The organism is Bradyrhizobium sp. Mp19, from assembly GCF_029952935.1.
Lineage (GTDB): Bacteria > Pseudomonadota > Alphaproteobacteria > Rhizobiales > Xanthobacteraceae > Bradyrhizobium > Bradyrhizobium elkanii.
In genome coordinates, this window is sequence record NZ_JASAUT010000004.1 from 1 (window position 1) to 57671 (window position 57671).

The 57671-nt window shown below is 63.8% G+C and carries 51 protein-coding genes (1 of these 51 running past the window's edge); 22 read left to right on the forward strand and 29 right to left on the reverse strand.

Annotated elements, in window-relative coordinates:
* Nucleotides 1-210: 210 nt before the first annotated feature.
* The 3 genes from QJT82_RS06610 to QJT82_RS06620 form a co-directional block, all read right to left on the reverse strand.
* Nucleotides 211-3642, reverse strand: coding sequence for an error-prone DNA polymerase (locus QJT82_RS06610; RefSeq protein ID WP_028338655.1), 3432 nt, complete (start codon nt 3640-3642; stop codon nt 211-213).
* On the reverse strand, nt 3639-5129 hold the full coding sequence (locus QJT82_RS06615) for a DNA polymerase Y family protein (RefSeq protein WP_080686634.1): 1491 nt from the start codon (nt 5127-5129) through the stop codon (nt 3639-3641). The genes QJT82_RS06610 and QJT82_RS06615 overlap by 4 nt, the downstream gene beginning before the upstream one ends.
* Nucleotides 5130-5358: 229 nt before the next feature.
* Nucleotides 5359-6153, reverse strand: coding sequence for a DNA repair protein (locus QJT82_RS06620; RefSeq protein ID WP_028338657.1), 795 nt, complete (start codon nt 6151-6153; stop codon nt 5359-5361).
* Nucleotides 6154-6409: 256 nt separating this feature from the next.
* Here QJT82_RS06620 and QJT82_RS06625 point away from each other — a divergent pair, with 256 nt between their 5' ends.
* Nucleotides 6410-7858, forward strand: a complete 1449-nt coding sequence (locus QJT82_RS06625; RefSeq protein ID WP_028338658.1) for a UdgX family uracil-DNA binding protein — start codon at nt 6410-6412, stop codon at nt 7856-7858.
* Nucleotides 7859-8402: 544 nt separating this feature from the next.
* Entirely contained in the window at nt 8403-10025 is a 1623-nt protein-coding gene (locus tag QJT82_RS06630; RefSeq protein WP_028338659.1) for an inorganic phosphate transporter, read from the forward strand.
* Nucleotides 10026-10117: 92 nt separating this feature from the next.
* Here QJT82_RS06630 and QJT82_RS06635 read toward each other — a convergent pair whose 3' ends face one another.
* Nucleotides 10118-11026 carry a LysR family transcriptional regulator gene (locus QJT82_RS06635; protein WP_028338660.1) on the reverse strand — a complete coding sequence of 303 codons (909 nt, stop codon included), beginning with the start codon at nt 11024-11026 and terminating at the stop codon, nt 10118-10120.
* A gap of 137 nt (nt 11027-11163) precedes the next feature.
* On the opposite strand from QJT82_RS06635, the gene QJT82_RS06640 reads away from it, so the two are divergent.
* The gene (locus QJT82_RS06640; protein ID WP_028338661.1) at nt 11164-12345 is read left to right on the forward strand and encodes a cytochrome P450; all 1182 of its coding nucleotides are present in this window, start codon (nt 11164-11166) and stop codon (nt 12343-12345) included.
* Between the two features lie 3 nt (nt 12346-12348).
* Here the strand turns inward: QJT82_RS06640 and QJT82_RS06645 are convergent, their stop codons facing one another.
* Nucleotides 12349-13521, reverse strand: a complete 1173-nt coding sequence (locus tag QJT82_RS06645) for a M20 aminoacylase family protein (protein WP_028338662.1) — start codon at nt 13519-13521, stop codon at nt 12349-12351.
* Nucleotides 13522-13805: 284 nt separating this feature from the next.
* Here QJT82_RS06645 and QJT82_RS06650 point away from each other — a divergent pair, with 284 nt between their 5' ends.
* A complete protein-coding gene (locus tag QJT82_RS06650) occupies nt 13806-14231 on the forward strand; it encodes a hypothetical protein (protein WP_028338663.1) in 426 nt (141 codons plus the stop codon).
* A gap of 43 nt (nt 14232-14274) precedes the next feature.
* Here QJT82_RS06650 and QJT82_RS06655 read toward each other — a convergent pair whose 3' ends face one another.
* Nucleotides 14275-14901: a pyridoxamine 5'-phosphate oxidase family protein gene (locus tag QJT82_RS06655; protein ID WP_196238116.1), complete on the reverse strand. Its 627-nt coding sequence runs from the start codon at nt 14899-14901 to the stop codon at nt 14275-14277.
* Nucleotides 14902-15060: 159 nt separating this feature from the next.
* Nucleotides 15061-15831, reverse strand: coding sequence for an IclR family transcriptional regulator C-terminal domain-containing protein (locus tag QJT82_RS06660; protein ID WP_018270614.1), 771 nt, complete (start codon nt 15829-15831; stop codon nt 15061-15063).
* Nucleotides 15832-16000: 169 nt separating this feature from the next.
* On the opposite strand from QJT82_RS06660, the gene QJT82_RS06665 reads away from it, so the two are divergent.
* From QJT82_RS06665 to QJT82_RS06685, 5 genes are all read left to right on the forward strand, one after another.
* Complete coding sequence (locus QJT82_RS06665) at nt 16001-16492, forward strand: MaoC family dehydratase (protein WP_028331684.1); 492 nt, start codon at nt 16001-16003, stop codon at nt 16490-16492.
* 11 nt (nt 16493-16503) lie between these two features.
* Nucleotides 16504-16956 carry a MaoC family dehydratase gene (locus tag QJT82_RS06670; RefSeq protein WP_028338665.1) on the forward strand — a complete coding sequence of 151 codons (453 nt, stop codon included), beginning with the start codon at nt 16504-16506 and terminating at the stop codon, nt 16954-16956.
* A 255-nt stretch (nt 16957-17211) separates the two neighbouring features.
* Nucleotides 17212-18519, forward strand: a complete 1308-nt coding sequence (locus QJT82_RS06675; RefSeq protein WP_035630919.1) for an MFS transporter — start codon at nt 17212-17214, stop codon at nt 18517-18519.
* 99 nt (nt 18520-18618) lie between these two features.
* Nucleotides 18619-20238 (forward strand): GMC family oxidoreductase N-terminal domain-containing protein, encoded by a 1620-nt coding sequence (locus tag QJT82_RS06680; RefSeq protein WP_028338666.1) that lies wholly within the window; start codon nt 18619-18621, stop codon nt 20236-20238.
* A gap of 7 nt (nt 20239-20245) precedes the next feature.
* Nucleotides 20246-21148: an alpha/beta hydrolase gene (locus tag QJT82_RS06685; RefSeq protein WP_155258336.1), complete on the forward strand. Its 903-nt coding sequence runs from the start codon at nt 20246-20248 to the stop codon at nt 21146-21148.
* 26 nt (nt 21149-21174) lie between these two features.
* On the opposite strand, the gene QJT82_RS06690 is transcribed toward QJT82_RS06685, so the two are convergent.
* The 6 genes from QJT82_RS06690 to QJT82_RS06715 all read right to left on the reverse strand — a co-directional run bounded on the left by QJT82_RS06690 (nt 21175) and on the right by QJT82_RS06715 (nt 26162).
* Nucleotides 21175-21684 carry a DUF2721 domain-containing protein gene (locus QJT82_RS06690; protein ID WP_245288623.1) on the reverse strand — a complete coding sequence of 170 codons (510 nt, stop codon included), beginning with the start codon at nt 21682-21684 and terminating at the stop codon, nt 21175-21177.
* A 131-nt stretch (nt 21685-21815) separates the two neighbouring features.
* Nucleotides 21816-22817 (reverse strand): transporter, encoded by a 1002-nt coding sequence (locus QJT82_RS06695; protein WP_028338669.1) that lies wholly within the window; start codon nt 22815-22817, stop codon nt 21816-21818.
* A 216-nt stretch (nt 22818-23033) separates the two neighbouring features.
* The gene (locus tag QJT82_RS06700) at nt 23034-24467 is read right to left on the reverse strand and encodes a DUF1254 domain-containing protein (RefSeq protein WP_028338670.1); all 1434 of its coding nucleotides are present in this window, start codon (nt 24465-24467) and stop codon (nt 23034-23036) included.
* A 93-nt stretch (nt 24468-24560) separates the two neighbouring features.
* Nucleotides 24561-24902, reverse strand: a complete 342-nt coding sequence (locus QJT82_RS06705; protein WP_028338671.1) for an HdeA/HdeB family chaperone — start codon at nt 24900-24902, stop codon at nt 24561-24563.
* 104 nt (nt 24903-25006) lie between these two features.
* Nucleotides 25007-25675: a hypothetical protein gene (locus QJT82_RS06710; RefSeq protein WP_245288624.1), complete on the reverse strand. Its 669-nt coding sequence runs from the start codon at nt 25673-25675 to the stop codon at nt 25007-25009.
* Between the two features lie 106 nt (nt 25676-25781).
* Entirely contained in the window at nt 25782-26162 is a 381-nt protein-coding gene (locus QJT82_RS06715) for an AraC family transcriptional regulator (protein WP_028338672.1), read from the reverse strand.
* Nucleotides 26163-26376: 214 nt separating this feature from the next.
* On the opposite strand from QJT82_RS06715, the gene QJT82_RS06720 reads away from it, so the two are divergent.
* The 4 genes from QJT82_RS06720 (at nt 26377) to QJT82_RS06735 (ending at nt 29967) form a co-directional block, all read left to right on the forward strand.
* Nucleotides 26377-27426 carry an AraC family transcriptional regulator gene (locus QJT82_RS06720; RefSeq protein WP_028338673.1) on the forward strand — a complete coding sequence of 350 codons (1050 nt, stop codon included), beginning with the start codon at nt 26377-26379 and terminating at the stop codon, nt 27424-27426.
* Nucleotides 27427-27491: 65 nt separating this feature from the next.
* A complete protein-coding gene (locus tag QJT82_RS06725; RefSeq protein WP_245288625.1) occupies nt 27492-28355 on the forward strand; it encodes a hypothetical protein in 864 nt (287 codons plus the stop codon).
* A gap of 754 nt (nt 28356-29109) precedes the next feature.
* A complete protein-coding gene (locus tag QJT82_RS06730; protein ID WP_080686636.1) occupies nt 29110-29568 on the forward strand; it encodes a hypothetical protein in 459 nt (152 codons plus the stop codon).
* Nucleotides 29569-29733: 165 nt separating this feature from the next.
* Nucleotides 29734-29967, forward strand: coding sequence for a hypothetical protein (locus QJT82_RS06735; RefSeq protein WP_028338677.1), 234 nt, complete (start codon nt 29734-29736; stop codon nt 29965-29967).
* 169 nt (nt 29968-30136) lie between these two features.
* On the opposite strand, the gene cax is transcribed toward QJT82_RS06735, so the two are convergent.
* Nucleotides 30137-31240, reverse strand: a complete 1104-nt coding sequence (gene cax / locus QJT82_RS06740; RefSeq protein ID WP_028338678.1) for a calcium/proton exchanger — start codon at nt 31238-31240, stop codon at nt 30137-30139.
* Between the two features lie 281 nt (nt 31241-31521).
* Here cax and QJT82_RS06745 point away from each other — a divergent pair, with 281 nt between their 5' ends.
* Complete coding sequence (locus QJT82_RS06745) at nt 31522-31989, forward strand: Spy/CpxP family protein refolding chaperone (protein WP_245288634.1); 468 nt, start codon at nt 31522-31524, stop codon at nt 31987-31989.
* A 193-nt stretch (nt 31990-32182) separates the two neighbouring features.
* Here the strand turns inward: QJT82_RS06745 and QJT82_RS06750 are convergent, their stop codons facing one another.
* The gene (locus QJT82_RS06750) at nt 32183-32590 is read right to left on the reverse strand and encodes a GFA family protein (RefSeq protein WP_028338680.1); all 408 of its coding nucleotides are present in this window, start codon (nt 32588-32590) and stop codon (nt 32183-32185) included.
* Nucleotides 32591-32827: 237 nt separating this feature from the next.
* Between QJT82_RS06750 and QJT82_RS06755 the strand changes: the two genes are divergently transcribed.
* The 4 genes from QJT82_RS06755 (at nt 32828) to QJT82_RS06770 (ending at nt 35536) form a co-directional block, all read left to right on the forward strand.
* Nucleotides 32828-33781 (forward strand): metallophosphoesterase, encoded by a 954-nt coding sequence (locus QJT82_RS06755; protein WP_028338681.1) that lies wholly within the window; start codon nt 32828-32830, stop codon nt 33779-33781.
* A gap of 12 nt (nt 33782-33793) precedes the next feature.
* On the forward strand, nt 33794-34117 hold the full coding sequence (locus QJT82_RS06760) for a cupredoxin family copper-binding protein (RefSeq protein WP_028338682.1): 324 nt from the start codon (nt 33794-33796) through the stop codon (nt 34115-34117).
* Between the two features lie 94 nt (nt 34118-34211).
* Entirely contained in the window at nt 34212-34769 is a 558-nt protein-coding gene (locus QJT82_RS06765) for a sigma-70 family RNA polymerase sigma factor (RefSeq protein ID WP_018270594.1), read from the forward strand.
* A complete protein-coding gene (locus QJT82_RS06770; RefSeq protein ID WP_028338683.1) occupies nt 34766-35536 on the forward strand; it encodes an anti-sigma factor in 771 nt (256 codons plus the stop codon). The genes QJT82_RS06765 and QJT82_RS06770 overlap by 4 nt, the downstream gene beginning before the upstream one ends.
* 136 nt (nt 35537-35672) lie before the next feature.
* Here QJT82_RS06770 and hpnO read toward each other — a convergent pair whose 3' ends face one another.
* Nucleotides 35673-37064, reverse strand: a complete 1392-nt coding sequence (gene hpnO / locus QJT82_RS06775; protein WP_028338684.1) for an aminobacteriohopanetriol synthase HpnO — start codon at nt 37062-37064, stop codon at nt 35673-35675.
* Between the two features lie 102 nt (nt 37065-37166).
* Here hpnO and QJT82_RS06780 point away from each other — a divergent pair, with 102 nt between their 5' ends.
* Nucleotides 37167-37796: a DUF2147 domain-containing protein gene (locus tag QJT82_RS06780; RefSeq protein ID WP_051447710.1), complete on the forward strand. Its 630-nt coding sequence runs from the start codon at nt 37167-37169 to the stop codon at nt 37794-37796.
* Nucleotides 37797-37883: 87 nt separating this feature from the next.
* Here the strand turns inward: QJT82_RS06780 and QJT82_RS06785 are convergent, their stop codons facing one another.
* On the reverse strand, nt 37884-40496 hold the full coding sequence (locus QJT82_RS06785) for an MMPL family transporter (protein WP_028338686.1): 2613 nt from the start codon (nt 40494-40496) through the stop codon (nt 37884-37886).
* A gap of 449 nt (nt 40497-40945) precedes the next feature.
* Between QJT82_RS06785 and ispH the strand changes: the two genes are divergently transcribed.
* Nucleotides 40946-41872, forward strand: a complete 927-nt coding sequence (ispH, locus tag QJT82_RS06790; RefSeq protein ID WP_028338687.1) for a 4-hydroxy-3-methylbut-2-enyl diphosphate reductase — start codon at nt 40946-40948, stop codon at nt 41870-41872.
* 44 nt (nt 41873-41916) lie between these two features.
* Nucleotides 41917-43077 carry an adenosyl-hopene transferase HpnH gene (hpnH, locus tag QJT82_RS06795; RefSeq protein WP_028338688.1) on the forward strand — a complete coding sequence of 387 codons (1161 nt, stop codon included), beginning with the start codon at nt 41917-41919 and terminating at the stop codon, nt 43075-43077.
* A 66-nt stretch (nt 43078-43143) separates the two neighbouring features.
* Here hpnH and QJT82_RS06800 read toward each other — a convergent pair whose 3' ends face one another.
* The 10 genes from QJT82_RS06800 to QJT82_RS06845 all read right to left on the reverse strand — a co-directional run bounded on the left by QJT82_RS06800 (nt 43144) and on the right by QJT82_RS06845 (nt 53848).
* Nucleotides 43144-44046, reverse strand: coding sequence for a DUF2520 domain-containing protein (locus QJT82_RS06800; RefSeq protein ID WP_028338689.1), 903 nt, complete (start codon nt 44044-44046; stop codon nt 43144-43146).
* On the reverse strand, nt 44043-44885 hold the full coding sequence (locus tag QJT82_RS06805; protein ID WP_028338690.1) for a class II aldolase/adducin family protein: 843 nt from the start codon (nt 44883-44885) through the stop codon (nt 44043-44045). Before QJT82_RS06805 ends, QJT82_RS06800 begins: the two co-directional genes overlap by 4 nt.
* A 1-nt stretch (nt 44886) precedes the next feature.
* A complete protein-coding gene (locus tag QJT82_RS06810) occupies nt 44887-46587 on the reverse strand; it encodes an acyl-CoA dehydrogenase family protein (RefSeq protein ID WP_028338691.1) in 1701 nt (566 codons plus the stop codon).
* Nucleotides 46584-47228, reverse strand: a complete 645-nt coding sequence (locus tag QJT82_RS06815) for a TetR/AcrR family transcriptional regulator (protein WP_028338692.1) — start codon at nt 47226-47228, stop codon at nt 46584-46586. Before QJT82_RS06815 ends, QJT82_RS06810 begins: the two co-directional genes overlap by 4 nt.
* A 348-nt stretch (nt 47229-47576) precedes the next feature.
* Nucleotides 47577-48305, reverse strand: a complete 729-nt coding sequence (locus QJT82_RS06820; protein WP_028338693.1) for a phosphorylase — start codon at nt 48303-48305, stop codon at nt 47577-47579.
* Between the two features lie 26 nt (nt 48306-48331).
* Complete coding sequence (shc, locus tag QJT82_RS06825) at nt 48332-50293, reverse strand: squalene--hopene cyclase (protein ID WP_028338694.1); 1962 nt, start codon at nt 50291-50293, stop codon at nt 48332-48334.
* A gap of 164 nt (nt 50294-50457) precedes the next feature.
* Nucleotides 50458-51708, reverse strand: a complete 1251-nt coding sequence (hpnE, locus tag QJT82_RS06830) for a hydroxysqualene dehydroxylase HpnE (protein WP_028338695.1) — start codon at nt 51706-51708, stop codon at nt 50458-50460.
* The gene (hpnD, locus tag QJT82_RS06835) at nt 51708-52544 is read right to left on the reverse strand and encodes a presqualene diphosphate synthase HpnD (RefSeq protein WP_028338696.1); all 837 of its coding nucleotides are present in this window, start codon (nt 52542-52544) and stop codon (nt 51708-51710) included. The genes hpnE and hpnD overlap by 1 nt, the downstream gene beginning before the upstream one ends.
* A complete protein-coding gene (hpnC, locus tag QJT82_RS06840; protein ID WP_028338697.1) occupies nt 52541-53419 on the reverse strand; it encodes a squalene synthase HpnC in 879 nt (292 codons plus the stop codon). The genes hpnD and hpnC overlap by 4 nt, the downstream gene beginning before the upstream one ends.
* Before the next feature lie 195 nt (nt 53420-53614).
* Nucleotides 53615-53848 (reverse strand): hypothetical protein, encoded by a 234-nt coding sequence (locus QJT82_RS06845; protein WP_028331722.1) that lies wholly within the window; start codon nt 53846-53848, stop codon nt 53615-53617.
* Nucleotides 53849-54253: 405 nt separating this feature from the next.
* Here QJT82_RS06845 and QJT82_RS06850 point away from each other — a divergent pair, with 405 nt between their 5' ends.
* A complete protein-coding gene (locus QJT82_RS06850; RefSeq protein WP_026192497.1) occupies nt 54254-54757 on the forward strand; it encodes a hypothetical protein in 504 nt (167 codons plus the stop codon).
* 95 nt (nt 54758-54852) lie between these two features.
* Here the strand turns inward: QJT82_RS06850 and QJT82_RS06855 are convergent, their stop codons facing one another.
* Entirely contained in the window at nt 54853-57237 is a 2385-nt protein-coding gene (locus tag QJT82_RS06855) for an MMPL family transporter (protein ID WP_028338698.1), read from the reverse strand.
* Between the two features lie 197 nt (nt 57238-57434).
* Nucleotides 57435-57671, reverse strand: partial view of an ethanolamine ammonia-lyase subunit EutC gene (gene eutC, locus QJT82_RS06860; protein WP_028338699.1) — the 3' end only. Its footprint extends 558 nt past the window's final position; 237 of the gene's 795 nt are visible here — the last part of the coding sequence; the start codon falls outside the window, past its right edge; it ends in the stop codon at nt 57435-57437.

Here is a 57671-nt window from a genome sequence, read left to right on the forward strand (position 1 = left end):
GGCATCCTTCCGATCGCGCCATCGCCTTACCAGGGCAAATGCCGCGCTCGCAACTCATAGGGTCACAAGCTCTGAGGTGCGAGCTCTTGCGAGCCTCGAAGGATGCACGGCTCCGCTGGCAGTCGCGCGGAGAAAGCCGGGCCGTCGCCCTTCGAGATGGCCGCTTCGCGGCCTCCTCAGGGTGACGGTGAAAGAGTTGCGCCGCGAGCCTCAATGGAAATCGCGGGACGGCGGCAGGATGCGGACGTTGCGCGGGTGGCGGATTTTTTGCGGCGAGTTGTCGCCGTGATCGCGGCGGTCGTCGTTGAGCGGCTCGATCAGCGCGGGGCCCGCGGGCACGGGATGCTTGCGGCTCAAGGATTCATTGGCGAGGCCGATCAGATCGTGGGAGCGATCGGTCATGCGCTGCGCCACCAGATGCGTCACGCCCTCCGGGCTGCTCTGGATATAGCCCTCGACCAGGATCAGGCGCGCGCCCATCACCTCCTTGCGGTACTGCTCCATCACCTTTGGCCACACCACGATGTTGGCGATGCCGGTCTCGTCCTCCAGCGTCATGAACACGACGCCCTTGGCGCTGCCCGGCCGCTGCCGCACCAGCACGACGCCGGCACAGCGGACGCGGCGGCGGTCGTTGCTCTGGTTGATGGTGTGACAGGCGACGACGCGCTCCTTCGTGAAGGTGTCGCGCAAAAACTCCATCGGATGGCCCTTCAGCGACAGGCGGATAGTCTGATAGTCGGCGACCACCTGCTCCGGACGCGGCATCTCCGGCAGCGGCTTGGCGCCCTCATCCGGCTGCTCGCGCGCGGTGGCGGCCTCGAACAACGGCAGCGGCACGTCGTCGGGCAGCCGCCGCACCGCCCACAGCGCCTCGCGGCGGTCGAGCCCGAGCGAGCGGAACGCATCGGCGTCGGCGAGCAGGATCAGCGCGCGCTTGGGCAGGCCGGTGTCGCGGGCGAAGTCTTCCAGCGAGGTGAACGGCCGGCGGTTGCGCGCGGCGACGATGCGGTCGGCCCAGTCTTTGACGTCGTCATTCCGGGGCTCGCGAAGCGAGAACCCGGAATCTCGAGATTCCGGGTCTGGTGCTAGCGCACCATCCCGGAATGACAGTTGAAGCTGTTTCAGCCTCTCCTCATCCTCGTCCAGCCAGTGAAAGCCGTCGATCTGGCGGAAGCCGAGCCGCACCGCGCAGTGATCGCCGACCTTCTCCTCCAGCGTATTCTGCGCAAAGCTATGGGAGACATCGACCTCGCGCACCGTGACGCCGTTGCTGCGGGCGTCGCCGACGATCTGCGCCGGGGCATAAAAGCCCATCGGCTGCGAGTTGAGCAGGCCGCAGCAGAACGCATCGGGATGATGATGCTTCAGCCATGAGGAGATGTAGACGAGTTGGGCGAAACTCGCGGCATGGCTTTCCGGGAAGCCGTAGGAGCCAAAGCCCTTGATCTGCTCAAAACAATTTTTGGCGAATTCGGGATCATAACCGCGCGCGATCATGTTCCCGATCATCTTGTCTCCGAATTCTCCTATGGTGCCGAGGTTACGGAAGGTCGCCATTGAGCGCCGTAAGCCATTGGCCTCTTCTGAGGTGAATTTTGCGGCCTCGATCGCGATCCGCATCGCCTGCTCCTGAAACAGCGGCACGCCGAGCGTCTTGTGCAAGACGTTGCGCAATTCGTCCCTATTGCCGCCTTTGGGATAAGGGTACTCGATATCTTCAGGCTTCATGTTCCGCCGCCGCAAATAAGGATGCACCATGTCGCCCTGGATCGGACCGGGGCGGACGATTGCGACCTCGATGACGAGGTCGTAGAAGGTGCGCGGCTTCAGCCGCGGCAGCATGTTCATCTGGGCGCGGCTCTCGACCTGGAACACGCCGAGCGACTCCCCGCGGCACAGCATGTCGTAGACCTTCTTGTCGTCCTGCGGGACGGTGGCGAGCTCCCAGCGCTTGCCCTTGTGGTGATCGATCAGGTCAAAACATTTGCGGATGCAGGTCAGCATGCCGAGCGCCAGCACGTCGACCTTCATCATATGAAGCGCGTCGACGTCGTCCTTGTCCCATTCGATGAAGGTGCGGTCGTCCATCGCGGCGTTGCCGATCGGCACATAGGTGTCGAGCCGGTCCTGGGTCAGCACGTAGCCGCCGACATGCTGCGAGAGATGGCGCGGAAACTCGATCAGCTCGGTGGCGAGCTCGACTGCGAGGTTGATCATCGCATTTTTGGGATCGAGCCCGGCCTGGCGCACCTGCATGTCGTTGAGGCCCTTGCCCCAGCTGCCCCACACGGTGTCGGCGAGCGCCGCGGTGACATCCTCGGTCAACCCGAGCGCCTTGCCGACATCACGGATCGCGCTGCGCGGGCGATAATGGATCACGGTGGCGATGATCGCGGCACGGTGGCGGCCGTAGCGGCGGTAGACATATTGCATCACCTCCTCGCGCCGCGAATGCTCGAAATCGACGTCGATGTCGGGCGGCTCCAGCCGCTCCTTGGAGATGAAGCGCTCGAACAACAGATCGACCTTGGTCGGATCGACCGAGGTGACGCCGAGCACGAAGCAGACCGCCGAATTCGCCGCCGAGCCCCGGCCCTGGCACAGGATGTTCTGGCTGCGCGCATAGTGCACGATGTCGTGCACGGTGAGGAAGTAATGCGCGTATTTCAGCTCGGCGATCAGCGCGAGCTCCTTGTTCAGGGTGGTGCGAAGCTTTTCGTCGATCTCGCCGCCGAAATATTTGTCGACACCGGCCCAGGTCAGATCTTCCAGATGCTGCTGCGCGGTCTTGCCCGGCGGCACCGGCTCGTCGGGATACTGATATTTGAGCTGGTCGAGCGAGAAAGAGATGCGCGCAGCAAAGCGCATGGTTTCCGCGATCGCGTCCGGCAGATCGCGAAACAGCCTGATCATTTCATGCGCCGGCTTGAGATGCCGTTCGGCATTGGCCTCGAGCCTGCGGCCGGCCGCCTCGATCGTGGTCTTTTCGCGGATGCAGGTCAGCACGTCCTGCAGCGGGCGGCGCGCCGGATGGTGATAGAGCACCTCATTGGTGGCGAGCAGCGGCACACCGGCGTCAGTGGCGAGGCCATGCAGCCGCGCGAGGCGGCGCCTGTCGTCGCCGCGATAGAGCAGGCTTGCGGCGAGCCAGACGCCGTCGGCGGCGCTTGCCTTCAGTTGCGCAAGGATATCGAGCGCAGCAGGCGCCTCGAAGCGATGCGGCAGCGCCAGCACCAGAAGCTGGCCTTCGGCGAAGTCGATGAGATCGGACAGGGTAAGCCGGCAGTCGCCCTTCTCGATGCGCTCGATGCCACCGCCGCGCTTGCCGCGGGTCAAGAGCTGGCACAGCCGTCCATAGGCGGCGCGATCGCGCGGATAGACCAGGATGTCGGGCGTAGAGTCGATGAAGACGATGCGGGCACCGATCAAAAGCTTTGGCGGATGGGCGATCTTCTCGCTGTCGAGCTCCTTCCAGGCGCGCACCACGCCGGCCAGCGTGTTGTGATCGGCGAGCCCGATCACGGGAATCCCGAGTTCGCTCGCCTGATGCACATAGGCGCGCGGATCGGAACCGCCGCGCAGGAAGGAGAAATTGCTGGTGATGCCGATCTCGGCATAGTCGGGTGGAGGTGTGCTCATGCGAACAGCCCGTGCACATACCAGCTGGCCGGGGCGGGCTTGCCCTCCTCGTCGCGCAGCTCGCTCTCGTAGAGACCGTCGCGAAAGATCCAGAAGCGCCGGCCCTCGGCGTCCTCGACGCGGAAGTAATCGCGCGTCAGCGACACGCCGTCCTGCTTCCACCATTCCATCGCGATGCGCTCGGGGCCCTCGACCCGCACCACGTCATGCTGCGCGCGCCGCCAGGTGAATTGATGCGGCGGACCGTCGGGCACGGTCGCGAACGGCACATTGATCGGTTCGGGCCGCTCGAACAGCCTGAGCGGACGCAGCGGCGGTTCGCCGGCGACCCGTTCCGGCCAGGCGGCGGCGCCCGCCGCGGCCAGATGATGCTGCGCCGGCAGTGCCAGCGCCGATCGTTCGGGGATGTGGCTCTCCAGCGGCAGATGCACGACGACGCGTTTTCCGCCGATGCGGGCGGCGATGCGGTCGATCAGCGCCGAGAGCTCGTCATTGTCGTGCACTGACGCGTCGAGATCGCGCTGCTGCTGCACCACGATCTCGGTACGCCCTGCGGCGAGGCGAATGAGATCGAAGCCGAAGCCGGGATCGAGCGGATCGTTCAGCGCATCGAGCCGCTCGCGGAACAGGCGGTCGATCATCTCGGGCCGCGTCACCGGACGCCCGGTCTCGACCATGATCGCGCGCACCGCGCCGTCGGTGCGGAAGAAGCTCGCTTCCAGCTGCCGCGCGCCCTTGCTCTGCTTGTCCATCGCCGTAACCAGCATCTTGGCGAGGCTCGAGAGCGTCAGCGCGATCACGGTGTCGGTCGCGACCGGCTCGGGGAAACGCTTCTCGACGATGTAGTCGGGCAGCGGCTTGCGCGGGCTGATCGGGGCATCGCCCTGCCCGAGCGCGTGGCTGAGCAAGGTGGTGAAGGCCGCACCGAACCGCGCCGAGATTTCATGCGGCGCGCGCGAGGCGACATCGCCGATGGTCTTCAAGCCGGCGCGGCGCAGGCCGGTGGTGACAGCGGCATCGGCACTGAGCGCCGACACCGGCAGCGGGCCGACCGCCGCCGCCTCCTCGCCATCGGCGACAACCTTGCCCGAGGCGGTGCGTGTCAGCGTACGCGCCGCGATCGAGGTGCCTGATATCGCCGCGCTGACGGCAAAGCCGCGCCGGCTCAGCGCCCCCGTCACGGTCTGCAGCAGCGCGCGCTCGCCGCCGAACAGATGTGCGCAGCCGGTGATGTCGAGAAACAGACCGTAAGGCAGATCGAGCGCGACCAGCGGCGTGAAGCGGTCGCACCAGTCGGCGATGTCGTTCAGCGTCTTCAGGTCGGCGGCGGGATCGGCATCATAGACCGTGAGCTCCGGACAGATCGCCCGCGCATTGGCGAGCGGCAGCCCGATCGACAGCCCGGCGCGCACCGCGGCCTCGTCGATCGCGTGCAGCAGGATGGCGTTGTGGTCTTTTGCGACGACAACGCTGGGGAGTTCTTGCACCGTTGTCGTTTGTAAAAAAAGTCGGTGGTCTTTCTTCGCCTCTCCCGCTTGCGGGGGTCGAGACGAGCGAAGCTCGCTCTTAGGCCGGATCGCATCGTGAGATGCGATCCGGGTGGGGGCTCTCTCCTCAGCGGGACTCGTGGCGAGACCCCCACCCCAGCCCTCCCCCGCAAGCGGGAGAGGGAGCCCTACCACCGCCCGTGTGTCGGTTGGCACAACGGCATGTGCATCAGCTTGCGAGGCGATGTCCTGCGCGAGCTTGCGCTTGATGCGGTCGATGGGCAGGCGTGGCAGCCACAGGCTGAGAATACGCCGACGGTTCACTGAATTGGCACTCATCACATTTCCATTCCATGATCCATCGCCCGACCGGGCCATGACGATTGCGCACGAGTTCGGCCTCGAAGCGCGGCGTGCCCCACACGCTCGCGGCATTGCCCGGCGGCGAATGCGCCGCGCGCACGATCCAGCGCGTCTCCGCGGTCGAGGGGATCGGAGTTGCCGCGATCCGCAGCACCAGCGCGGTGACGCCGGAGGCTTGCGCGGCCAGGGTCAATTTGCGGCTGGCGACGAGATCGAGCTGGCGCGCCTGGCCCCAGACCTCGAGCACGACCGCGCCGAGCGCATCGCAGGCGAGCGCGTCGGCCGCGGTGCGCAAACCGCTGTCGACATCGGCGGCGCGCACCGTGACCAAGAGGCGCGGATCGAGGCCGAGTTCGGCAAGCCCGCGCATCGACAGCGCGCCGTTTTCGCGATCGGAAAAATCCTGCCGCACCCAGACCAGCGGCTTGCGTGCCGACAGCCGTCCGGCGAGCCCCGCAATGAAGCCGGTCGCCGCGCCGCCCTGATGGCCGGCCGCGAACACCTCGTGCAATGCTGCCGGCGCAAGCCCGCCGCGCAGCATCGCATCGGCGCCGGCGTGTCCAAGCGCGACGCGGTTCGGCATCGCCGCATCCGATGGCGCCTCGATGCGCGCGATGCTGCCGCGCAGAGACGCAAGCGTACCCATGCGTGCGCCGTTCATATGCGCCGCTCCTTCAACTTGAAAATTTGAGGTCGTCACTGCCTGAACAGAGAACCAAGGGACTGGCTCAATTGTTCATGGTATGTTCTAATATAAAGCTAACAGGGCCCGCAGAGTCAATCGGATTGGTGAGCTCATCGATTCATGAGTGGAATCAATGGGATTCAGCGGCCGCCGAACCGCACGGGCCCTGCTCTTCCGCAAGTCAGGCACGCAGGCCCCGAAAATGGCGGCGTGACGGAAACGGAGCAATCGCATGCGCATCATCGTGCTCGACAACGACACCGATTTCGAGGGCTGGCGCAAGGCCGCGCGGCGATTGGCGCTGAACGAAGTGAAGCCCGCGGAGATCACATGGACGGTACGCAGCGACGACGAATTGTCGTCGGCATCCTGCGTGAATGAATTGCCGGATACGCCGCAGGCGCGGTTCAATGTGTCGGCCAAATTCGTCGAGCTCGCAAAGGCCGCGATCCTGCATCGCAGTGACGAACGCTTTGCCCTGCTCTATCGCCTGCTGTGGCGGCTGCGCAGCAATCACGATCTGCTCGGCGCGACCGATGATCCCGATGTCGCCGAGGTCCACGCGATGGCGCGCGCGGTCTATGTCGATATCGACAGGATGCACGCGCATCTGCGCTTCCGCGAGATTGGCCGCGAGCGGACGGCGCATTACGTCGCCTGGTTCGAGCCGGAGCATCGCATCGTCGAGCTTGCCGCGCCGTTCTTCGCCGGCCGCTTCGCCGACATGCCGTGGTCGATTCTGACCCCCGACGTCTGCGCACATTGGGACGGGCACGCGATCTCGATCACGCCGGGCGTCGCCAAATCCGAAGTGCCGACCGAGGACCGGCTTGAGGAGGCCTGGCGGCGTCACGACAACGGCCGCTTCAATCCCGCACGGCTGAAAGTGATGGAGATGCCGCAAGCCTATTGGAGGAACCTGCCCGAGGACTCGATCATTAAGCCTCTGATCGAAGACGCAATGCGCATGACCAGCGGCCCCTTCATCGCACGCAAGGCGGCCGAGCCGCAGAAGCGGCAGGATACGCCGATGCCCCGCAAGCAAGCTCAAGGCAAGCAAGTTCAAGACAGGCAAGCTCACGACACAATCGCGGCCTTGCGCGAGGAGGCCGCCGATTGCCGCGCCTGCCCGCTGTGGAAAGATGCAACGCAGACCGTGTTCGGCGAGGGACCGCAGAGCGCAACGCTGATGCTGGTCGGCGAGCAGCCCGGCGACAAGGAAGATCTCGCAGGCCACCCCTTCGTCGGACCGGCCGGCCAGATGCTCGATCGCGCGCTGCAGGAAGCGGGCATCGATCGTCGCAAGGTCTATGTCACCAACGCAGTGAAGCACTTCAAATTCGTGCCGCGCGGGAAGATCCGGCTGCACCAGAAGCCGAGCACACCGGAGATCCGCGCCTGCCGCCAGTGGTACGAGCGCGAGCTCGCCACCATCAAGCCGGACCTCGTGATGGCGCTCGGCGCCACCGCCGCGCAGAGTGTGCTCGGCAAGATCACGCCGATCAACAAGAACCGCGGCCATCTGATCGATCACGACGGAACCAAGGTGCTCGTCACCGTGCACCCATCCTATCTGTTGCGGCTGCCGGATGAAAAAGCCAAGGCGCTGGAATATCAGCGCTTTATCGACGACCTGAAAATCGCCGCACATCAGTTGCGCAGATCAGCCGATGCAGCTTGAGTTCCGTAAAACCAGCGGAACCGGAGGAACCACATCGCAACGAGAAATTGTTCTAAACGCAGACAAATACCTACAACCTTTAATTGATCCGTGGTAGGGTAGCATGTTCCGCAGGTATCGGGCGTCATGTTCACGCCATGACGTACCCTGAGGCGGGCGCGCTGCGCGGTTTGCTAGCCCCGATCGTGCGGCGCGCCACCTCATCTCGCAATCCTCCTCCCTCATTCGCGATCCTCCCACTCGCAGGCGCGCGCCGAATTCTCCGGCCGCCAGGCCTGCCGGCCCCGCCGGATGCCGGTGTGGTGTCATCCGCACATTGTCTCGTCCTGCGAAACGCAGGCCGCAGCTTTCCGTCGCGATCGGCGATCCGTTGTTGCTGGAGATTGCCACGAGGCCGCGAAGCCACGTGCGCGCTCAATGCGTTGCACAAATATTCGGCTCGATGTCCACCGCCACGGGAGACCGGCGCATCTCGCGGAGCCGGATTTCAATTGCTTGTCATATGCATCGATCAAAATCGGGCGCATTGGGACAGGAGTTTACCATGAGCGATATGGCGTTACCCGGCTCGATCGAGCCCGCCCTAAAGAGGGGTCCGGACCTCGACAAGGGCTTTCATCCTCTCACCGGGGTTATCTATTTGGGCGTGGTCGCGGCCGCGCTGCTGTTCGTTGCCTACAGCATCTATGCCGATGTCGACGCCACCGGCACGCGCATCACTTCGTTCCTGCCGTATATCCTGCTGTTCGTCGCGCTGCTGATCGCGCTCGGCTTCGAATTCGTCAACGGCTTCCATGACACCGCGAACGCGGTCGCCACCGTGATCTACACCCGCTCGCTGCCGGCGCATGTCGCCGTGGTGTGGTCGGGCATGTTCAACCTGATCGGCGTGCTGCTCTCCAGCGGCGCCGTCGCGTTCGGCATCGTCTCGCTGCTTCCGGTCGAGCTGATCCTGCAGGTCGGCAGCAGTGCCGGCTTTGCCATGGTGTTCGCGCTCTTGATCGCCGCCATCATCTGGAATCTCGGCACCTGGTGGCTCGGCCTGCCGGCCTCGAGCTCGCACACCCTGATCGGTTCGATCATGGGCGTCGGCATCACCAACGCGCTGCTGCGCGGCCGTGACGGCACCTCGGGCGTCGACTGGTCGCAGGCGACCAACATCGCGAAGGCGCTGCTGCTGTCGCCGCTGTTCGGCTTCGCGCTCGCCGCCGGCCTGCTCTACCTCCTCAAAATCGCGCTGCAGCGCGCGACGCCGGCGCTGTTCGGCGAACCGGTCGGCGACCAGCCGCCGCCGTGGTGGATCCGCGGCATCCTGATCCTGACCTGCACGCTGGTCAGCTTCTTCCACGGCTCCAACGACGGTCAGAAGGGCATGGGCCTGATCATGCTGATCCTGATCGGCACCGTGCCGACCGCCTATGCGCTGAACCGCGCAATGCCCTCGAGCCAGATCGAGCTGTTCACGGCGCACTCGACCGCGGCCAGCAAGGTCATCGAAGGCAAGGCTGCCGGTTACAACGTGATCGGCAATCCGCGCCCGGCCGTGACCAACTATGTCGCGCAGCACCAGATCAACGAAGGCACCTTTCCGTCGCTTGCGGTACTGGTGCGCGACATCGGCCAGCAGGTTGCCCAGTATGGATCGCTGGCTAAGTTCCCGGCTGACGCGGTCGGCAACACCCGTAACGACATGTACCTGGCGTCCGAGGCGATCCGTTTCCTGATGAAGGACAAGGAAGCCGAGCTGACCGCTGCCGACATCGCCACGCTGAACCAGTACAAGGGCTCGCTCGATGCCGCGACGAAGTTCATCCCGAGCTGGGTGAAGTTCGCCGTCGCCATCGCGCTCGGCCTCGGCACCATGGTCGGCTGGAAGCGTATCGTCGTCACCGTCGGCGAGAAGATCGGCAAGACCCACCTGACCTACGCGCAGGGCGCCTGCGCCGAGATCACGGCGGCCGCGACGATCGCGGCGGCCGACGGCTACGGCCTGCCGGTCTCGACCACGCACGTGCTGTCGTCAGGCATCGCCGGCACCATGGCCGCCAACGGCTCCGGCCTGCAATGGGCCACGATCCGCAACATCGCGATGGCCTGGGTGCTGACGCTGCCGGCCGCGATGATCATCTCGGGCGTTCTCTACTACGTGTTCTACCACCTGTTCTGACGCCACACGCTTTCGGCGCAGCAACGCGCCGGACAAAAGGCCCGCACTCCGGTGCGGGCCTTTTGCTTTGGACCTGCAGCCCGACTCCTCGCTCAGGCGGCGCAGGCCTTCGCAACCTCGGCCAGCAGGCCGCGCGCCCATTTGTGCAAGCCGGATTTGGCCGTCCTGGCGCCCCAGTACATGTCGATCGAGATCGGCACGCGGAACGGCAGCGCAGCGACATGGAGGCCGCCGCGCATCGCCCGCGCCAGATGATACGGGATGGTCGCGACGAGCCTGGTGCCTGTGATGATGCGCTCCAGACTGTCGTGATTGGGAAGGCTGACCACCGCCTCGATCTCTATCTTCCTCGCCCTCAGCGCCGCGAGATAAAGCGGCTGCCACTCACCGCTGTGGGTGATGAAGACATGCTCGGCCCTGGCATAGGCCGATAGCGCGATCCGGCCGCGCGCGAGCGGATTGGCCGGATCCATCACGCAGACATAGTGGTCGGTGAGGATATGGCGCCGAAAGAAGCTCTCGCCGACGATCCCGACCGGACCGAGCACGATGTCGCACTGGTTCTGCTTGAGATGGACGTCGCCGTGGCCCGCAGCATCGAGCAGGACGAGACGGACCCGCGGCGCGCCGGCACGCAGCCGCGTGCTGAACTGCGGGATCAGGGTCTGGCGTTCGTGATAGTTGCAGGAGATCGTCAAGCTGCCCTGCGCCGTCGCCGGATCGAACTCCGCCGGTGATGCAAGCCCGTCGATCTCGCCGATCATGTCTCGCGCCCAGGCGACCAGCGCAGCGCATCGTTCGGTCGCCGTCACGCCATTGCCGCTGCGAACGAACAGCGGATCATGCAGCGCGCCGCGCAGCCGCTCGACCGCATAGCTGATGGTCGACTGGTTGACGTCGAGCCGCTTGGCGGCGGCGGAGAACGACTGCAGGTCATAGACCAGCACGAGGGTCCGCAGAGTCCCGATGTCGATCGGATCGATCGAGGAATTGGCCGCCACGCTGCACCTCCCTGCAATACTGGCGGCCAGCCTAACACAAGGTCATGGAATATTTCGATGAATCAGATCGATCCCATCGAATTGAGTGATTGCGCGCCCGGCGCTAGCCTTCGCGAAAAGCGCTCCCGGGAGGACCAATGGCCAGCGGCGTACCAATCGTCACCGACATCGCATATCAGGATCTGCTCGACGACCCCTATCCGATCTTCCGCCGCCTGCGCGAGATGGCGCCCGCGGTCTTTGTCGCGCCCGCGAAGCTGACGCTGGTGACGCGCTTCGACGACATCATGCGGATCGAGCGCGATCCGGTGACCTACTCGGCCGACAATCCGGCCTCGCTGGTCAACAAGGTGATGGGGCCGACCTTCATGCGCAAGGACGGCGCCGAGCACGCGATCGGCCGCAAGGCGATCGAGCCCTCGTTCCGCCCGGTCACGATCAAGGAGTATTGGGCACCACAATTCACCGCGATCGCAGAAAAGCTGATCGATGACCTGTCCGCGAACGACGAGGCCGATCTGTTCTCCGCCCTTGCCGCGCCGATGGCCTCGCTCAGCTTGATGGCGATGATCGGCTTTCGCGCGATGCCGTGGCAGACCCTCGCCGAATGGTCGCAGGCGCTGATCGACGGCGCGGGCAATTACGCCGCCGACGCCGAGATCGAGCGCAAGGCGATGCAGGCGAGCGCCGATGTCGATGCCGCGATCGACGCGGTGCTCGACGATCACCGCAGCCAGCCGAATCCTTCGATCCTGTCCTCGATGATCAATGCCGATCCGCCGATGCCGATCGAGGGCATCCGCGCCAACATCAAGGTGATCATCGGCGGCGGCCTGAACGAGCCGCGCGACGCGATCCTGACGCTTGTGCTCGGCCTCCTGGAAAACCCGGCGCAGAAGGACGGCGTGCTGGCGAAGCCCGAGCTGTGGCCGGCCGCGCTCGAGGAAGCGGTGCGCTGGATCTCGCCGATCGGCATGTATCCGCGCCGCGTCACCCGCGACGTCGATCTTTCCGGCATCACGCTGCCGCAAGACCTTCAGATCGGCCTTTGCGTCGGCGCCGCGAACCGCGACGGCAGCCGCTTCGCCGAGCCCGACCGCTTCGACGTGACGCGGCCCAAGCAATCGCATCTGGCATTCGGCGCCGGACCGCATTTCTGCGCCGGCACCTGGGTGTCACGGCTCACCGTCGGCAAGATCGTGGCGCCGATGCTGTTCGCGCGCTTGCGCAATCTGCGCCTCCGCACGGAGGCGCCGCCGGTCGTGCGCGGCTGGGTGTTCCGTGGCCCAGTGGCGCTGCCGGTGCGATGGGACGCGTGAGCCTCACGCCGCCAGTGCGTTCTCGACGATCTTCACGAAATACGACGTGCCGAAGACGATCGCCTCGTCGTTGAAATTGTAGGCAGGGTGATGCAGGCCGGCGCTGTCGCCGTTGCCGCAGAAGATGAAGGCACCGGGCCGCGCTTCCAGCATGTAGGAAAAATCCTCGGCGCCCATCAGCGGCGGCATTTCGTGCACGTTGGATGCGCCCGCGACCTCGCGCGCGATGCGGCTCGCGAATTCGGTCTGCGCCTCATGGTTGACGGTGACCGGGTAGCCGCGCTCATAGGTCAGATCGATCTTGGCGCCGGTCATCTTGGCAACGCCATCCACCACCTCGCGCACGCGCTTCTCGATGAGATCGCGCACCTCGCGAGTCAGTGTGCGCACGGTGCCGCGCAGCTCCGCGGTCTGCGGGATCACGTTGCGGGCGTTGCCGGCGTGGAATTCGCACATCGAGATCACGGCGGAGTCGAGCGGATCGACGGTGCGCGCGACGATCTGCTGCAAGGCGGTGACGAGCTGCGCGCCGACCAGCACGGAATCGATGCATTTATGCGGCCGCGCGGCGTGGCCGCCGAGCCCTTCGATCTTGATGTCGATCGCATCGGTCGCGGCCATGATCGGGCCGGTGCGGATCGCGAATGAGCCGATCGGAATTCCCGGACCGTTGTGCATGCCGTAGACCTGCTCGATGCCGAAGCGGTCCATCAGGCCGTCCTTGATCATCGCGGCGGCACCCGCGCCGCCCTCCTCGGCCGGCTGGAAGATCACGACCGCGTCGCCGGCGAAATTGCGCGTCTCGGCGAGATAGCGCGCCGCCCCCAGCAGCATCGCGGTGTGGCCGTCATGGCCACAGGCGTGCATCTTGCCCGGCGTCTTCGAGGCGTAAGGCAAATTGGTCTGCTCGTGAATCGGCAGCGCATCCATGTCGGCGCGCAGGCCGATCACCTTGACGTCGCCCTTGGCCGGCCCCTTCGTGCCCTTGATGACCCCGACCACGCCGGTCTTGCCGAGCCCGGTCGCGACCTCGTCGCAGCCGAACTCGCGCAACCGGTCGGCGACGAATGATGCGGTGCGGTGAACGTCGTAGAGCAGCTCGGGGTTTTCATGGATGTCGCGGCGCCAGGCCTGGATATCGGGTTGCAGATCGGCGACGCGGTTGACGATGGGCATGAGAGTTCTGGCCTCAGAGGTTGGACGTAAGTCATCTTTAGCATGCAAGAGCCGGTCCACCCAAACAGATGTGGCATGCCGCAGGCTAGGACCCGGCTTTCACAAATCGGGAGGACAAATGTTCCTCGGACGCCGCGCGGAGTGATTATGCGCAGGGCCGCCAGCGCCAAGCCTGATACGAACGCATCCGACCAAAGCCTAATAGTGCGGGACATATCCGGCGCGGATACTACCCCAGGTTTTCCGCACCGAAATCCTCTCGCCTTCCAACAGGGAGCGGCTGCATGACGCCGGATCAGGCGGTGTTGTTTTCCACCATCATCCTGCTGGTGCCGATGGGATATTTCCTGCTGGCGGCGCCGGCGTTCCTGCTTGTGAAGCTCGACGTCCCGCCCGTCACCCGCCTGCTGCGCGGCATGTTCAACGCCTACTTCCTGGTGCTGGCGGTCGCCGGTGCGGTCGGCACGCTCGCCTTTGCCACGGCCGGCCGGTTCGCCGTTGCGCTCGGCATCGCCTTGATCGCAGGGTTCGCGGTGCTGGCGCGGCAATGGTTTCTGCGGCGGCTCGATGCCGAGGCGGACGCGAGAGACGCCGGCGATCCCACCGCCGTGCGGCGGCTGCGCCAGCTGCATTGGGGCGGCATGCTGTGCAACGCGGTGCAGGTGTTCGTTCTGGTCGGCAGCATTCCCTACATGGCACCGCTGCTCTGAACGCAGTTTGCTCGCTCGTCCGGATGCGGTTCCCGGCTGTCCGCTATGCGTCACGTTTCCGATGCGGATCGTATTTCGAGAGGACGTCCCTGAGGTAATCCCGGCTTTTCCATTCCGGAGCGGGCGGCTCATACCCGGGTCGAGGCACGTACAGGTTCGCCGGTACGTCCGCTGAGGCGCCCATCAGGTCCGGAACGTAGCGCGGGCAATTTGGAAAGATCTCGCATTTGACGCGCACGACGACCTTCGCGCCATGATGCAAGGCAAGCGCCTCCGTGCTGTCGTGGATCGTCGCTTTGCCCCGGATGCGCGTGCGAAACGTCTTGCCGTCGAGCCGTACGAACAGCAGCCCGACGTTCGGGTTGCGGTGAATGTTGCCGAGCGTGCGGTACATGTTGTTGCCGTCGTACTCAGGGAATTCAAGCGTATCAGGCCCGGTGATCTTCACGAACCCGGGATCGCCGGAACGCATCGAGCAATCGATGTTATCCTGATAGCTGGTCGCGATGAAAAAGAATCGCGTTTCCTCGATGAGCTTGCGGTCCTGTTCCCAGAACTCGAAGTGGAGGCGATGCTTCTCGAGGCCGTCGGCGACACGACGACCATCGAAGCGGTCCTGCAACTCACGCATTCCGTCGTGGTAGAAAGGGGCGCGGACTGGGTCGGGCACGGCAATCCTCCAGCAAGCTGAGCAATCGATCTGCACGTTGACGTGGCCGCGATTTGGCAGTTCACCCGGCCAGCAAGGCGAAAGACTATTCATTCGGCACGGGCGTGAAAAGCCATCCAGGTCCGGAGCGGGTGAAAAGGCGTCGATGACGGCCGTTCCCTACCCTGATGTCAGCATCTGGCTGCGGATCTCCTGCGCGGTGCGGCGCAGCGGCAGCAGGAATTTCTTGCGCGCGCCGGCTTCGCTCACCGTCCCCGAGATCGTGTTGACGCTGAGCGCGGCGACCACCGCGCCCGCGGGATCGCGCAACGGCACCGCGATGCCGCAGATCGCCGGATCGAGCTCGCCATCGACCCAGGCATAGCCGTCGCTCTCGACCCGCGCGAGCAACTCGCCAAGACGCTCCGGATCGGTGACCGTGCGCGGCGTGACCTGCCTGAAGCCCCCGGTCGCGAGATAAGCCTCGCGGGTGCCAGGCGGCAGCGCCGCGAGCATGACGCGGCCGAGCGAAACCAGATGCGCGGGCAGCCGGCTGCCGACGCCGAGATTGGCCGAGAGGATCCGCCGCGCCGGCAGCCTTAGCGCATAGACGATCTCGTCCTCGTCGAGCACCGCCATCGCGCAGGACTCGCCGATCTCGTTGCGCAGATTTTCCAGCGCGCGCTGCGCATGCCCCCAGTATGGCAGCGCGTTGAGATAGGACAGGCCGAGCCCGAGCGCGCGCGGCCGCAGGCTGAAATAGCGTCCGTCGGAGGCGCAATATTTCAGCGCCACCAGGGTCGCGAGGATACGCCGCGCGGTGGCGCGGTTGAGGCCCGCAGTGTCGGCGGCCTCCGCCAGCGTGTGCCGCCCCGGCGGCTTGCCGAGTGCTTCGATGATCGAGAAGCCGCGCGCAATCGCGCGCACGAAGCCGTCACTCTCTTTGCTCATGGCGGGCGCCTGGCTGGTTCCGTCATCGCGCTCACGACATCGCAGCCGCATGGCTGCCTGCACATGACGCGGCTCTGCGCGCTTGTCAGGGGCTCCCGACCGCGCTAGCGTGAATTCATATAGCGAATGAATTGTTCGCCTGGCGAACTCAATAGCAGGAGGATGCACGATGGCGCAAGCAGAAAGTTCTGCGGCCACCCCGTTCGAAACCGATTTCTGGAAAGACGCGAAGCTGCGCAAGGTGTGGGACGACATCGTCCCCGGCGAGCCGCGCAAGACGCTGCCCTACAAGCTCACCCAGGAAGCGATCGCGCTGTACTGCCGTGCGGTCGGAGAGACCAATCCGCTCTATCTGGACGAAGCCGCCGCGAAGGCCGGGCCCTATGGCGGGTTGATCGCGCCGCCCGCGATCCATATCCTGCTGATGTTCGCCTGCACGCCGGCCGACGACTGGATGCGCTCGCCGGGCACCGTCAATGCCGGACAGTCCTGGAGCTACAACATCCCGGCCCGCCCCGGCGACACCATTACCCTGCAGGCGCGCGCGCTCGACAAGTTCATCAAGCGCGAGCGGCTGTTCGTGGTGCACGACAACGTCTTCTTCAACCAGCATGGCGACGTGATCTGCTCGGGTCGCGGCCAGACCATCCGTCCGATGTAAGGAGGATCACCATGACCACAGCGAATTTCGAATCTCTCAAGGCCGGCGACACCATCGACGGCCCGGCATTCGCGGTTTCGCGCGAATCGATCCGCCTGTTCTGCGATGCGTCGCTCGACTACAACCCGCTGCATCTCGACGACAACTACATGAAGGGCGATTTCGGCAAGACCAATTTCGGCGGCATCATCATGCACGGCATGAACAATTTCGGCCTGATCTCGCGCATGCTGACCGACTGGGCGCTTCCCGCAGGCGCGATCCATCGCAGGCTCGAGACGCGCTGGCTGAAGCCGGTGAAGCCCGGCGACACCATCTGCCCGGCCGGCACCATCAAGGCCAAGCAGGTCACCACAAGATCGCGCTGGGTGCTGGTCGACGTCGCCGTGCAGAACCAGCGCGGCGAGACGGTCGCGGCCGGCGAAGCGATGCTGGAGTTTCCGCCGAGCGCGAAGGCGAACTAGCCACGCGCACTCGATCGGGGCAACGGGCTCCGCCTCGCCCCGCGTGCGGGGAGAGGCCGGAATGCATCGCTAGATGCATTCCGGGTGAAGGGGAGTCTCCGCAAATCCAACTGTCACCGTGCATGTGGAGGCAGCCCCTCACCCCAACCCTCTAAGAGCGAGCTTCGCTCGTCTCGACCCCGTAAGAACGGGGCGAGGGAGCCTACCGCCGTCGCGGCAATAACGAACATCAAATAATCATTCGAGGAGACTTTCATGCAGGATGCGGCTCATTCGCGGCTCTATGGACGGATCGCCTGGCGCCTGATCCCGTTCCTGCTGGCGTGCTACACGGTTGCGATCATCGATCGCTTCAACATCGGCTTTGCCAAGCTGCAGTTCCTGCACGACCTCAAGATCGACGACGCGGTGTTCGGGCTTGCCGCCGGCATCTTCTCGGTCGGCTATGTCGCGCTCGAAGTGCCGAGCAACCTCCTGCTGGTCAAGGTCGGCGTCCGCAAGACGCTGCTGCGGATCATGGTGCTGTGGGGCGTCGTCACCATACTGCTCGCGCTGGTGCAGAACCAGTATCACCTCTATCTGCTGCGCTTCCTGCTCGGCGCCGCCGAAGGCGGTTTCTTCCCGGGCATTTTGTACTATCTGACGCTGTGGTTCCCGGACCGTGTGCGCGGCCGCATGACGAGCTTGTTCGTGATGGCGGTGCCGCTCGGCGGCGTCATCGCGGGTCCGTTGTCGGGCCTGATCATGGATCACATGCAGGGCGTCCACGGCCTGCATGGCTGGCAGTGGCTGTTCATCCTTGAAGGCGGTCCGGCCGTGCTGCTCGGCATCGTCGCCTATTTCTACCTCGCCGACGGACCGCAGGTCGCGAGTTGGCTGAGCGCCGACGAGCGACGGCAGGTCGCAAGCGACCTCGCCCGCGACCGCGCCGCCGTTCCCGGCACCACGCGGAGCTTCGCGGCGGCGCTGCGCGAGCCGCGCGTCTATCTGCTCTCCTTCATCTACTTCGCGTTCTTCTGCTCGCTCAACACCATCCTGCTGTGGACGCCGACGCTGCTGAAACGCGTCGGCGTGGCGACCACTACCGAGATCGGCTGGCTGAGCGGCGCGATCTCGGTTGCGTCCGCCATCGGCATGGTGGCGATCGGCTACAGCTCCGACCGCACACGGGAACGGCGCTGGCACGTGGTCTGCTGCGGCCTCGTCGCAGCGGCCTGCCTCATCGCCTTGCAGGCCGCGCAAGGCAGCGTCCTCTTGACCGTGACGCTGCTTGCCGTCGCCTCGATCGGCATCTTCGCGATCCTGTCGCTGTTCTGGACGATTCCGAACGCGATGCTGGAGGGTAGCGCCGCGGCCGGCGGCATCGCGCTGATCAGCGCGATCGGCTCGTTCGGCGGCGCGGTCTGCCCTGCCCTGATCGGCTGGATGAATGTCGCAACCGGGAGCATCTACGCACCGCTCGCCCTGGTCGGCACCGTGCTCGGCATCGGCATGCTGACGCTGATCGTCTGCGTTCCCCGCGCGAGACATGAGGTCACACTGGCCGAACCGAGCCGCCCCTGATCTTCCAGCGCACGCCCGGCACCCACTGCCGGGCTTGTGTCGGCCCGCTGCGTCTGACTAATAAGAGCCCAACAAAAGACGCTTGCCGGGAACGAGGACATGCCGCGAAGGCTCGAGGGTGATTTCGACTACATTATCGTCGGCGCAGGCACGGCGGGCTGCATCATGGCCAACCGCCTGTCGGCCGATCCGAAGAAGCGCGTGCTGCTGCTGGAAGCCGGCGGCAAGGACAACTGGATCTGGTTTCATATTCCGGTCGGCTACCTGTTCGCGATCGGCAATCCGCGCTCGGACTGGATGTTCAAGACCGAGGCCGAGCCGGGCCTCAACGGCCGGGTGCTCGCCTACCCGCGCGGCAAGGTGATCGGCGGCTCCTCCGCCATCAACGCCATGATCTCGATGCGCGGCCAGGCCGCGGATTACGACCATTGGCGGCAGCTCGGCCTCACCGGCTGGAGCTACAGCGACGTGCTGCCGGCGTTCAAGCGGCTCGAGGATCATTTCCTCGGTGAAAGCGAGCATCACGGTGTCGGCGGCGGCTGGCGCATCGAGGCGCCGCGGCTGTCGTGGCAGATCCTCGACGCGGTCGGCGATGCCGCCGAGGAGATGGGCGTCAAGCGCATCGCGGATTTCAACACCGGCGACAATGAGGGCACCAGCTACTTCCACGTCAACCAGAAGCGCGGCCGGCGCTGGTCGTCGGCGCGTGGCTTCCTCAAGCCGGTGCTGAACCGCAGCAATCTGCGGCTCGAGACCGACGTGCTGGTCGACCGCCTGATCGTCGAGAGCGGCCGCGCCGCCGGCGTGCTGTTCCGGCAGGGCAATGAGGTGGTCGAGGCCCGCGCCAGGGGCGAAGTGATCCTCTGCGCCGGCTCGATCGGAACCACGCAGGTGCTGCAGCGCTCCGGCATCGGTCCGTCCGAATGGCTGTCGCCGCTCGGCATCGACATCGTGCTCGACGTGCAGGGCATCGGCCATAATCTGCAGGACCATCTGCAGCAGCGCGCGATCTACAAGGTGTTCGGCGTGCGCACGCTGAACGAGACCTATTACAATCTGGTTCGCCGCGGCCTGATGGGCCTCGACTACGCGTTCCGCCGCCGCGGACCCCTGACCATGGCGCCGTCGCAGCTCGGCATCTTCACGCGCTCGGACGCGACGCGCTCGCGCGCCAACATCCAGTTCCACGTGCAGCCGCTGTCGCTCGACAAGTTCGGCGATCCCCTGCACCGCTTCCCCGCGATCACGGTGAGTGCCTGCAACCTGCAGCCGAGCTCGCGCGGCACGGTGCGGATCCGCTCGACCGCGCCCGACGACAAGCCGTCGATCGCGCCGAATTATCTGTCGACCGACGACGATCGCCAGGTCGCGGCCGACGCAATCCGCACCACGCGCAAACTGATGAAGCAGAAGGCGCTGGAGAAATATCATCCCGAGGAATTCCTGCCCGGCCCCTCGGTCGGCGACGACGATGCCTCGCTCGCCAAGGCTGCCGGCGACATCGGCACCACGATCTTCCACCCCGTCGGCACCGCGAAGATGGGAACGGCCAACGATCCGATGGCCGTAGTCGACGAGCGGCTGCGCTTCTACGGCCTGCACGGCCTGCGCATCGCGGATGCCTCCGTGATGCCGACCATCACGTCGGGCAACACCAACACGCCGACGGCGATGATCGCCGAGAAGGCCGCAGCGATGATCCTGCAGGATGCACGATAGAACGACGATGAACGCCCCGAAGCGCTTTCTGGTCGGCGATGCCGGCGCACAGGTTGCGGTGGCGCAATGGGGCGAGCCGGCCTCGGACAAGCCGCCGGCGCTGCTGCTGCACGGCACAGGCTTCGTCGCGGAGGTGTGGACCGAGGTCGCAGAGGCGCTGGCGGTCGATTACACGGTCTACGCGCTCGACCGTCGCGGCCATGGCCTGAGCCACAAGCCGCCGGCCGATCGCTATCACTTCCAGGATTTTGCCGAAGACGTCCGCATGGTGGTGGAGCGCCTCGACCTCCATGACATCTACGGCATCGGTCACAGTGCCGGCGCAACCGACCTGCTGCTCGCAGCCAGACTGATGCCCGGTCGCTTCGCGCGCCTGCATGTCACGGAGCCGACCGCGATGGATCCGCGCGCGCCGCGCGCCGGCGGCCTCAGCGACATCGCGCGCGGATCCGTGCAAGGTGTGCTGCGCCGCCGGGCCGAGTTCGACAGCGCCGACGACCTGTTCCAGCGGCTGCGCGCCGCACAGGCCTTCGCGCCATGGACCGAACGGTCGCTGCGGGCCTATGTCCATCACGGCTTTGCCCGGCTCGACGACGGCCGCGTGCGGCTGCTTTGCACGCCGGAAATCGAGTCGGCCCTGCTCGGGCCGATCTTCCAGGCCATGGAGCAGATCTACACCGGCGACGCCCGCGGCAATCCGTTCCCGTGGTTCTCCGACATTGCCTGCCCGGTCTGCATCGCGACCGCTGAGCAGTCACGGCCGATCTATAAGGAGATGGCAGGCCGCGCCGCGGCACTGATCCCGCATGCGAGCCGATGGACCTTCGACGGCGCCGGCCATTGCGTTGCGCAGGAAGCGCCGGAGCTGATGGTGGCAGCGCTCATGACGTTTGCCGCGCGTACGCGTTAAGGCGCGAGCGTATCAATGCGTTGCGCCTAGCCGTAGTGATCAAGTTCGCTCAGGGCAATTCGGACCTCTCGCGCGAAATCCACCAACGACACGATGAAAGCCACGACGGCAACAATGAAGAGAATGGCAACGCCCCGCTCGTGCTGGATGTGAAGGAACGCACTCACAAAGCCGACGACGATGACAACGCTGATCGAGATGCTTCCCATGATGGACCAGAAGATCGCGCGATTGATCATGGTGGCGCGCCGAGCAAGACGCGGTATGTCTGCCTTGAGCCGGCATCTCGCCTGATCCTGATCAGAAATCTGGTTCAGGTAAATCGATCTGTCGATGATCCGGTTGAGGCGGGAAATCAGCACCGCGATAAAAGCCGCCAATGCACCGAGCAGAAATGCGGGCGCAGCCGCTTGAGAAATCACTTGAGAGAGCTGACTGACCGATGGCGTATCCGGCAACATCGACTCGACCTTCGGGTTAGCGCGGCCGAACCAATCAGCCGGACATTGGCAACCTGGACCCTGCAGCCTGGCCATCACGACTCCGAAGCATCGAACCGGCAGCGGCGACGATTGTCCAGCCGGCGTCCGAACGGCCGGCATCGACGGCCGCGAGTGCGGCGCATCGTGGCGTGATCTTGGCACAATTGAAGGCACGCACAACACTGCTATTTTGTGACGATCCGTCGGGTCGGCGTCACGGTGCTGGTCGGCGCCATCGGAGAGATCGAGAACGTCAACCAGGAATTCCAGCCGGCCGGGCGATTCTCTGCTGCAAATTCTCCATACCCTTTGAGATTCAGATAACCCTGCATGTCGCCCACGGGAAACAGGAAGCCGATCTGCGGACCAACGCCCAGCACGCGGGACCGAAAGCCCCCCAGGACAGGGTGCTGGCCGAAATCATCGGTGACCTGCTGATAGGCATATCCAACCAGGCCAACGAAAACCTGCTTTGACAGAAACTGGGAGGCGCCCCAATCCAGATGGAAGTCGATGCCGTTCTGATACTGCGTATCCTGATTCTTGAAATTGTAGGTGAAGCCCCCGACTGCAGAAAATTCATGGCCCGCCTGCGGGTTGAAGTAGGTGTAGCCGCCGCCTGCATCGATGGCGGCGTGACCGATGCCGAGATTGGCGAGGCTGCTCGGACTGTATGCTCCGACCGGAACGTCTCCCGTTACATAGGTCATCAAATTGTGCACGCCGGCGTTCCACTTCAGCGTCGCCTGCGGGTAGAGGTCACCTACCGATGTGATTGAATCGCCGAAGCTGCCGGTGCGCGTTGTCGCCAGCGGACCGACGGCCGCCGTAAGTGTCCCCGCAAGATCTGCGCTGGACCGCCCAAACAGTCCGGTCACGCCGATGGCAAGCTGGCCACCCAGCACCGGCGTCGCGAACGTATAAGTGGGATTGAGAAGGATGAGATCCGCCTGTGCGTTCAGATGCAGGTTTAGATCGACGTTTGCCGCGGCAGGAATTCTGCCGACGTGGATTTCCCTGGCGGCCGCGGCATTGCCGAATGCACTGACACTGGTGTGATAGTAGACCTCCGCCATCGACCAGCCGGGGACCTGCGGGGTCGCAGCGAGACTGCCGAAGCGGCCGGGAAGCCAATATGAAACGCCGCCCTCGTCGGCACGGGCGGCTTCAGGCGAGAATGACGCCATGACCATTGTCATGGCGATGCCGACATCCCTGAGTGTCTTACTTCGCCTGTTTGGTTGCCGCCTCTTCGAAAGATCACGAAGCCGCATGTCACCCACCCCACCGTTGGCGCATCGCAGAACGATCTGTACGGCTCGCTCGAGTGTTCGATTCGCGACCGCAAATTGAAGCACATTGATTCATGCCGGCCCCAGCGGGGCCGGCATGAATCCAGGTTCTCAAGCCCCGACCTTCCTGGCGGCAGGAACCGTCCAGGTGCCGTTGATGATCGATGGGTCGGTTTCCTGCGGCCAATACATGCGCAGCATGAGTATGAAATCTCCCTCGGGCGCAGGAAGCCAGTTGGATTCCTTGTCCTTGCCGGGCGAGTCCTTCTGAATGTAGAGATCGGTCGAGCCGTCCGGATTTTCCTTCAGATTTTCCCGCGCACTGATCGAATATCGGTTGAGCGGATTGTTCACGAAGAAGTAGCCGCTGTCGTACATCGTGAGCGACCAGAATCCCTCGGCCGGAGGAAGGTGGCCTTTGGGAAACCGCATGACGTACTTGTTCGCACCATTGTACTTGCGGTCATCCACATCCTTTTGCGAGGTCGGGTAGACCGCATCCTGCGGGCGGTTGGCGCCAAGCCCGATCGCGGTCACCAGGGCCCGCATCAGATAGTCGGTACCGTAGATGCCGGTTTTCGTCGTGAACGCAAAGCCGTTCTCGTCCTTGACGGCCTTGTTGACCTTGAACTGAAGCATGATCCTGTCGAACGACACCTCCGGGACGCGCTTCAGGAAGTCCGCCTTCAGCTTGGTCTCGTCAAAGTCGCGCCCGGGTACGATGCCGATGCGGGCAAATTTGGCGAGTTGGGCCGCGTCCGCCGCGTATGGCGGGTTGGTTTTCATGAGCTCGCAGAGCAGCTTGAAATACGACACCGCGTCCATGCGATTGACCTGTTCGCGGACAGCCGTCTTCATGTCGATCGACGGATCGACCTTTCCCGGAGGTGGCGTGTACGGCTTGCCATAAGCACTGAGCGGAACGAGCTTGCACTCGTCCTGCAGCTTGTGGACGGCTGCATAGTCCTCCGGCGTTCCGGTGCAATAGATGCGGCCGAGCAGCCACACGAGGTTGGTAGGTGATTTGTACTCCCTCACGCCATCCGGCAGCGTGCCCTTCCAGCCGGGCCCGGTGATGGCATAGGTTTGTGCTCCGGTGCCGGTGGTACGCTTCCCCGGCACCTGGAATACCGTTGTCCAGCCATCCAGCATGGGCATCAGGAAATAGCGCCCCTTCATGTCCGGGATGCTGAGGACCCACGGTTCCTTCCCGACGTCGAAGAAGGACGTGGTGTAGAGCGTGTCCGCGTTGGGTGCGGTGACATCCCGGAACGACGCGTCCGGATATTGGCGCAGCTTGATGATATGGCCCATCGGCCCTCGCGTGCCCACGGGCTCCGCGACGTTGGTGATGATCCTCCGCGTCATCTCCATCGTCACCAACGGATAGCCGAATATGTAGGCGTCGCTCGCGAGCCAGAAGTCCTCCAAGCCCTGACCGACACCCAGGAAAGCTCCCTCCTCGGCGACGGCTGGTCGACCTATCGCCGCTCCGGTGAGCAGACCCATTCCGCCAAGCGCAAGATTGCGACGAGTGATCTCCATTGTTCTCTCCTTGTGTACAAATCGAATGGTCTTCAAAGAATCGTCTGGCTGCCTCGACTGTCGGCCTGCCGTGAAGGGCGTCCGATCCTCCGGTCAGGGCTGCATCCTGATCCCGAGCGCCGCTCTCATATCCTTGAAGACCACTGCGATGGCTTCGATGATGAGCTGGTCAGGATGAGCCTTGCAATGTTGGATCACTTCGTGCTCGGCCTCACGGGACTTCTTGATGTCGAGGTAGTGCTTGCGCGCGAGGCCGTTGTACCAACCGCTGTACCAGGCAGTGAGAAGATCGGCGTCTCCCTGCCACGTTCCGGCGAGTTGCGCGCATGTCAGCTTCTGAACATCCAGATAGCCTTCGGCGTTGGCATAAGCGCTCAGGTCCGTCTGCGCATGCGCCGACTGAATGCTGGCGACGATCAACGATGCTGCAATCATGGCGGTTCGTCCCATGATCCCCCTCCTGTGAGCTCGCGTGTTCGGCTTAGATTGGGCCGACCTTCCCTGTCGGCCGAGCGGCTGTGACGCGACGGTCGCGTTGCTCAGTAACAAGGCGGATACGGATAGTATCCGCACCGCGGGGCGTAATAGGGATAGGCTGCCGCAGCTCCAAGGGCGGCCGCACCCGCGACTGCAGCGCCGCGGTAGTAAGCACCTCGCCAGGCGGTGCGGCGAGCAACGCCGGCAAAAGACAGCGGCGTGAATGGACGACCGATGATGTCGATAAAGATCGACGCCGGTCCATCAGCCCCCGCAAGGTCACCTTCGAGCATATCGACATCGAAAGTCAGCCTGTCGCCTTCGAGCTTGGGCGATTTCAGGACGACGACGGCGTCGGCTACCGATGATCCGTCTTTCCTGAACCCGGACACGGTGGCGTTTGGAGGATCTTTCGCGAAATTGTCACTGCCATTGCCCCAATCCTCGACAATTCGCGACGTAAGATCGTGACCAGCCGCCCTCACGGGCCGATCGGCGAACACGATCGCATTCGGTGAAACCCCCGTCAGCACAAGCTTCCCGTCCTTCAAGCTCGCACCCCGCGAGTTGAGGACGAAGAGCGATGGCACGACTTCCGGCTTTGCCTGACCTATCGACTTCTCAAGCGGTACATGTGGTTTGCTCTCGGGTGCAGACTGGGAAAGCACCTTATGGGGAGCGGCAATCAATCCGGCGACACAAAATACGAACAGAGCTGAGCGAAGGATCATGTTTGTTATTCCTTTGGAAAGCGCAATTTCGGCAATCAGCTTCGCTAAGCATTTCGCGCCAATTCAAATCGCGCGTCTTGCCATTTCGCGCCAATGATCGGAATTGTCATTGCCGAGCGGCGTGAGACCTCTTGCGATGGCTCGCTCGGCTCTGCCTATCGGCAAGTTGCCTGTAGATGATGGGCTGAATTTTCATCACACGCACGAAAGTACGGCTGAAGCTGCTAGGGTTGCTGTAGCCGACGAATTTCGCGATTTCCGACAGTGGCTTGCCTGAGTCCACGAGCAAGCGACAAGCGATGTTCAAGCGAACTTCCGCAAGCATTTCGCTGTGGCTGGTGCCCATGCGACCAAGGTGACGCTGTAGCGTGCGCGAGCTGAACTTGAGAGCGCGAGCGGTGCTATCAAGGGTTGCGTCACCGTGTCGCAGCGACGCGACAATGACTGCGCGGACCACCTGGGCTGAAGGCAATCGGACAGCTCTCATCGGTTGGGCTGAGGCGTGAAGCCCGTGCTCCTGCAAAGAAACGACGCTCCAAGTTAAAGCAGTTTAGGGCATCGATCTGGCCATCAGCCGCCAAAACTTTCGCCAAGCGGAATCGTCGAACGTGTTATTGCACCTGATTGCTCGATAAAGACAACCCAAGAGAGTTCCGGCCTGCTAAGCTGCGATCGCGGCAAAACTTCTTGGGCAGGTAGTAATGACCGTCATTCCGTTGACCCGTTGTCAATTTTTGATTCCATTCGCTGAGCTTCATTCTGAAATAGGCGGCCCTACGGCGGCACTTCTCGCCAGATTTCAACTCCCGACGTCCTTTGAAGAAAAAGCGGAGCATTACGTGCCTTTGTTGCCGGCGGTTCGGTTCGCGACGGCCGCTCAGCAAAAGCAGGGCCTGTCGGAAATTGCCTTTCGCGCAGCCCAACGACTTTCGTTTGAACATTTGAGCGAAACCATGCGGGCGCGGGTGCGCCATGCGCCAACCCTATTGGTTGCCCTGCAGCAAATATGCCGGTGGGCGCCGTGCGAAGATACGATCCTTCAACTATGGCTCGAGCCAAGCGGCGAGAGTTTGAAGATTTGCAGCAAGCTTATTGGAACGGAGGGCATTTCTCATCTTGAGATATCCCAGTGGCTTCAGAACATATTCGTCCTGCACATCGTCCGTCAGTTCGCCGGGATGAGTTGGTCTCCGAGAGTGATTGCGTTTGAAGCGATCTATACGCCGAGCCCAGAGGTCCAGTCGCATTGGCCGAACACGCGCTTCATGTCGGGTCAAAAGGCCTCATGGATCGAAGTGCCGGTCGAACTCCTCAGCCTTGCAAATCCCGCAAATGACGTTCGGTCAACGCTGTCCGATCACGCGCCGCAGTCATTCGGAAAGGACGTCGTCAGCGCACTGAAGCTGAGCTTGCCCTCCTACCTGGATCAAGGAGGCCTCACGATCATGCAGGCCGCCGAGATGATGGGAGTGAGCAGCAGGAGTCTGCAGCGGAGGCTTTCGCTTGCTGGTCTGACATATTCGGGTCTGCTCGAGCAGGCGCGCTTCAACAATGCGGCCAAGCTTCTGGGCGGCACCGAAATCAAGATCATCGACGTTGCATTCTCGTCGGGCTATGCCGACCCTGCCCACTTCACGCGGGCTTTCCGCCGGATTTCCGGCTGCACCCCGCGGGAGTTTCGGGAGAGGTCGAGGAACGGACAAGCCACGATCGATCGGCCTGCCGCCCGACCCAATGGCAATCGCGTCTAGGGAAGGTTTTCGCCTTGAACGCGGCGCAACGTAAAAGCACAGGGCTCCCGGCTCCCGGATCGATCTTGAGCGCTGCATTGTGCGCGAGCCTTGTCGTCGTCCCGGTTGCGAAGGCCTTTGCCGCAAATGATGACGGCGTTGCCAGTGCTTCAGTGCCGACGATCTATCTCGACCTCAGGACGATCTACGCACAGGTACCGGCAGGATCGCTCGCGTTCGGCTTTGGACGTTCAACGCTGTTCAATACGCAGACGCTTGCGGCATCGGGCGGCGCGGCACTTCCGGCGGGCCTGCCAGCAGCGAAATCCCTCAACATGGATTTTCCGCTAACGGTCGATGTCACCGAAAGCGTCTCGCTCTATGCCGGCGTCTCCGGCAGTTCGACGAACTTCGGAAGCGCCAGCTTTTCGTCCTTTCAAATCACGAGCTGGAACATCGGCTTCCAGGCCGACCTTTATGAGCAGAACGGCGGGACCTTTCCTACCGTGACGCTGCAATCGACCGTCACACAGTCGATTCCCAATGGTCCGCTGGGTACAACCTCGTTCAACAACATTCTCGAATTTGACTATGCGCTCGATTCCGATGAGACCAGAGGCTTCCTCAGCGGTTTCCAATACACGCGAACCGACGTCGATGGTGCGCTGGGAAGGGTCAACCCGAACACGATTGCCTATGTTGGTGGCTACTATCAATGGCCGAACAATTGGAAGTTTACCGGCCGCGTGGGCTTGCAATCCTTCGAAGGCGCGCAGCTTCTGAACCTCGCGTCGATTCAGCCCTTTGCACAACCGATCGTGCGGCTCGATCTCGACCGCATGGATGATAATGACAACCGACTGTTTGGCATCACAGCCGAAATCATGTGGGTGCCGAACCCCGCCTATCAACTGACGTTCAGAACGCCTCTGTATGCCGTCAAGAACTAGCCGGCGCACGAGCAAGCAAGCACCGAGACTATCCGACGCGGGTGCGAGCGACCCGCTCCCGGCCGTGCTGCGACGACGGGTAGATCTACCCCGGGTCAGCTTGACTGTGTCCTCTGCGGCCATCACCGGGTCAGCCATCGGCCCGCCAGGATGCGGCACCAATCGGTGCAGTGACACGGCCAAGCAGTCATGGCGTCGGCCGTCACCTCGAAAACCGAAGCGCGCCGGTGGCAACCGATCGTCCGGCTATCGCTGATCGTCGAACGGCTTGATCGAGTGGGCCGGCGCGCGCGCCGGCTGGATCGTCAGCCGATAGGCGATCAGGTTGGTGCCATCGAATGCCTCGAGCAAGTAGTCGCAAACGGGACAGTGATACTCACCCTTGGCGCCAGGTTCGGACCATAGCTCCAACCGCCGGAAACCTGCGCCACAGCACGCGCACGTTACATCCGCTTTCCGCACGTGGATCCTCTTGGCAGGGTTCCGCAGGACGTAAAAACACCAGGTGAACTCGGCAAAGAAACGATGGCTGTCGGCTGACTGAGGCGAAAGCAAATGTCATGGAACTCAGGTTCGCATTCTAGGCAAGATGCTTCGGCAGCAAAGTGCAGATTGTGCCTGGAGTGATTGATGACAGCTGCCTGACCTTGTCGAACGCGCGCCCTGCTGCATTCCGTTGATCTACGTCAAGCTCGCGCGCCGAAATTGTCGCAGCTTCACGGCTCGCAAAATCGTCCGTGAGGGAGGACACGCCATGCTTCGTTGTATCCTCGCCGCTCTGGCGGCTCTGGTTCTCGTTGCAGTCTGCCTGATTCCTGATGACGCCTATGCCCGCCGTGGAGGAGGCGGCGGCTTCCGCGGTGGCGGAGGCGGTTTTCACGGCGGCGGAATGCGCGGCGGTGGCATGCATGTAGGTGGTGGAAGGGTTCATGGTGGAGGATATCGCGTTGCCGGCCGTCCAGGTGGCCGACCGATTGCAGGGCGTCCGGGCTATCCCGGTCGACCGATTGCGGGGCGCCCTGGCCGCCCGGTCGCCGGCTATCCCGGCTACGGCAGAGGCTACTATCGGCCGGGCTGGGGCTATGGTGCTGCTGCCGTCGGCGCAGCGGCCGCGGCCGGCGCGTATGGCGCCTATGGCTACTATGGCAACCAAGGCTGCTACTACAATGAATACGGGCAAATGATCTGCCCGCAGAACCAGTATCAGTATTGATCCGGCTGAGCAGCAGTCGATGGACATGCGGTTGCACCGCACGGGCTCGCTGTCGAGCTTCGGTCAGGCATCGGCATGTCCATGTTGAATGGATCGACCGCAAAGGAACGCCACGATGGCCATCGTGGCGGTCCCTTGAATTTGCATTCCCGAGGAGACGACTAGATGGAGTACGACGCCTTCACCGACGCGAGCCTCAAGATGATGTACGAGGCTGTTCGCGGCGCGCTCGAAGCCGACGATGAGTTCGCGGCAAACGGTGAAGAGCCAAAATTCCGGGTCCGGTCGACGGCCGAATGGAAGCGGCATGCCAGCAATCTTGAGGCCGAGATTCTGAAACGGGGGCTCCAGATCGACATCATCGACTGGACGAAGGGCCAGGACGAGCTGTCGCTCTAGAGCCGTTTCGAGCCCGCGCGAACGCGGGCTCGAACGCCGGCAACTTTGCCACTCTCCGATCATCGTGCCGCGGCGACCCGTCCTGCGCATGGTCGTGAACGCTCGCGACGAGGAATAGCGCGCAGCGCCCTCGTCCGGGTCGGTGCCGGCACGATCACGCTCGCTGTGGTCAAACCGGGCCGTGCGATCCCGGTGGCACCATGTACAGGGTCATGGCGAAAATCACATAGATGAGCACGAGCAAGGCGCCGATAAACCATGCCGACCGTCCGCTGTTGGTGATGAAGCAGGACGTCACGGAGGCGATCATGACCATCGTCACGGCCCCCGGCCAGAACTGCAAATCCATCGGCTTCGGACCGACGACGTAGCTCAGAAGCACCAGTGCCGGCGCGACAAACAAGGCGATTTGAGACGCGCTGCCGAGCGCGATGCTAACGCTCATGTCGAGACGGTTCTTGCGCGCCGCAGAAAACGCGACCGCCATTTCTGCCGCGGCGCCGACCAGCGCGACGATGATGAAACCGACGAACGCCGGGCTCAATCCCAGCGTCTCGCCCGCCTTCTGCACCGAGCTCACGAATATTTCGCTGACCAGTGCGACCAGCACCGTGACCACGAGAAGGGTGCCTATTGCAAGTCCGATCGGCCAGCCGGCGCCGCCGGTTTCGCCATGCTCCTCGCTTGCAAACAGCTCCTTGTGTGTCTTGAGCGAGAACAGCAAGCCGAGTCCATAGACACATATCAGCAGCACAGCGAGGCCCGTACTGAGAGCCAACGCCATCGCTTCGCCGCGCGCCGGATCGAGGTCGGCAACAGCCGATGGCGCAAGCAACGCAATCGTGGCCATCAGCAGCAGCGCTGCGTACATCCTTCCGCCGGCCCGATTATATTCCTGAACGTGATGGCGGAGCCCACCGAGCAGGAATGATGCGCCGAGCATGAAGAGTGAATTGGTGACGATGGCACCAGCGATCGATGCCTTGACCAGCATGTACTCTCCGGCATGCAGCGCCGCGATCGCGATGATCAGCTCGGTCAGATTGCCCAGAGTTGCGTTGAGCAGGCCTCCGACTGCGTCGCCGGTCTTCTCTGCGACGCTCTCCGTCGCATGGCTGAGAAGGGCGGCCAACGGCACGATGGCCAGAACAGCGAGCACAAACAGGGTGGTGTGTGCGGAGGGAGCTGCTGTCTCGACCGCCAGCACGATCGGCACGAAGACCAGCATCCAGAGCAGTGGATTATGTCGAATTTCCTTGAGCAGAAGGTGCATGGTACCGCCCGGTCGAAACGAGGTCGAAAGCAGTTTCTGAACACCGCAGGCAGCGTAACCTTGATCTAGCTCAACAATCCGGCGCAACCGTCGCGCCAGTCACGGCCTGAGCCTTTCCCGAACGGTCAGAAGCGCGTCCATATTTGCCGGCTCCCTCCCCCTTTTGACCTAGATCAACCCGTGGCCGACCAGATTGCGGTTGTTCTCGCGGACATCCTTGATGAGCAGCTCAGGAGCTTACAATGACGAGGAACGCAGCTGTCGCAGCGATTGCATTTTTGGTGACGACCTCGTCTCTCGCTTTCGCAGCAGAGACGTCCACGACGGTCGGAGCTGCGCAACCCAGCGCCACCGACCTGAAGAGCCTGACGGACATGCGTGTCGGCATCGTCAAGGCCGCTTTGCAGCTGACACCCGATCAGGAGAAATACTGGCCGGCCATCGAGGATGCCATCCGTGCGCGAGCGAAAAACCGGCAGGCTCGGTTGGAGCGGATTGCCGAACTTCAGGGGAACGGACCGATGGAGGTCCTTGGTGGAAGCAATCCGGTCGAGATGATGCAACGAAGGGCAGACCGGCTGATTCAGCGCGGGACCGATCTCAAGAAGCTCTCCGATGCCTGGGAGCCGCTCTACAAGACATTGAGCGATGATCAGAAGCGAAGGATGGCATTCGTGTCGTTCGCCGTCATGCGCGGCGTGCGAAACGCGATCGAGCAGCGTGGCGGTCCGGACGACGAGGACGAATAAGGCCAACCGGACCGAACGCGAACAGCCCCTTGCAGGTTTGTGCGTGAAATGATTGGACGCTCGAAAGGGCGAGCGTCGCGCGTACCCGCCAAACGAAAACGCCGTACTGCAACCGTCCATCTATGTTGCGGGCGATTCCATGTTGCGGCGTGCATAGCTGCTTCGCCGGAAAGCACCGCGTTCATCAACCCGGTCATTCCGGCGGCGGAAAGCGGTCGAAGGTCGGCAGCTCATGCGCATCCTCCATCCAGCGCAGCCGCTCCGCGACCTGGATATGCATCGTGGCCGGCACCCGATCGGGGTCGTCATAGGTGCCGCTCTGGATGTCGATGAACCCGGGCAGCATGTTGCCATTGGTATAGAAAAGTCCGCTGCCGCAGTTCGCGCAGAAATGCCGCCGGCCATGCTCCGAGGATCGGTAGATCCTGGGCTGCCCCTTGGTCACCTTGACCATGCCCTCGGCAACCATCACCCAGCCGACCATCGGCGCGCCGGCGTGGCGCCGGCAATCGGTGCAGTGACACAGCGCATGGACGACCGGTTCGCCGGTCACCTCGTAACGGATCTCGCCGCAGTGACAGCCGCCGGTGACGTCAGCCATGTTTTCCTCCGCTCGATCAGTGGTTTGCCGGGTCGATAACGCTGCGAGCAGCAATGCTTCAATTGCGCATCTTGCCCTTGCGTCGAGCTGTCGCGCCGTCCCCTGCGCCCCCGATCATGCGGGCCTCACGAAATCGTCATCCCTGCCCTCGGCCCCGCCAAAGCTCCGGGAATAAAGCCCCGGCCCCGCCGATCATCTCCCCGGAAACCCAATCCCTGGGCCCACGGGAGACTTGCCATGAGCGGACACGATCACGACCATCGCGATGAGGAAAAAGGCGTCAGCCGACGCAAGGTGCTGGAATGCATGACCTGGGCCGGCACCGGCGTGCTGTGGACCGTCACCGGCGGCGTGCCGCATTCGCTCGGCATCGTCGGCTCGGCCGCGGCTGCGGAAGCGGCGCCCGGCATGACCTTCATGCAGATCAGCGACAGCCATGTCGGCTTCGACAAGCCGGCCAACCCGAACGCCATCGGCACGCTGGAAGAGGCCATCAACAAGGTCCGGGCGATGCAGGTCAAGCCGTCCTTCATGATCCACACCGGCGACATCACACATCTGTCGAAGGCGTCCGAATTTGATGACGCCGATCGCATCATCTCGCAGGCCAAGCTCGACGTGCACTACGTGCCGGGCGAGCACGATTTCATCGACGAGGAGGTCAAGCTCTACAAGGAGCGCTACGGCCGCGGCACCAAGGGTCCGGGCTACTATTCCTTCGACGCCGGCGGCGTGCATTTCATCGGCCTCGTCAACGTCGTCGACCTCAAGGGCGGCGGCCTCGGCAATCTCGGCAACGAGCAGCTCGAATGGCTGGAGAAAGACCTCAAGGGCCGCTCGAAGTCGACGCCGATCGTGCTGTTCGCCCACATCCCGCTGTGGACGGTCTATCCGCAATGGGGCTGGGGCACCGAGGACGGCGCCCGCGCGCTGGAATACGTCAAGGGGTTCGGCTCGGTCACCGTGCTCAACGGCCACATCCACCAGGTGATGCAGAAGGTCGAGGGCAACGTCACCTTCCACACCGCGCGTTCGACCGCCTTCCCGCAGCCGGCGCCGGGCTCCGCCCCCTCGCCCGGCCCGATGAAGGTGGAGGATGCCAAGCTGCGCAGCATGCTCGGCGTCGCCAGCATCAACTTCAAGCAGAACAGCCAGCCGCTGGCGATCATCGACACGCCGCTGCAAGGCTGAGGGACAAGACCGATGAGTTCGATCAATCGACGCGACTTCGGGATCGCCGTGGTCGCGACCATGCTGCTGCCGGTCACGGCGGCCCGCGCCGAGGATACCGCGGTCCATATCGACAACTTCTCGTTCACCCCGCCCCAGCTTGACGTGAAGGTCGGCACCACCGTGACCTGGACCAACCGCGACGACATCCCGCACACCGTGGTGTGTGCGGGCAAGTTCCGCTCCAAGACCATGGATACCGACGGCACCTTCTCGTTCACCTTCACGGAGCCCGGCGAGTACAAGTATTTCTGCTCGCTGCATCCGCACATGACAGGCAGTGTCAAGGTTGGGTAACGTGACAACCCATACAATCACAACCATGCCCGGCCGGTGGCCCTCCGCCCCCGGCCGGACACGAGCCGTCTCTCGACATGCCGGGCAGAACACGATGGTTGTCAACGCGTCGCAAGACGATCCCGAAAAGGCGCGGCGCTTCCGCGAGGCCGCGCTGCCGTATCTTGACGACGCCTATACGCTGGCCCGCTATCTGCTGCGCGACGCCGCCGACGCCGAGGATGCGGTGCAGGAATGCTATCTGCGCGCCTACAAGCATTTCGACAGCTATCGCGGACCTGCGATGAAGCCGTGGCTGTTCGCGATCCTGCGCAATGTCTGCCGCGCCGAATATGCAAGGCGCAAGACCGCCCCGACCGCGGTCGAGGAGTTGCCCGAAGGCGGCGAGCAGACCCCGCTGTGGAATGAAGCCCCGGAGACCCCGGAAAAGCAGCTGCTGCGCCGCTTCGACGGCGAGACCGTGCGCAAGCTGGTCGCGGCGCTTGCCGAGCCGTTCCGCGAGACCTTCGTGCTCAGGGAAATCCAGAATCTTTCATACCGCGAGATCGCCGATGTCGCCGCCGTGCCGGTCGGCACCGTGATGTCCCGCCTCGCGCGCGCCCGCGCCATGCTGCGATCGGCCTGGCTTGCGGAACAGGAGCAAGCGAAATGACCTGCGAGGAAGCCGAAGTGCTGATCCACGCGCTGATCGACGGCGAACTCGACGCCGGCCATGCGCGCGAAGTGGAAGCCCATGTCGAGGGGTGCGCGCATTGTGCCGCGCTCATGAAGGAGTATCAGGAGATCCGCCAGGCGATCGCCGAGAGCGATTTGCGCTACAAGGCGCCGCTCGAGCTGCGCCGCAAGATCGAGAAGTCGCTGCCGCAACCACAAGCGCAGGCGGCGCCGACCCGGCGCTCGGTGTTGCGCGGCTTCGCGCTGGGCTCCGCGGTGTCGGCGATGGCAGCGACCGGCCTTGTCGCGATCGTGCTGCGCAACGATGACGAGCAGCGCATCGAAAACGAGGTGGTGTCGGCGCATCTGCGTTCGCTGCAGGCCGGCCACCTCACCGACGTGATCTCGACGGATCAGCACACGGTCAAGCCCTGGTTCAACGGCAAGCTCGACGTCTCGCCGCCGGTGATCGATCTCACCGCGCAGGGCTTCACGCTGATCGGCGGCCGGCTCGACTACGTCAACGCCCGCGAGATCGGCGCCGTGGTCTACAAGCGGCGCCAGCACGTCATCAACCTGTTCGTGGCGCAGACCGCGAGTACCGAACGCAAGGCGGCGAAGATTTCGACGCTGCAGGGCTTCAACATCCGCCGCTGGAGCGACCGCGGCCTGAACTACTGGGCGGTCAGCGATCTCGGCGCCGACGAGCTGAGCGAGTTCGGCGACAAATTCGAGGGCGCGATGCGCGCGAACAAGGAGGGGTGAGTCTTGTAGCCCGGATGGAGCGCAGCGTAATCCGGGGACGGTCTTACCCGCTGTGAGAACCCCGGATTTCGCGCAGCCTGTCATCGGGCGCGCATTCGCGCGACCCGTTGGCTGCATCCGGGCTACAGGTTCGAAACTACGCCGACTTGCGCACCGCGTTGTCGACCAGCGTCTTGCCGAGCGACCAGATCGCGCCGGGAACCTTGTGGCTGCCGGCGATCACGTCGTCGAACGACTTCTCGATCCAGGTGCAGTCCTCTTCGGTGATCGTGAGCGGCGGCAGCAGCTTGATGGTGTGGAGGCCGTGGCCGGCGACCTGGGTCAGGATCTTGTGATCCTTGAACAGCGGCACCGTGATCAGCTGGCAGAACAGGCCCTTGTTGGCGGTCTCCAGCAGATTCCACGACGCCTTGAGCCGCAGCGATTTCGGCGGACCGAACTCGACGCCGATCATCAGGCCCTTGCCGCGCACTTCCTTCATCAGTTCATAGCCGGGCACCATGCGCGTCAGCGCTAGACGGAGCTCGGCGCCGCGTTTGGCGGCGTTCTCGACGAGCTTCTCGGCCTTGATGACGTCGAGCGTGGCGATGCCAGCGGCCATCGCAAGATCGTTCTTCGCGAAGGTCGAGCCGTGCACGACCGCGCGATCCATCTGGTTGAAGATCTTGTCGAAGATGTTCTTGCGCGTCAGCAGCGCGCCGATCGGCACGTGACCGCCGGACAGCGCCTTCGCCAGCAGCACCATGTCGGGCTCGATGCCCCAATGCTCGATCGCGAGGAATTTTCCGGTGCGGCCGATGCCGGTCTGGATCTCGTCGGCGATGAACAGCGTGCCGTATTTGCGGCACAGCGCCAGCGCGCCGGGCAGGAACTCGTCGGTGGGCATGTTGACGCCCTTGCCCTGGATCGGTTCGACGATGAAGGCGCCGACCTGGCGCGACGACAGCGCCTTCTCCAGCGCCTCGAGATCGTTGAAGGGAATCGGGGTGCAGCCCGGCAGCAGCGGCTCGAATCCGCCGCGGAAATTCGAATCATCCGTCAGCGACAGCGCGCCGTAGGACAGGCCGTGGAACGAATGCCCGCAATAGACGATACCGGGGCGACCAGTCGCGCCGCGCGCGAACTTGATCGCAGCTTCGACGGTTTCGGCGCCGGAATTGGCGAAAAACACCTTGTCCAGATATGGAACATGTTCCAGAAGCCGTTCCGCGAGCACGCCGGCGAGTGTCGAGACATCGAGCTGCACGAGATTGGGCAGATCGGCGTCGAGCACGCTCTTCAGCGCCTGGCGCAGGGCCGGATGATTGCGGCCAATCGCAAAAACGCCAAATCCGCTCAATAGATCAAGGTAACGAGCCCCCTGACGATCGAAGAGGTATTGGCCTTGCCCCTTCTGGAATCCGACGTCGTAGCCGATGGTCTTGAGAACGCGAACGAGCTGCTCGTTGAGGTGACGCGTGTGCATGGCACCGCGCTGCCCCTCGCGCTCCACAAAAATCTCGGAAACGTCTAAATTGGAACTTACCATTCGTTACATACGTCGGTTGATGGCCATCTCGTCAACTTAAAACGCTCGCTCGCGGCGTTTTGACCCCCGCTCGGATCGTCCAGTTAAGCACAGGTTTGGACCATGTTGCACTGCCCAAGAACTTTCGCGCGTACAATAGCCTTTTCAGGTTTATTTTTGGCCACCGTATTATCACCGGCACTTGCAGCGGACCCGACCGGCGACTGGAAGGTCGCTGACGGTGTCGCCACCATCCGCGTCGCCCAGTGTAATGGCAACATGTGGGGTGCGGTGTCTTGGGAAAAAACCCCGGGCGGCAAGGATAAGAACAATCCTGATTCTGCAAAGCAGAGCAGGCCGACGCTCGGCATGCCGATCCTCATCGACATGAAGAAGAAGGCCGGCGCCGATGCGTGGGAAGGTCAGGTCTACAACGCCAAGGACGGCCAGCTCTACAGCTCGACCATCAAGCCCGTCGGCACCGATCAGCTCGAGATCCAGGGCTGCGTGCTCGGCTTCCTGTGCGGCGGCGAGACCTGGACCCGCGTCGGTCCGCCGATTCCGGTGAGCGCCGCCGGCAACCCAGCGGCGAAGGGCACCCAGCCCAAGTCAACAGCACCGCAGAAAACCACCGGCGCCGTGGCGCCGGCCACCAAGCCGGGTCAAAAGCAGGTCCCGGGCAACGCCAATGCGCAGGCTGACGCCGTGGGCGATATCTGCCTGCTTCCGGACATCGCGCGACCGACGCATTAGCGGAAGCCTGCGGGGAACACCGTCCGCTGACATCGCGGCTCGGCGGCGCCTGCCGCCAAGCCGGTCCGACAGCGAACCGCCAACGCGTCAGGTGACGTCGTTGGCGATATCCTCCTCCTTGACCTCGCGCGGCTTGCCCATCAGCGCCGGCTGGAACAGCAACACCGCCGCGAGCGTGGTGACGAGCGAGAGCGCCAGCAGCTTGCCCATGCTCGCGGTGCCGGGATGGCTCGACAGCCACAGGCTGCCGAACGCGGTCGCCGTGGTCAGTGCGCTGAAAAAGATCGCCCGCGTCAGGCTCGACTGCAGCAGATTCGTCCTGCCCTGCCGCCACGCCGTGACATAGTAGATCTTGAACGCCACACCGACGCCGAGCAGCAGCGGCAGCGCGACGATGTTGGCGAAGTTGAGCGGCAGCCCGATCAAGACGCAGATCTCCAGCGTGACGATGCCGGCGACGAGGAGCGGCACCAGCGTCATCAGCACGTCGACGACGCGGCGCAGCGTGAGCCACAGCAGCAGACCGATCGTGACCAGCGCCAGGATGCCGGCGTGGATGAACGCCCTCACGATGACGTCGCCCGACTTCAGGATCGAGACCGGCCCGCCGATCGCGGTCGGCTCGGCGGCGAGCACGGCGTCGGCAAAGCGGCGCAGATTGTCGTTGTCGTTCGGGTCGCCCTTCGGCTCCACCTCGACACGCATCAGGCCGTCCTTGGTCTTCCAGCTGTCGACGAGTTCCGGCGGCAGACTCTGCAGCGTGACGGTCTGGGCCTGCAGCGTATTGCGGAGCTGATCGAACACGATCTTCATCGGCGCGACGAAGACGTCCTGCGCCTTGTCGCGGGTCGCCTGGTTCGAACCGGCGAGCTTCTGCAGCGCGTCGGCGAGCCGGCGCGCGGCCACCGCGCCCGGCCCCTTGCCGTCGCCCGCGGTCTTGCGCAGGCTGTCGACCGAGCTCTTCAGCGACTCGACATTCTCCTGATCCGACGGCGCCGGATCGACCGAATCCGGGTTGAGCGCGGGGCCGAGAGTCTTGGCCGCCTGCGCGATCAGCTTCAGCTTGGCCGGCTGGTCGTCGGGCACGAAGCTGTCGAGCGACATCACGCGCGACACTTCCGGCAGCTTCTCGAGCTTGGCCTCGATCTTCTTGGCGTCGGCTTCCGAGCGCGTCATCACGTTGATGGCGTTGGCGCCGGTGTTCGGATCCTTCCGCAGGTCGAGGAAGGTCGCGATCGATTCCACCTTGGAATTGCGCAGATTGATCGGGTTGAAGTCGAACTTCATGTAGTGGAGCAGCGGCAGGCCCGCGACCGTGACCAGCAGCGTGCCGACGATGATCGGAACGCGATGCTTCTCCAGGAAGAGATCGAGCGGCGCCAGGAAGGCGTAGCCGACCGGCTCCTTCTCGCCGGGCGGATTGAGCAGATCGAGCAGCGCCGGCAGCACCGTGATGCTGGTGACGAACGCCACCAGCATGCCGGCGCCGGCGATCTTGCCGAGCTCCGAGATGCCCTTGTAGTCGGTCGGCAGGAAGCAGAGGAAACCGGCGGCGGTCGCCATCGCGGCAAGCGACAGCGGCACTGCGGAGCGGCGCGCCGCGTTTTCCAGCGCCAGCGTCAGATTGTCGTTCTTGAAGCGCTCGGAGCGGTAGCGAACGCTGAACTGGATGCCGAAGTCGACCCCGAGGCCGATGAACAGCACGGCGAAGGCGATCGAGAGCAGGTTCAGCGAGCCGACCATCATCAGGCCGACCGCCGTGGTGATGGCAAGCCCGATGAACAGGTTCACGAACACGGCGAAGATGATCTTGCCGGAATGCAGCGCCATCCAGAGGATGACCAGCACGATCACCACGGTGCCGATGCCGTTGGTGATCGCGCCGTCCTGCACGGTGGCGTATTCCTCGTTGGCGATCGGCACGGGTCCGGTCAGGCGAACGCGCGCGTGATATTCGGTCGGAAATTTCAGATCGGCCGCCGCCTGGCGGATCGCATCGGTCGCGCCCTTGCCCGGCTCCAGCGCCGAATAGTCGATGATCGGCTTGATCTCGATGAAGGCGCGCTTGTCCGAATCGGTCAGCGGCTTGTCGCTGGTGAGCTCGCGCCACGAGAAGGTCGCGTTGCCCTTGGCGAGGACGGTCTCGACCGTCTCGGAGATCAGGTTGAAGGGCGGCGCCGTATTGTCGAGCTTGACCTGCCCGCGCTTGACGCCGGCAAGGCCGGTCTCGAGCGCGCCGGTCAATCCGCGAATCGAGGGATCGCCGGCCATGATCTCGATCAGCGGTGCGGCCGCTTCGAGCTGGCCCGCGACCTTGCCTACCTCTTCGGTCGGCAGGAACAAGAGGCCGTTCTTCTCGAAGAATTCGCCGGAGCCGAGCGCGGTGATCGCTTCGAAGTTCTTCTTGTCGGCCTGCAGCTTCGCGGTGAGCGCCTTCGCGGCCGAGCTGGTCAGCTCGGGCGTCGCTGCCTCGACCACCGCCAGGATCAGCCGCTCGCGATCAAACGCTTCCTCGAACTGGTTGTCGCGCTTGCGCCAATCCAGATCCGGCGAGATCAGCTTGTTGATGTCGGTGTTGATCGAGAAGTTGCGGGCCGTGTAGAAGCCGGCGCCGATCGACAGCAACACAGAGATAATCACAACCGGAAGGGCAAAACGCGTACAGGTCCTAACAACGGAGACGACAATATTTGTCAGCACTTCGTTTCTTTCTAATCTCGGGGAAGCATGGCCGAAAACGCCCGCTCTGTAGCGGAGTTCCCGGGACCGATCTAATGTTGTTTTGGTTATCTTCCTCGACGGGACGGCGAGGAGGTTCCAAAGCACAGGAACGGCCACGAAAGGCCGGTATAAACCGCATGAGTGGGCGATAAAGTGACGAACAAGTGAGGGAGACGGTCGGTCGCAGGAGCCAAAACCACACTATATTACCTCCAACGCCTCTTCCGTCGTGATCCAGCCCGCTCGAAACGCTACCTTTTTGCCACAAATCCCTGTATTTCCATGCGCTTGGGGCACAGATCCCGTCCAGGAACTGTGATGGCGCGGACGTTGCAACTGACGTTGCGAGGTCCGACGTGTGGAGTGCGTTGCCGAAAAGGCCGCAGGGCATTGAACGAGATTGGTGCAATTTGCGTAACGGACGTCCGATGGAAGTGTTTCTTGCTCAGCCGCGCGGCTTTTGCGCGGGCGTCGTGCGCGCGATCGAGATCGTCGAACGCGCGCTCGAGAAGTATGGCCCGCCGGTCTATGTCCGCCACGAGATCGTGCATAACAAACACGTCGTCGAGAGCCTGAAGAAGAAGGGCGCGATCTTCGTCGAGGACCTTTCGGAAGTGCCGGCCAAGGCGGTGACCGTCTTCAGTGCCCATGGCGTTGCCAGGAGCGTCGAGGAGGAGGCGGAAGCCCGCGACCTGCCGGTGCTCAATGCCACCTGCCCGCTCGTCACCAAGGTCCACAACCAGGGCAAGCGTTATATCTCGAAAGGCCGCGCCCTGATCCTGATCGGGCACGCCGGCCACCCCGAGGTCGAGGGAACCATGGGACAGGTTCCGGGGCCGGTTCTGCTGGTCCAGAGCGTCCAGGATGTGGCGGAACTGAGGCTGCCGAGCGATGCGCCAGTCGCCTACATCACCCAAACCACCCTGTCGGTGGACGACACCAGGGACATTATCGCGGCTCTTCAGGCAAAATTTACAGATATTCAAGGCCCGGACATCAGGGATATCTGCTATGCGACACAGAACCGCCAATCTGCGGTAAGGGACCTGAGCAAACTGGTGGACGTCATTTTGGTGGTGGGGGCCGCCAACAGTTCCAACTCGAACAGGCTTCGTGAAATCGGCACCGAGGTCGGCGTCGCGAGTTATCTCATTGCCGATGGGAGCGAGCTCAATCCGGATTGGCTGAAGGATGCGAAGGCCGTCGGCATTACCGCGGGCGCTTCTGCGCCCGAAGTTTTGGTCGACGATGTGATCGAGGCCCTGCGGCGCATCGGACCGGTGTCGGTCTCGGTCGTTCCGGGCCGAGAAGAGAATATCGAATTCCGGCTGCCAGCCGAACTGACTGCGGGCTGATCTGAACCCACATCCCTTTGATAAGTGCAGAAAGAAATCGTCTAATGGCTATACCGTTCTTCAAGGAAATGCGTATCGGCGGTTATCTGATCAAGCAGAAGCTGCTTGGCCGCAAACGCTATCCGCTCGTGCTGATGCTGGAACCCTTGTTCCGTTGCAACCTCGCCTGCGTCGGCTGCGGCAAGATCGACTATCCCGATGCGATCCTCAATCGCCGCATGACGGCGCAGGAATGCTGGGATGCGGCCGATGAATGCGGCGCGCCGATGGTGGCGATTCCCGGCGGCGAGCCGCTGATCCACAAGGAGATCGGCGAGATCGTGCGCGGCCTCGTGGCGCGCAAGAAGTTCGTCTCGCTGTGCACCAATGCGCTGCTACTCGAGAAGAAGCTCGATCTGTTCGAGCCGTCGCCCTATCTGTTCTTCTCGGTGCATCTCGACGGCCTGAAGGAACATCACGACAAGGCGGTGTCGCAGAAGGGCGTGTTCGATCGCGCCGTCTCCGCGATCAAGGCGGCGAAGGCGCGCGGCTTCACGGTCAACGTCAATGCCACCATCTTCGACGGCCATCCGGCCGAGGAGATCGCCAAGTTCCTCGACTTCACCACCGAGCTCGGCGTCGGCGTCTCGATGTCCCCGGGTTACGCCTATGAGCGTGCGCCCGATCAGGAGCACTTCCTCAACCGCACCAAGACCAAGAAGCTGTTCCGCGACGTCTTTGCGCTCGGCAAGGGCAAGAAGTGGAACTTCATGCATTCCGGCCTGTTCCTCGACTTCCTCGCCGGCAACCAGGAATACGAGTGCACGCCCTGGGGCATGCCGGCGCGCAACATCTTCGGTTGGCAGAAGCCCTGCTATCTGCTCGGTGAAGGCTACGCCAAGACCTTCAAGGAGCTGATGGACACCACCGATTGGGACACGTACGGCACCGGCAAGTACGAGAAGTGCGCCGACTGTATGGCCCATTGCGGCTACGAGCCGACCGCGGCCACCGCGGCGATCAACAATCCGCTGAAGGCGATGTGGGTCGCGCTGCGCGGCATCAAGACATCAGGCCCGATGGCGCCCGAGATCGACATGTCGAAGCAGCGTCCGGCGCAGTACATCTTCGCCGAGCAGGTGCAGAAGAAGCTCTCGGAGATCCGCCGCGACGAGGCTGCGGCCGCCGCCGCCAAGCAGCAAGCGAAGGCCTCGACCGCCGCCTGAAGCTCGATGTGAGCGAAAGCAGAAACATGAAAGCCCCGGTTCAGCGAACCGGGGCTTTTTCTTGGATCAGGATGCCGCCTGCTCTTCCAGTCTCGTGCGCTGAAGCAATTTCTCGATCTCCGCCGCGCGCGGCGGACTGAGTGTGCCACGCTCGATCCCGAGCGGGACATTGCGCAAAGCGAGTTCGCGATACAGCGCGCCGGATGGAGGAAAGCGCTCATCCAGCGCCCGGAGGTGCTTGAGGATCGTTCCGACGTCGCCGCGCGCCACGCAGCCGCCCATGCCATTGGCCAGTCCGCCGTCGAGAACAGCCGCGACCGTCCCCCGCAGCAGCGGCATCATCGCGCGCAACGCGTCGGCCTCACTGGCGCCAAAGCTCTTCCAGAGCTCGACGCCTTCCTTGAGCAGCGCGATCAGGAACGGACCGACGTAATATGCCGACGCATGATAGAGCGCCCGCGCACCGGCCGGCAGCGCCAGCGGTTCGCACCCGATCCAGGTCGCAAGCAATTCCAGGTCGCGCCCGAAGTCGCCCTCTGCCTCGATGCCGACGGTGCATCCGCGCAATCCCTCGAGCGCGACGTCGGGATTGGCAAACATCTGCATCGGATGAAATCCGCCGGTCGCGGCGCCTGCGGATTTCGCATGATCGAGCGCGGCCAGTTCGGTCGCGCCGCTGCAATGAACCACGCGGTGACGCGGCTCCCAGCGCAAATCGCGGCACACCGGCAGAATCGCGTCGTCGCTTACGGTGAGGAAAACCATGTCGCAGCTGTCGACGACATGCTGCGCGTCGGTCATCGGCCGCGCCGACGGGATGCGGGATCCAAGCCGCTGCGCGGCATCGGCACCGCGGTTGTAGAACGCCGCGACGTTCAGCCCGGCGCGGGCGAACGCCGGCGCGAGCGTTTGCGCCACGCAGCCGGCGCCGATGAAGCCGATCCGCAACGCCGCCAGCGCCGTGCTCATTGCGCGTAGCTCCCGTCGATGCGATCGAGCCTGCGCCGCAGCGCCGGCCATTCCAGCAGGCCATAACCGGCCTGCAGATTTTGCGCCGCTTCATTCAGCACCGGATTGGTGTCGCGCTCATTGTCCAGCGTGATCTCGGTGCCGGCAAAGCAGGTCACCGTGTTGCCGATCGCCCTCTCGGTCGGCGCATGCAGCGGCCGGCCGCAGCCGAGCGCGTCGACCTGGATCCGGCAAGCCTGCTCGAGCCAGTAGATCGCATTGAACGCCTGCGGAATCGTGTTGCCGCAAACCAGGAGGCCATGATTGCGCAACACCAGCACATTGTTGCGGCCGAGATCGGCCACGACACGGTCGCACTCGTCCCGATCGATCGCCGGCCCCTCGAAATCGTGATAGCCGATCCGTCCGTGAAACCGCATCGCCGTCTGCGACAGCGGCAGCAGCCCCTCGGCAAGCGTGCTGACCGCGGTGCCGGCCCTGGTGTGAGTATGCAGAACGCAGTTCACGTCGGGCCGCGCGCGATGGATCGGGGCGTGCAGATAGAAACCGGCGACGTTGACGTTGTAGCCGTGGTCGGGCTGCAGCAGGGTGCGGCCCTCGATGTCGATCTTGACGAGGCTCGACGCGGTGATTTCCTCGTACAGCATGCCATAGGGATTGATCAGGTACTGATCGTGATGCCCCGGGACCTGTGCACTGATATGGTTGTAGATCAGGTCGGTCATTCCGTAGAGCGCGACCAGGCGGTAGCACGCCGCAAGATCGACGCGGGTTGCCCACTCCTGCTCTCCGACGACAGCCCTGATATCGTTGACGGCACAAACTTCGATCTGACGCATGTTACTGTGGCCCTTGGTGTCGGATGACGGAGGCGCGCTCGACGATACGGCTGAGGTCTTCCGACGATGGAAGTGTGCCAAAGACATGCATCCCGTCCGCGCCAAGCCTGGATTGCACGAACAGATCGGCGGCGGCGGCGTCGCCATGCCTCAGCATCTCGGCGGCCTGCAGCGCATGTGCCATGCGGGTGACGAGCGCTCGCGCGTGCCCGTCGTCCGGATATCGTGCACGCAAGCGATCGGCGAGATCGTCCGTGCTTCGGTCATAGACCGGATTGAGCCCCCTGCTCGCACGCAACTCGTCGACGAATGCGTCCCGGCAATTCGCATCGCGTTGCATGGCGCGCAGGACGTCCATGCACATCATGTTCGAGGTGCCTTCCCAGATCGAATTCAGCGGCGCCTCGCGATACAGCCGGGCCATCGGATTCTCCATGATGAAGCCGTTGCCGCCATGCACCTGCAGGCATTCATAGGTGAAGGCGGGCGCGCGCTGGCAATTCCAGAACTTCATTACGGGCGTCGCGACCCGCGCCAGCAATCGCTCGTGTTCGCTTGTCTGCAGTCCGTCGGTCGCGCGCGCGATCCGAAACGCGCCGAGCATCGCCGCCTCGCTCTCGAGCGCGAGGTCGGCGAGCACGTTGCGCTGCATCGGAAGCTCGGACATCGGCTTGCCAAACGCCGTTCGCGTTTGCGCGTGGTTGAGGGCGAGGCTCAACGCCTGGCGCATCAGGCCGGCGGAGCCGACCGCGAAATCCAGCCGCGTCAGATGGGCATGCGAAAGGATTTCCGCGATGCCGCGGCCCTCTTCGCCAACCAGGATCGACCACGTATCGTGGTACTCGATCTCGCTTGACGCGTTCGACCGGTTGCCGCACTTGTCCTTCAGGCGCTGAATGTGGATACGGTTGGCGCTGCCGTCCGGCAGCAGGCGCGGCACGAACAGGCAACTGACGCCGGATTGGGTGCGCGCCAGCGTGTAGAATCCGTCGGCCACCGGCACCGAGAAGAACCATTTGTGGCCGGTGATCGCATAGATCTCGCCATGCGCGCCGCGCTCGACCAAGCGCGCGGTGGTCTGGGTCTCGCGCAGATCGGAGCCGCCCTGCTTTTCGGTCATGGCGTAACCGATGACCGCGGCGCGCTTGGCCTCGATCGGAAGCCGCCGCGGATCGTAATCCGCCGTCAGCGTTCGCTCCCGCCACAGATCGAATTGCGGCTTGCCGGAGAACCCGGCGATCGCGGCGTACGCCATCCCGGTGGGGCATCCGACGCCGTTCTCGATCTGATTCCAGAGATAGCTCAGCGCCGCACGCGCCAGATGGCCGTGTGGTTCGCGCGTCGACCAGGCAAGGCTATGCACCTCGCTCCGGAACGCCAGCGCCATCAATTGATGCCAGGCAGGATGAAATTCGACCCAATCATTGCGGTTGCCATACCGGTCATGGGTCATGAGTTTCGGTTCGTGCTCGTTGGCCAGCCGTGCCGCCTCCTGCACGGATTCGCTGCCGGCATGGGCGCCGAGCGCTGAAAGCTTGTCTTTCGCCCACGGCGCGATCGTTGCGATCAGGCCACTCAACGCGCGGTCGTCATCGAATGCATTGAAGCCGAGCACCGGCCGCGCCTGATTGCGCACTTCATGGGTCGCAAACGGAGCGGCTTTCGCTTCAGCGACGGCAACCGGCTGGACGCGCGCGTTCATGCGGAGACTCGCGATACAGGGGTGAGTTCAGGCGTGGCGTGACGAAACAGCATGCGCGCGGAAAGCCCTGCGATCGACTGTGCGATCGCCTTCGCCGCGTCGGAATCGGGGGCCGCTTCGGGCGCAAGGGGACCAACCAGCGCCTCCATGAAGGCGCCGGTCACGCAGGATGCCGCGACGTTCGCGTCGATCTCGACGAACTCACCACCGGCGATGCCGCGCCGGACCAGCCTTGCGATCTGATCGGCCAGGGCCGCCCGGTATTTCAGGCGCGCCGCGTCGATCTCGGGTTCACAGGGTTCGGCGATCAATGCGTAGGCCAGGCGGCGGCCGCGCATCGCTCTGACCGAGAAGGTGTAGATCGCGTCCACCAGACATTGGGACGCCGAGCCTTCCGCCTCGACGATCGCGGCGACCACAGCCACCTCGCGCTCGGACACCAGGCCGAGCACCTGCGCGTACAGGTCCGCCTTGGAGTCGAAGTAGCGATACACGCTGCCCGTGGCCACGCCGGCCCGTGAGGCGATCAGGGCGATCTGGGCGTCCTTCCAGCCACTCAGCGCCACGGCCTCCCTGGCGGCATCGAGAATGCGCGCTTTGGTTTCGACCAGTTGGTTGAGGCGAACGGCGGCGATTGCCATGGTGAACCTTAATTCATGAACAAAGGATCATTATTCATTCTCGGACGGATCGCCGTGGCTGTCAAGTATATCGACCCGCCCTGCGACCGCAGGACCGTTCCGTGGGCGCCGGCACGCTGCCGGAAGGTCGTTAGAGGCTGCGGCGCGACGCAGGGGCGCGAGGAACAGGGATGCGGGGGTCTTACCGCACAGCCGACGCGCACGTCGCCGCTGGGCGCGTGGAACCGGAACAGCGTGGCATCAAGCGAAACCTTCGGGCATCAAAGCAAAAGGCCCGATCGCGATGCGACCGGGCCTGTGAGTTGAGCTTGATGCGGTGAGAAACCCGGTCCGGCCCGGCGCTGCGGATCAGGCCGCCTTCGCCGTGATCAGAACGTCTTCCACCGGCATCAACACCTCATTGCCGAGCAGGAAGCCGCGGCAGCTGCGCAGCGAGCGCAGCGCGCGGTTGAAGTCAATCCCGGTCGACACCAGCGCGCGCAGCGTCCGTGGATTGCGGGCGATGCCGCGCAGCACCTTGCGCAGGTCGATGTCGCCGTTCGGCTTCACCGCGGATTTCGCAAGTTCCGGTAGCGCCCGGTGCGCGGGATCGCTGATTACGCGCAACGCGGCGAACGGAATGCTGGCTTTGGCGGCATAGGCCGCCGCGATATGGCTCTCCATGTCGACCGCTGCTGCGCCCGTCATCGAGCGCAGAGCGGCCTTGCAGGCCTTCGCCGCGATCACCTCTTCCACGCCGGCGAGACCGCCGCGGACGATCCTGCGGCGCTTCAGCGCGGCGCTGGCGATCATCTCTTCGTTCAGCGCGGATGCGGCCAGGAAACGCGTATCGCCCGACATCACCTCGGTCGCGACCACGACGTCGCCCGACTTGAGCGACGGGTCGAGCCCGCCGGCCACGCCGAACGAAATCACGCCACGGAAGGTGGTCGGATCCAGCGTCGCCAGCAACTCACGCAGCTGCTGCGGATCGCTCGAACTGCAGATTACGATCATGCCGGGGCCTGCCGCGATGCGGGCCTCCTGCACCAATCCAGTCACAATCAATACCGGCCGAGGATCAATTCTACTGCCCACGGTCTCGGCGGCCCCCGCCTCAACAATCACATCCCGACCCCTACCACCCTGCTATTGGTGCTTCTCAAATTTCGATACCGCGCCAGCGCCCAGAGCGGAAAGAACTTCGAGTAGCCATGGTATCGCAAGTAAAATACCCGCGGAAACCCCGTAGCTGTGTATCGCTGCTCGTCCCACAGCCCTTTTTCCGTCTGTGTTGCCTTTAGGTACTCCACCCCCCGCGCAACAGCGGGATTTTCGACCTCTCCGGCCGCCATCAATCCAAGCAAAGCCCATGCCGTTTGCGAGGAGGTCGAAGGCGCAATTTCATAACCCTTGTAATCCAGCCGGTAACTGACGGCGTCCTCGCCCCAGCCGCCGTCCTGATTCTGGACTGACACCAGCCAGTCGACCGCTTTCCGAATCATCGGGTCGTTGCGATCGACCCCTGCGACATTTAGCGCCGAGAGCACCGACCAGGTGCCGTAGATGTAGTTCAGGCCCCAGCGGCCGTACCAGGAGCCCTCGGCAAGCTGGGTGCGGCGCAGATAGGCGACGCCGTCAGCCATCGCCTTGTTGCTCTCGGCGGTCTCGCCGAGCTGGCCTAGCATCGAGATGCAGCGCGCGGTGACATCCTCGGTCGGCGGATCGAGCAATGCGCCGTGATCGGAGAACGGGATGTTGTTGAGGTAATATTCGAGGTTGTTGACGTCGAACGCGGCCCAGCCGCCGTCGCGGCTCTGCAGCCCCTCGATCCACTCGCGGCCGCGCGCGATGGCCTCGTCATATTCCCTGGTTCCGGTGTGGCGCCGCACGCGGTCCATCGCCATCACGACCACCGCGGTGTCGTCGAGATCGGGATAATGGTCGTTGTTGTACTGGAACGCCCAGCCGCCCGGGCGGACGTCCGGCGCCTTGACCGCCCAATCGCCCTTCAGCTCCAGCACCTGGCGCGGCTTCAGCCAGTCGAGGCCCTGCTTGGCCTTGGCCAGGGTGTCGTCGCCGCCCGCCTCCTGCAGCGCATGACTGGCCAGCGCGGTGTCCCACACCGGCGAGACGCAGGGCTGGCAATAGGCCTCGTGTTCGCTAATCACGAGCAGCTTGTCGATGCCGCGGCGCGTGATGGCGCGGGGCGGGAAATTCTCGTCCTTGCCGAGCGCCTCGTACATCATGACGATGTTGGCCATCGGCGGATAAATCGCGCCCATGCCGTCTTCGCCGTTCAGCCGCTCTTCGGTGAAGGCGAGCGCGGCATCGATCGCGCGCTGGCGCAGGCTCTTCGGAAACATCGGCTCGATCACCCGCAGCACGGCGTCGAGCGAGCGGAACAGATAGAACCAGCTCGCGCTCTGATGCGGCGCCTTCGGCGCCATGCGGACCGATTTCGGATCCTCCAGGAACAGCTCGTCGATGCCGACGCCTTTCGGATTCTTCGCACGCGGCTTCAGCGCGGCAAGCACCATCAGCGGCACCATGGTGGTGCGCGCCCAGTAGGAGATCTTGTTGATGTGGAACGGCGACCACATCGGCAGCAGCATGATCTCGATCGGCAGCACCGGCGTCGCGCGCCAGGTCACGACGCCATAGAGCGCAAGCAGGAAGCGCGTGAACACGTTGCTGCCCGAAGCACCGCCGCGCGAACGGATCGCCTCGCGCGCCCGCACCATGTGCGGCGCGTCGACGGAATCGCCGATCATCTTCAGCGCGAAGTAGGACTTCACGCTGGCGCTCATGTCGAACGGGCCGTCATGCACCAGCGGCCAGCCGCCATGCGCGCCCTGGACGCGGCGCAGATAGTTGCCGATCTTGGCCTCCAGCCCGGCATCGATCGACTCGGCCAGATAGTGACGCAGCAGGATGTACTCGGCCGGAATGGTGCTGTCGGCCTCGAGCTCGAATATCCAGTGCCCGTCGGACTGGCGATAGCCGAGCAGCGCTTCGGTTGCCTTGGAGATGCTCTTCTCCAGCGCGACCGGGTCGACTGCAACGCTGTGATCTCTCGCAAGCATTTCGCTCGATATCCTCTTCATCGCGGGCCGGCTGATCGAAAGCCGCGGCCGCTCCAGAGCATGATCCGATTGCTTCGGATCACGTTCTTGTCCTTTTGTTTGGTCGCGTTTTCTTCACGCGAACCGGTAACCACTTCGCTCGAAAACGCGCCAACAGGTCGAATCTAACGTCTGGCCAGAACCAGATCGGCGGCGCGATCCCCCGATCGCACCGATCCCTCGATGGTTGCCGGCAACCCGGTAGCAGTCCAGTCGCCGGCAAGGAACAGGTTTTTTTGCGCCGTCGCGGGCCCCGGACGCAGGGCATTCTGTTCCGGCGTTGCCTCAAATGTGGCACGGCGCTCGCGCACGATCTGCCACGGCGGCAGGTCGCCGGAAACCCCCGACGCCTCGCAGATGTCCTGCCAGATCGCCTGCGCAAGCTCCTCGCGCGGCATGTCGACCAGGCGGTCGCCGTTGCTGATCGTCACCGACATCCGTTGCGGGAACGCGAACAGCCACTCCACGAGGCCGCCGACCACGCCGAGAATGGGCGCGGCATCGCGCGGCGGATCGACACGGAAATGCGCGTTCACGATGGCGCGGAATTTGGTCGGGGTTTTCAGGCCGGGCAGCAGGGATGCCGCAGCGCGCGGCGGCACGGCGAGCACGACCGCATCGTCGGCTCCCAGCGTAACCTTGTCGCCATTGCCAAAATCGAGCTCGCTGATGCGATCACCCGACATGGCGAGCGCACGCAATTCGTGACTGAACTGGACGCTGTGGCCCCCCTCCTGCAGCAGCTTCACGGCCGGCTCGATCAGGACCGAGCTCAGGCCGTCGCGCGCGATCAGCGGGCGGCAGGCCTGCCCGCCCGCGAGCAGCGTCTCGCGCACGATGGCGCCGGCGAGCCCGGCCGAGCCCTCCGGCGGATCGACGTTCAGCGCGGCCAGCAGCAGCGGCTGCACCAGGCGCTCATACAGCGTGCCCTTGCAGGGAATGGTGTTACCGACCAGCGCCCCGGTGCCGGCCCAGGCCAGCGGCGCCAAGGCGAGATAGTCGCGCAGGCTGGTGTCCGGGACGCGGCGCGCCTCGTCGAACACCCACAGCGGCAGGCGGGAATCGCCGAGGTCGAGCTGCCAGCGCTGGCCGCTGGCAAGATCGACGAACGGAAACTGCGCGCGCGCGGGCCCGACGAGGCCGGCCTCGGTGCCGATCGCGCGCGCATAGCTCAGCGCATGGCGGTTGCCCGACAGCAGCAGATGGTTGCCATTGTCGATGGTGAGATTGGTGGCGGCGTCGAAATAAGAGCGGCAGCGGCCGCCGGCCTGCTGCGTCGCCTCATGGACGAACACCTTGTAGCCGCCATTGGCGAGGCGCACGGCTGCGGAAAGGCCGGAAATGCCGGCACCGATGATATGAACGGTCTTTTGCATCAGATGATCGCGTAACGAAGAAGGATGCCGATCTTGGCGGCCTTGGACACACGTACCGGCGCACGCGGGGCGGTGAAGCCGCGCGCGATCAGGAGATCGAGGATTGCGCGGTAGTATTTCGACATGATCCGCGGCGCGCGCACGGCGCGGCGCGAATTGCGCTTCATGATCTCGTCGGATTTCTGGAAATGCATCTTGGCCCGCTCGGCCAGCGGCGCGCACACTTTCGGCAGCGCTCGGTCGGCGGTGACGCGGGCCGGATCGTTATTGGTGATGCCGGCGTGCCAGAGCCATTCGCGCGGCAGATAGAGCCGGCCGAGACCGGCATCCTCGTCGATGTCGCGCAGGATATTGGTGAGCTGCAGCGCGCGGCCGAGGTGGTGCGCGAGCTGGATGCCATCGTCCTCGGGCAGGCCGAACACGCGCACCGACAACCGGCCGACCGCGCTCGCGACGCGATCGCAATACAAATCGAGCGTCGCAAGATCCGGCGCGCGGATATCCTGCGGCACGTCCATTTCCATGCCGTCGACGATCGCGACGAAATCCTCGCGCTTCAGGCCGAAGGTCTTCACCGACCCGACATAGTCCTTCAGGCGCTCCGGCGGACGTCCCTCGTAGAGCGCGTCGATATCGTCGCGCCACTGCTGCAGCGCGGCCAGCCGCTCCGGCCGCGGGCCGTCGGAATCGGCGATGTCGTCGACCTGCCGGCAGAAGCTGTAGATCTGGAACATCGCCTCGCGCTGCGCGTGCGGCAGGATGCGCATCGCGGCATAGAACGAGCTGCCCGACGCGGTGCTTCCGTAATTTGCGTTGGCCGCCGCCTCAGCGCTCATGCGCCTGCCGCCGTCTTGGAGACCGCGCGCCGTCCGGTCGCACGCTGCGCGGTCTCGCCGGCGACGCCGCCGAGACTCTGCAGCAGCAGTTCAACCTTGCTCAGATGCACGCGCTCGCTGAGCGGATCGCGCACCTTCAGCATGTTGACGATCTTGTCGGCGAACGCCTGGATCACCGAGATCTCGAGCCCGAGCCGGAAATCCTTCACCTCGGCGGCGAGCGACTTGCTCTGGTCGAGCAGCGCTTCGGTGCGCACCGCGAGCGCTTGCAGGCACTTGAGCAAAGCCGGCTGCGACTTCGCCTCGCCGAGCATCTCGACAGTCGCGCCCGCAGCGGCCAGGGCATCGCGCGGCAAGTAGACACGGTTCAGGTTGCGGTAGTCCTTGCCGCAGTCCTGCAGATGGTTGTTGATCTGCAGCCCGGCGCAGAGCGCGTCCGACGCCGCCCAGGTCGAGGTATCCTCGCCGTGCACGTCGAGCATGAACCGCCCGACCGGCATCGCCGAGTATCGGCAATAATCGATCACATCGTCCCAGTTCTCGTAACGCAGCTTGGTGACGTCGAGGCGGAACGCCACCAGCACGTCGAGCGCGTGCCGCGGCGGCATGCCGCGCTCGGCGAAGGCGCGGCGCAGATTGACCGCTTCCTTCTGGGTGTCGCCATTGCCAAGCAGCTCGGCCTCCATGAGGTCGAGGTAGCGCAGCTTCTCCTCGGCGGGCAGCGTGGCGTGATCGGCGATATCGTCGGCGGTGCGGACGAAATTATAAAAGGCCAGGATCAGGGCACGATGCCGCGGATGAATGATCCACGACGCGACCGGAAAATTCTCGTCGCGGTGGGTCTTTCCGGATCGCAGGTCGCTCGCGGTGGTCATGGGAAATTTGGGCTACACTGGTCATGGCACGACGCAGGCGCGAAAGGTCAGCGCATGCGGGGGGATTTGCGAGCCCCATATAGGGGAATACGCCACCAAAACCAATGCTGTCTGTGACCGCCAGCATACGAAGCCCGTGGCCGGCACGCATGCCGAGCACGGGCCTTGCGGCGATCCATGGGACCTGAAGCGGCCTTACTGGCCGTGGGTCTTCAGCACCTGGTCGCAGGCGGCGCTGATCTTGCTGCGGTTCTGCTGCAGGCAGGCGAGAATGGTGAAATCGCCCTGATCGATCACGGCGCGGCAGTGACGCTGCACGTCGCGCGTGCAGGCCTTCTGTTCATCGGGTGTCCCGCGCGTCTGCTGGGCGAAGGCGCTGGAGGAGAGCGGGATCGACAACAGGGCAAGAGCCAAGAGAAATTTACGCATCGTATTCCTTCATTTCCGACAGCAGAAAATCTGTTCCCGAAAAGCGCTTCGGCGTGGCCGGGACGGATTTTGGGGATTGCAGACGCCACGTAACGCGGCAACGGATTGACGACAAGCACCGTTAAATGCGGCTAAATTTGCGGCGCTGTAAACCCCTACATAAGTTATTGATTCACAATGACGATTCGTGCCATCACTTTGTCGCGTTCGGCTATTGCGGATAGCAGTTGCGCAAAGCTACATGCCGTCACGAAGCCGACGGTTTCTGATTCTGTTCGATGACAATATGGGCGCCGTGCGCCGTTTCTGTCGTTTGAACCTAACATTCTTCGGTGACACTAAACCTTCGATGCGGCGAGACGCTTTCTTGCGTAGGAAGCGTTGATTTTGATGGGAAAATTCACAATGAAACTGTTTGGTTCCAGCCTTTATGGTCAGGCTCTCAGGGCTGTGGGCGTCGGCGCCGCACTGATGCTCTCTGCCTCCGCCGTCCACGCCCAGGCCAGCGGGCCGTTTGCCGGTTTTGCCGGCTCGTGGACCGGAACGGGCACGGTGGCGCTGTCCAACGGCACGACTGAACGGATTCGTTGCAAGGCGGATTACAAGGTCGCGCCGTCGGGCATGAGCCTGAAACAATCCCTGCATTGCGCCAGCGACAGCTACAAGTTCGACCTCTCCAGCGACGTCACCAGCCAGGGCGACCGGATCTCCGGCAACTGGAGCGAGGCGAGCCGCAACATCTTCGGCAATCTGCAGGGCACCGCGGGCGGCGGGCGGATCGACGTGTTCGTCGAGGCGTCCGGCTTTGCCGCGAACCTGAACCTGCAGACCAACGGCTCCAAGCAGGTCGTGCAGATCGACTCCAAGGGCGAGATCCGCGGCGTCTCGATCACGATGACGAAGAGCTGACGCTCCCGGCCGATTGCGCCCACAAGACACAAAGGCCCGGTTCCGAACGCTTCGGAACCGGGCCTTTTTGCTGCAGCTTTTTGATTGCTCGTCGATCAGGCCTTTTCGATCGGCGCGGGCTGGCCGCCCCTGCCGCGGAGCTTTTGCGACAGGTTGATCAGGAACATCGAGGTCGGCCGCAGGATGAAGAGGTCCGCGACCAGGGCTGCGACCATCGAGAACGCGCTGAGCCAGCCGAACAGTCGCAGCGACGGCAGGTCGGAGAACACGGTGACGACGAGGCCGCAGGCCAGCACCACCGTGGTCAGGATCAGCGCAGGACCGACCAGCACGGTGGCGCGCTCCACCGCAAGTTCCGGCGTGACACCCGGCTTGGTCTCGAGCCGCAGGCGATTGAGGAAGTGGATGGTGGCGCTGAGGCCGAGCCCGAACGACACCGTCAAAGCCACCACGCTGGCGAATTGCAGCCCCTCCCCGAGCAGCCACAGCACGGTGCCCGACAGCACCACCGGGAAGATGCCGGGCAGGATGCAGGAGAACATCACCACGATCGAGCGGAATGCGAGCCCGATGAAGATCGCGACCAGCAGGAATTCGATGGTGAGGCCGTGGTTGAGCTTCTCGATCATGCTGGCGCTGTTGCGTGCGGCAATCACCGACAGACCCGTGACCGCGATCTCGTAGCCGGGATGCTCGGCGCGCACCTTGTCTAGCGAATGATCGAGTTTGTTCACCACCGGAAGCAACTGGCTCGAGTCCACATCCGGGACGCGGCCCGACACCACGACAGCATCCTGATTCTTGTCGATGAACCGGCGCACCAGGTGTTCGGGGATCAGGTCGACATATTCCTTCAGCGTCGCGACATCATTGCTGCCGGCCTTTTCGGCGAGCCAGCGCCGCAAGGTCTCCAACGACCAGACGTTGCCGACGCCGGCAGAGTCCTCGACCAGCGCATGGACATCGGCAATCGTCTTCAAGGTCTCCGGCGAGTATAGCGATTGCCCCTTGGGGAATTCGATCAGCACATCGACCGGATTGGCGCCGGTCAACTTGGCGTCGAGCCGGCTCGACGCCGCCACCGCCTGCCGCTTGTCCGGCACCTGATCGGCGAGCCGGTAGCGCGGCTCGAGATTGGCGTAGATGATGCCGAGGCCGCCGACCACGATCAGCGCCAGCAGGCTGAACAACCCGGGACGGCCGACCATGCGCACCGCGATCCAGTAGCAGAAATTGCGCAGCGCCTGCACGCCGGCATCCGCGCTCTGGAACTTGACCGCAAAGATCTTCTCGTTGCGCACGAACAGGACGCCGAACACCGGCACCAGCGACAGCACCGCGATCAGCGCGATGATGGTCGCCGCAAGCCCGGCCTCGCCGAACTTGCGGATCAAGTCGGAATCCGAAAACTGCAGCGCGATGAAGGAAATTCCGGCCGTGCCGTGCGTCAGCACGCAGGCCGGTCCGACCACCAGCACCGCATTCTTGAACGCGGTGAACTTGTCCTGCCCGGCGATCAGCCGGTCGCGCGCCGCGAATGTCAGCTGCATCGAGTCGGAGAAGCTGATCACCATGATGAGCGGCGTCATCACGTTGAGGAACATGTTGAGATTGAAATTGGCCCAGCCGAGGCCGCCGAGCGCGAGCAGGATCGCGATCATCGGCGGGAACGCGGCCGCCACCATGAAGGATATCTTGCGGAAGAAGATGATGGCGATGATGCAGCCGGCGAGGATGCCGAGGATGTTGTAGGTCAGGCCGTCGCGCTCGACCGCATTGCGGATCTCGAGCTGCATGACCGGCACGCCGGACAACTGGGCATTGAGCCCGCTGCCGCCGAGGTCGTCGGCCATGATCTTCCTGATGTCGCCGACCACCTTGCTGAGCTTGTTGCTGCCGACCACCTCGGGCTCGAGCGACAGCACGATCAGCGCGAGCGTGCCGTCCTCCGACAGCAGCTTGCCGCGGATGATCTCGTTGCTTTTGACCGTCTCGACGAATTTGTCATAGGCCGCGCCCTCGGGCAGCTCGTTCGGGAACAGCGCCGCCGGCAGCTTGCCTCGCTCCGGCGCCTGGCGCGCGGAGAACAGCGACACCAGGCCGCGCACGCCCTCGACGAGTTGCAGATCCGTGACCATGTCACGCAGCTTGCCGAGATTGTCGCGCTCGAGCAGCGTCTTGCCTTCGACCACGACGAGCACGTCGAACTCGGTCGCCGGGAAGCGCTTGGTCACCGCCTCATACTGCTTGTAGTCCTTGGAGTCGGAACGGAACAGCTGCGACAGCGAGTCGTCGATCTTGATCCGGTGCACGCCGAACACGGCGCCGATCAGCAACAGAACGAGGACGATGCAGGACAGGATCGGCGCCCGCATCGGGATCAGGCCGAGACGCTCGATCCCGAACGCGATGCTGAGGCCCGACCGCGGCTCTTCGATCTTCTCGACGTGGACCTGACTTTCGGAATTCTTTTCGAGCATGCCCTGTCCAGTTCTGAAAACGGCTCAATCTGTCTAGCTTGGGTCTAGGGGCGCGAATGAGGCGGGTGAGCGCAACTGATCGGCGCTAGTCCTTGAAAACACGCGAATATTGACCGGCGCCGGTTTTACCTGCCCGCCCCTTTGCTCGCAAGCGCGAGGGGCTGACCAAATCGGCAGGGAACCGCCGATCACCGCCATTAAGTATCTGATTTGTCACACCCTGGTAGCGCATTCCTGGACGATCCACCGCCGCTTTCATCTTTCAACGCGACCCCTGTGATCTGGCGTGCCAGGCCTTCGCGCACAAGCCACGAAATCCTGAATGCGGCTTCCGCATAGCTCAGCCCGGCATGGTGGATGTTGGAGATGCAGTTGCGGTCGGCGTCAGTGAGACCGATTCGCGGCGCGAAGGTAAGATAGGCGCCGAGGCTGTC

What these genes read in the sequence shown, in the direction of transcription:
- QJT82_RS06610 (WP_028338655.1), bottom strand. Translation starts at nt 3,642, where the DNA reads ATGAGCACACCTCCACCCGACTATGCCGAGATCGGCATCACCAGCAAT.
- QJT82_RS06620 (WP_028338657.1), bottom strand. Translation starts at nt 6,153, where the DNA reads ATGAACGGCGCACGCATGGGTACGCTTGCGTCTCTGCGCGGCAGCATC.
- QJT82_RS06625 (WP_028338658.1), top strand. Translation starts at nt 6,410, where the DNA reads ATGCGCATCATCGTGCTCGACAACGACACCGATTTCGAGGGCTGGCGC.
- QJT82_RS06630 (WP_028338659.1), top strand. Translation starts at nt 8,403, where the DNA reads ATGAGCGATATGGCGTTACCCGGCTCGATCGAGCCCGCCCTAAAGAGG.
- QJT82_RS06640 (WP_028338661.1), top strand. Translation starts at nt 11,164, where the DNA reads ATGGCCAGCGGCGTACCAATCGTCACCGACATCGCATATCAGGATCTG.
- QJT82_RS06645 (WP_028338662.1), bottom strand. Translation starts at nt 13,521, where the DNA reads ATGCCCATCGTCAACCGCGTCGCCGATCTGCAACCCGATATCCAGGCC.
- QJT82_RS06650 (WP_028338663.1), top strand. Translation starts at nt 13,806, where the DNA reads ATGACGCCGGATCAGGCGGTGTTGTTTTCCACCATCATCCTGCTGGTG.
- QJT82_RS06660 (WP_018270614.1), bottom strand. Translation starts at nt 15,831, where the DNA reads ATGAGCAAAGAGAGTGACGGCTTCGTGCGCGCGATTGCGCGCGGCTTC.
- QJT82_RS06665 (WP_028331684.1), top strand. Translation starts at nt 16,001, where the DNA reads ATGGCGCAAGCAGAAAGTTCTGCGGCCACCCCGTTCGAAACCGATTTC.
- QJT82_RS06670 (WP_028338665.1), top strand. Translation starts at nt 16,504, where the DNA reads ATGACCACAGCGAATTTCGAATCTCTCAAGGCCGGCGACACCATCGAC.
- QJT82_RS06675 (WP_035630919.1), top strand. Translation starts at nt 17,212, where the DNA reads ATGCAGGATGCGGCTCATTCGCGGCTCTATGGACGGATCGCCTGGCGC.
- QJT82_RS06680 (WP_028338666.1), top strand. Translation starts at nt 18,619, where the DNA reads ATGCCGCGAAGGCTCGAGGGTGATTTCGACTACATTATCGTCGGCGCA.
- QJT82_RS06685 (WP_155258336.1), top strand. Translation starts at nt 20,246, where the DNA reads ATGAACGCCCCGAAGCGCTTTCTGGTCGGCGATGCCGGCGCACAGGTT.
- QJT82_RS06690 (WP_245288623.1), bottom strand. Translation starts at nt 21,684, where the DNA reads ATGGCCAGGCTGCAGGGTCCAGGTTGCCAATGTCCGGCTGATTGGTTC.
- QJT82_RS06695 (WP_028338669.1), bottom strand. Translation starts at nt 22,817, where the DNA reads ATGGCGTCATTCTCGCCTGAAGCCGCCCGTGCCGACGAGGGCGGCGTT.
- QJT82_RS06700 (WP_028338670.1), bottom strand. Translation starts at nt 24,467, where the DNA reads ATGGAGATCACTCGTCGCAATCTTGCGCTTGGCGGAATGGGTCTGCTC.
- QJT82_RS06705 (WP_028338671.1), bottom strand. Translation starts at nt 24,902, where the DNA reads ATGATTGCAGCATCGTTGATCGTCGCCAGCATTCAGTCGGCGCATGCG.
- QJT82_RS06710 (WP_245288624.1), bottom strand. Translation starts at nt 25,675, where the DNA reads ATGATCCTTCGCTCAGCTCTGTTCGTATTTTGTGTCGCCGGATTGATT.
- QJT82_RS06715 (WP_028338672.1), bottom strand. Translation starts at nt 26,162, where the DNA reads ATGAGAGCTGTCCGATTGCCTTCAGCCCAGGTGGTCCGCGCAGTCATT.
- QJT82_RS06720 (WP_028338673.1), top strand. Translation starts at nt 26,377, where the DNA reads ATGACCGTCATTCCGTTGACCCGTTGTCAATTTTTGATTCCATTCGCT.
- QJT82_RS06730 (WP_080686636.1), top strand. Translation starts at nt 29,110, where the DNA reads ATGCTTCGTTGTATCCTCGCCGCTCTGGCGGCTCTGGTTCTCGTTGCA.
- QJT82_RS06735 (WP_028338677.1), top strand. Translation starts at nt 29,734, where the DNA reads ATGGAGTACGACGCCTTCACCGACGCGAGCCTCAAGATGATGTACGAG.
- cax (WP_028338678.1), bottom strand. Translation starts at nt 31,240, where the DNA reads ATGCACCTTCTGCTCAAGGAAATTCGACATAATCCACTGCTCTGGATG.
- QJT82_RS06750 (WP_028338680.1), bottom strand. Translation starts at nt 32,590, where the DNA reads ATGGCTGACGTCACCGGCGGCTGTCACTGCGGCGAGATCCGTTACGAG.
- QJT82_RS06755 (WP_028338681.1), top strand. Translation starts at nt 32,828, where the DNA reads ATGAGCGGACACGATCACGACCATCGCGATGAGGAAAAAGGCGTCAGC.
- QJT82_RS06760 (WP_028338682.1), top strand. Translation starts at nt 33,794, where the DNA reads ATGAGTTCGATCAATCGACGCGACTTCGGGATCGCCGTGGTCGCGACC.
- QJT82_RS06765 (WP_018270594.1), top strand. Translation starts at nt 34,212, where the DNA reads ATGGTTGTCAACGCGTCGCAAGACGATCCCGAAAAGGCGCGGCGCTTC.
- QJT82_RS06770 (WP_028338683.1), top strand. Translation starts at nt 34,766, where the DNA reads ATGACCTGCGAGGAAGCCGAAGTGCTGATCCACGCGCTGATCGACGGC.
- hpnO (WP_028338684.1), bottom strand. Translation starts at nt 37,064, where the DNA reads ATGGTAAGTTCCAATTTAGACGTTTCCGAGATTTTTGTGGAGCGCGAG.
- QJT82_RS06780 (WP_051447710.1), top strand. Translation starts at nt 37,167, where the DNA reads ATGTTGCACTGCCCAAGAACTTTCGCGCGTACAATAGCCTTTTCAGGT.
- ispH (WP_028338687.1), top strand. Translation starts at nt 40,946, where the DNA reads ATGGAAGTGTTTCTTGCTCAGCCGCGCGGCTTTTGCGCGGGCGTCGTG.
- hpnH (WP_028338688.1), top strand. Translation starts at nt 41,917, where the DNA reads ATGGCTATACCGTTCTTCAAGGAAATGCGTATCGGCGGTTATCTGATC.
- QJT82_RS06800 (WP_028338689.1), bottom strand. Translation starts at nt 44,046, where the DNA reads ATGAGCACGGCGCTGGCGGCGTTGCGGATCGGCTTCATCGGCGCCGGC.
- QJT82_RS06805 (WP_028338690.1), bottom strand. Translation starts at nt 44,885, where the DNA reads ATGCGTCAGATCGAAGTTTGTGCCGTCAACGATATCAGGGCTGTCGTC.
- QJT82_RS06810 (WP_028338691.1), bottom strand. Translation starts at nt 46,587, where the DNA reads ATGAACGCGCGCGTCCAGCCGGTTGCCGTCGCTGAAGCGAAAGCCGCT.
- QJT82_RS06815 (WP_028338692.1), bottom strand. Translation starts at nt 47,228, where the DNA reads ATGGCAATCGCCGCCGTTCGCCTCAACCAACTGGTCGAAACCAAAGCG.
- shc (WP_028338694.1), bottom strand. Translation starts at nt 50,293, where the DNA reads ATGCTTGCGAGAGATCACAGCGTTGCAGTCGACCCGGTCGCGCTGGAG.
- hpnE (WP_028338695.1), bottom strand. Translation starts at nt 51,708, where the DNA reads ATGCAAAAGACCGTTCATATCATCGGTGCCGGCATTTCCGGCCTTTCC.
- hpnD (WP_028338696.1), bottom strand. Translation starts at nt 52,544, where the DNA reads ATGAGCGCTGAGGCGGCGGCCAACGCAAATTACGGAAGCACCGCGTCG.
- hpnC (WP_028338697.1), bottom strand. Translation starts at nt 53,419, where the DNA reads ATGACCACCGCGAGCGACCTGCGATCCGGAAAGACCCACCGCGACGAG.
- QJT82_RS06845 (WP_028331722.1), bottom strand. Translation starts at nt 53,848, where the DNA reads ATGCGTAAATTTCTCTTGGCTCTTGCCCTGTTGTCGATCCCGCTCTCC.
- QJT82_RS06850 (WP_026192497.1), top strand. Translation starts at nt 54,254, where the DNA reads ATGAAACTGTTTGGTTCCAGCCTTTATGGTCAGGCTCTCAGGGCTGTG.
- QJT82_RS06855 (WP_028338698.1), bottom strand. Translation starts at nt 57,237, where the DNA reads ATGCTCGAAAAGAATTCCGAAAGTCAGGTCCACGTCGAGAAGATCGAA.